Raw genomic sequence first — 43,785 nt, forward strand, 5'->3', positions numbered from 1 at the left:
ATACTCCCCCGCCCCTGGGTGGTGCTCGCCGCGCTGGGCACGCGGGCGTTGGGGGTGCAAACCCCGTTGCTCCCGGCGCCGAGCGCCGCTGTAATGGCGGCGATCGGCAAGGTGACCAGCCGGTATCCGCTCCGGTGACCGGTAGTGAAGTGCTTGGGAAGCGGCAGGTCAGGCGCTGGCTCCGGTGACCTCCGTCTCCTGGCGTGCCCGGTGCTCGAGTTCCTCGGCGAGGTTCTTCCAAACGGTGGCGTACTCCCGCGCTAGTGCGGCGACCGAGTCCAGGTGGTACGCCGGTATGGCCTCTCGCAGGTGGTGCCACTGGCCGAAGTAGTCGATGTGCGTGTTCAGCAACCGCAGCAACCGCCGTCCGGACTCGGTGAACCGCAAGGAGGGATCTCTGTGCATGTTCCGCAAAGTGGCCAGCGACCCCGGCCCGATGACCGGGGCCGATGGCGGGGCCTGTCCCGGCTCTGCGTGGGCGTCGGAGGGGCTGCGGCGCAGGCGCGGCGGGACCGGGCCCTCCCCGCGCTGCAGCCGGGCCCGGACGTCGCGCACCGTGTTCGGTGAGATCCCGGCCTCTTGTGCGATCTCGCGCAGTGACGCGTTCGGACGGGCAGCGATGACCCGCTGTGCGGCCCTTCTCCCCTCCGCCCCGTCGACCGGACGCAGCCGGCCGTCGAGCCCGATCCGGTTCGCTTCGGGCGCCGTGCGCCGTCTGGCGGTGCCCGCGCGGATGGTTCCGACGACTGTGCCGGACAGTCCGCTGGCACGCCCGACGGCGCGGTCAGACAGATCAGGGAACAGCCTTATGATGCGGGCGGCGGCGGCCTTGCGTTCGGCTCTGGTCAGCGGTAGGCCGTGCCTGACATTCGCCCGCACTGCGGCGAGGAAGGCGGCGTCCGCAGTCCCGTCGAAGAAGATGACGGGGACGCGGTCGTCACCGCGAAGGGCGGCGGCGCGCAGCCGGTGTAAGCCGTCGATCACGCGCATGGTGGCGCGGTGTACGAGGATCGGCGGCAGTTCGCCTTCGGACTCGGCGAGCGTACGGACGTGCCCGCTGTCCTCGCCGGACAGCCGGGGCGAGTCGCCAGGCAGCAGGCGGTGCAGCCTGACGGTCACGACCGTCGGGCTGTGTCCGTCCCCCTCCGTGGTTCCCTCCGAAGTCGTTGGAATCATGGGCAGCTTGGGCGTACTCACGTGCACAGTGAACCGTCACCCCCGGTGAAGGATTGTCGGTACGACAGTCGAGAAGAGCGGCGTGCGTCTTAAGGGGCATGGGACAAGCGGATGACTCGACGCGGCAAGGGAAAGGGAGGGGAAGGAACGAGAGGTACGCGGGCAGGTGTCGACGGCGCGGAATTGCCACGGTGTCGCGGAGTCTTCCGGATCGTGGCGGAGTTACCTCCGGATGCTTCCGGTGCATTTTGTCCGAAATTACCGCCACTTCTGGATGGCGCTGATCCTGTGAACGGTGCCAGCCCGTGCGAATCTCGCTGATGCGTTGTGCGGCTCACACCTCACCCATTCCTGTATCCGGTCGGCTACAGAGGGGAACTTACATACTTGTTGCTTGCCCTGACAACCGGATGACCGGATGGGGAGCAACAAGCGGAGGACAAAAAAATGAACTTCACTGTGAGGCGGCTGGGGTACTGTGCGGGGTCGGCCGGCCACCGGGGGGTCGTCTCCGGGTGGTTCCCCTTCGCCCGGACCGCGCCGTCGACCTTCAGCAGGAGAGCTTGTTGTTTTATATGCGCTAGTCGCCGGACAGCGACCTCGCCTTCGACTACCTGATGCTCGTCCGTCTCGGGGACCGGATAGCGCCCACGGCGCTGGTCCGGGCCCCTCGACCCCGTAGCGTTCCACCCTGAACTGCGCACCACCTTGGCGGTGTCGGGGCGGGAGATGGCGCAGCGGGTGCACGAGTCCGATCCCGCCGCAAAACTGTTCGACCGCAGGACGTGCACCTCGGTCGGAGAGCTGACAGGAAGCCTCACCGCCGCCCAGCACCCCGGATCACCGAACTCCTCAGCAGCGCCGAACGCTGTTCCGGGCCGGTCTGTAGGAGGTCGCGGGCGTGCAGCACCTGGCCATCGGTATCCACCACCCGCTCTTCGACCGGTGGTCGGTCCGGATGCTGCTGAGCAACCTCTCGGCACTACGCCGTCCCGGCCCGGTGGGACTGCGGCCGATCATCTGAGATCAGCCTGTCCTGCGCGGACGTCGCCAAGCGACAGGGCGCACGCTGGGACCACAACCAGGCCTCTGGGTGTTGTGGTTCCGGAAGGACGCGTCGCAGGAGGTCAGACGCGGCTCGCGGACATCGCGGGCAGGGCCTCCGACCTGAGCAGGGTTACCGCCCGGAGGATGCCGGTACGCACTCTGGTCCGTTACCGGCGCGGCTTCATTACGTTCGAGCCTTCTGCCGGCCCGACACGGGCGCCCCGTGGAACGCCGGGGGTAGACGCACGTCAGCCCACCCGGACCGTCTCCATCGTTTCCCGGACGACGCCGGCGAGGTAGTGAACAGCCTCGGGCGCGCAGAGGAAAGCGCTGTGGTGAAGAAGGACGGCGTGACTCGTGAGATGAGTAGCGTTGGGATGGGCCCGGTCCCTGTGGAGTTCTAGGAAGCGCCGAGTCAGAGGAGACAGTGTCTTCTTGGTCCAGGGCTGGAGAAGCCTGCTCTGTCCCAGTGGTGGGCGCGGAGTGTGGAAATTGAGTCCGGTCAGCTTCGTCAGGGACCGGGCTATTTCGTTGTTGTCTCCCTCGGGGAAGATGATGGGAATTTCGTAGAGCGAAAGCTGGTCCTGCCTCGGATCGCGGTGGAGCAGATCCGGGCCGGAGGAACCGGCAAGGAGAGATTCGAAGAGCAGATAATTCGCGTTGCGGCGTGCATGCTGCTCGGGAAGAATTTCCAGCTGCGCGCAGAGAAGCGCGGCATTGAGTTCTCCGAGGCCAAAATTAGAACCCATTACCGATGTTGTCTCGGCCAGCTCCAACTGGCCGGGGTGCGGGGTGGAACGGTAGCTGCGGGAATCGGCACGCAGTTCTTCCAGACGCTGGACCATGTCGGTGCGGTCGGTGACCAGCGCACCGCCCTCGCCGCAGCTGAGGACCTTCGCGTGCTGCATGCTGAAGCAGCCGAACGTCCCGAAGGTGCCCGCCCGCCTGCCCTGCCAGGCCGCTCCATGGGCCTGCGCGGTGTCCTCGACGACAGCCAGGCCACGTGCTCCGGCGAACTCGATGATAGTCGGCATATCGGCCATGACACAGGCCCAGTGCACCACGATCACCGCTGCGGTGCTGGGGGTCAGCGCCTCGGCGATGGTCTCTGGGCTCAGCGTCCCGGTCCTCGGGTCGACGTCGGCTAGCACGGGGACCAGGCCAGCACGGAACACGGCGCTGGCGGTGGCCACCCAGGTGAGCGCGGGTACCACCACCTCGCTGCCGTTTTCTAGGTCGAGTGCCTCCAGGGCCATCACCAAGGCGCTGGAACAGTGGTCGGTGGGAACGCAGTGGCGTACCCCCAGATAGCTTGCGAATGACTCGGCGAATCTGCGTTCGTAGAGACGTCGGCCGTTGTACATACTGCTGATCGCCCATCGGCCGCTGTGCAGGGCATCCAGGACGTAGGGCTCCGCGTTCGGCGCGGGCTGGGGCCACGAGGGCCAGGACGCGGGCGGTTCCGTCAGCGCGGACAATTTTCTCCTCATCCGGTAATCTAAAAAGGGAAAGGGACCGTAAGGCCGGTCATTGTCTGTCGTCAATAAAGAACATGAACGCCAGCAATGTAATTGCCGGTCGTTGACCACTGCTCTGGTCATACGTAGTATCGGTTTCTCGGCATTCATTCAGTCCGGGACCACGAGTCCCGCTGACGGGGGAGAAAGCAGTGGCTGACCACGCCGACCGGCGCAATTCGACCGGAACTCGACGTCTGACGGCGCGTGGGCGGAGTGTCGACGCCACCCGGGCCGAGCCCTCTCACGTCATGGACCCCAACCCGTTCGTCGAGGACGTCTATCGGGTCTTCGGCCGTTCCGCTTGGGGAGCATGGGCGCGGGGCATCCACGGCAATGAGTACCTCGACTTCATCCTCGTCTACCGAACGGTACTTCTCGATCACTCCGATCCCAGTGTGACGGAGGCTGTCCCCCGAGAACCGGAGTCTATTTCGCGATCACCTTGCGTAAGTGGGTGCAACCGGACCTGGCAGAGCGGCTGGTCGCGCTGGTGCCCGGGGCCGAAGGGGCGCTGCAGGGCCCCGGCTACGCTGCGACCAGCGCTGCGGCTTTGCCGAGCCCGCACCGGGCGCGACCATGTCTGCCCTGTGATTCCAACACCTGGCACGTCTGGGCGGCGATCCGGGACGGGGGCATTCCAGTTTCGGTCTGCCGACAGGTCGATCCCTTCCACTACGGACACCGAGAGCCTGGACCAAGAACTGCGGGCCCGTGCTGGCGAAGTGGCGGCGGTGCTGCTCATTCCGTTCGAGCTGGAGCCGACGATCCTCCAGGAGGTCGTCGACATCGCGCACTGTCACTGCACCCTTGTGGTGTTCAACGAGACGCGCTCAGGTTTCCGCGTCGTGGCCGGCGGCGTGCAGCGACTGCGCGGGGTATGGGCCGACCTTGGGATCTTCAGCAAGGCGATGGCCAACGGCTACGCGGTGTCCGCGGTAGCCGGGAGCGCGGACTTGTTGGCCATGGTCGGCCGAGCCCACATCGGCTCGATCTACCAGGCGAACTCGCCAGCAACGGCCGCTGTGGTGGCCACGATCAACCAGCTCGCCGACGGCACCGTACTGGAGCGGGTGCGCACGCTGGGCGGGCGGTTGCAGGGAGGGCTGGTGAGGGTGGTCGGCCGTCATGGCCTGCCCGCCCGGGTGCACGGCGATCCGTACATGCCATTCCTGTTAAGGAACCCCCGACCCCGGGACAAACGCGCGGATACGAAAGGCGCTCTGCGGCGAAGTCACCCACGGGGAGTGCTGCGGCACACCGGTGACCACCGGCTGTGTCGCCGCCGCCCAGGACGACATCGACCGACCGTCGCCGTGTGCGACGCGGCGGTGGCCGGGGCCACCGGCCCTGACTGGTACCCGAACTCACAGAAAGGCAGACAGATCATCATGGCGACGATTCTTGTCACCGGAGCCAGCTCCGGTATTGGTGCGGCGGCGGCCGTACAGCTGGCCCGTCAGGGCCACCGTGTGGTGATCACCGGCCGTTCCCGTCCACGGCTGGAAGCCACCCACCGGCGCGTGACCGAGGCCGCCCGGACCGCCGGTGTCTCCGCCCGGGTCCCCGCTCCGATCCCCGCCGACCTGGCCCGTCTCGGTGACGTCCGACGGCTGGCCGCAGCGGTGCTGGAGCTCCACCCCGAACTGGATGTCCTGGTCAACAACGCGGGAATCCAGCCCCACCGCCGGCAGGTGACGCCTGACGGCTACGAACTCACCCTGGCCGTGAACCACCTGGCCGCCATGCTTCTCAGCTGCCTGCTGGCGGAGCGGCTCCGGTCACGGAGCGGTCGTATCGTCACTACAGCGTCGTCCAGTCACGCCAAGGGCGTCCTGGATCTGGACGACTTGCAGCTAGAGCGTGGCTGGAACCCCTCTCTGGCCTACGGGCGCTCCAAACTGGCCAATATCCTCTTCACCCGGGAGGCGGAGAACCGGCTTGGCGTGCCCGCCACGTCTTTCCATCCCGGAGTGATCACCACCGAGATCAACCGCGACTCGCGGTGGGGCCGCCTGCTGAAGCCGCTGGAGAGATTTGTCATGGAGTCGCCGGACAAGGGCGCCGACACCTTGGTGTGGCTGGCCACCGGTGAGGAGGGGGCGGCCCCGTCTGCCGACTACTACTACCGCAGGGAGGCGAAAGGCACCTCCCCGACGGCCCGGGAATCGGAACTGCCGGGGAGGCTGTGGGACGCCAGCGCCCGCCTCGCTGGCATGGCGGTCTGACGCGGTCCGCAGTCAGGGGAGAGTCACCGTTACCGGGCCGACTGTGCAGTGGACAGGGCGTCATGGATGATCCGGGTACTGAGATTGCGCAGCGTGAAGAGCAGCAGGAAGCCACACAGCACCGCGGCGAAGAGATACGGCAGGCGCAGCGCCGTCTCCCGGCCAGCCGGGGATTCGAAGAGTGTGACGACTGCACCGCCTGCCACCATGCCCAGCGGGGACATACCCCACCCCATCGTGCGGTAGACACTATTCACCCGGGAGAGCAGATGATCGGGAATGATTCGCTGCCGCAGGCTGACCGTGACGATGTTCCACCAGACTGTGTTGAAACCGAGCGCGATCGCGCCGATGACGAACACCGGCACCGTGGGAACCAGCACGAGAGCCAGATAGAGCACCACCTGAAGGGCCAGGATGCCGGCCAGGGTGGCCCCCGGCGGCACCCGGACGGCGATCCACGGCGACACCTGCGAACTGACCACGGCACCGATTGCGGAGGCTGCCATGATCATGCCAAATCCCTGTGAATCGAGCCCGAGGACGTCCTGGGCGAACAGCACCAGTACGGCCATGGCCATGGCCATGGCCGCGTTGAACAAGCCGAGCGTGATGGCGAGAGAGCGCAGCATCCGGTGCCGCCACATCCAGGAGATCCCTTCGGCCAACATGCGTCGGAAAGCCGGCGGCGGGCCGGCCCCGGAACCCGGCTCAGGTACTGGGCGGAAGTCCCCGCGAATGCTCAGCAGCAGCAGCGCTGCGGCTGCGGTCAGCGCCGCCTGGACGGCGAACGGCAGGACCAGCGAGGTGCCCAGCAGGAAACCGGCGATCGGTGCCCCCAGGAACCTGTTGGATACCTCCTCCGCGCCCCACAGCGTCCCGTTGGCCCGCTCCAGACGGTCCCTGCCGACCAGATTGGGCAACAGCGCCTGACTGGTGTTATCGAAGAACACCTCGCAGGTGCCGATCGCCAGTGCCACCACCAGCACCGCGGCCACACTCCCGGGCCCCAGCAGAACTAGGAAGCACAGGACGATGAGAATCATCGCCTTCACCGCGCCCGCGGTGGCCATCAGTCGCCGCCGGTCGACCCGGTCGCCCACAGAGCCGGCGATGATCGCGAATAGCAGCCAGGGCAGCCGCCCGGCTACCCCCACCGCGGCAACGGCCAGGGCATTCTCCGTGAGTGTCGAGGCGTACCAAGGCAGGGCGACCAGGGCGAGCCCGTCGCCGAGGTTGCTGAGAACGCTGGCGCTGAGGAGCTTCCAGTAGTCGGTGCCCAGGCCGCGGGAGGCGGATCTCCCCGCCCGCTCGCCGTGGGGTCGGTCGCTCTGTTCGGTTCCGGTGGTCTTCATCCTGACCGTTCGTTTTCGGAGGAGGAGGGACGGGCGTCCCGCGCCGACGAAAGGGCGTGGCCATCCAATCGGACATCAGCGGTAGCTCTCCAGGGAGCCGGTGCGACGGACGTCGAGGGAGACGCAGTGGAACGACCCGCCCAGGGAACGGGAATGGGTTAGCCGCTGCGGAAGGACGTCGATCCCGTGCTGTCCGAGGGCGCGGATTAGAGCGGGCTGCCGGTCGTCAGCCACGACCAGGCCGGGACGGATGACCAGAAGGTTCATGCCGATCCAGGTGGAGCAGTATGGGTGCTCCCCCACGAACCCGGTATCCACCAATTCGGGGCACCAGATCTTGTCCCAGCCGCGCAGGAAGCCGGGTAGATTGTCGTCGTTCACTCGGGCGGGATTAAGCAGGACGAGCCCCGGACGCAGGGGAACGATAGTGGAGTCCACATGGGTGTGGGCGTAGAGCCCTCGGCACGGGTGCACGGTGTAGGTCTCGCCCAGCGCGGACTGGAGCCACTCCCATCCCAGGTCGTTCCCACTGTCCGACACCAGGTAAAGAATGTCGGTGCCGAAGCGGAGCACGTTGGCGGCATCGAACGCGGGTTCGTGATTCTGAAGGCGTTCTCCCGCTGGGGCGTCCGGAGCATACATCTCGTCGGCGAGCCGGGGTTTGGGTGCGGAAATCCAGCGCGCCCCGGAGGAGAAGTACTCCAGCAGTAGTTTTCGGTAGGCGAAAGACTCCAGAAAACGGGATCTGAGCACCATCGGGGTTTCGATTACGGTGTTCCCGACCGTCAGCAGGACATCCCTGGGGCAGTAATCGTAGAAACCATCCGTGCTCCAGTCCGGTGTGGAGATCTCTCCGGCGATGTCCCGGGGTTCCGGACGCCTGACTTTGACTCCGATAAGCGCCAGTTCCCTGCATAGGGATTCGAGATCGGCCTCGGTCTCCTCCACGATTTTCTTCGGCAGGGACCCCGAGGGTATCTGGTCCGGACTTCCGTACTCCGCATAGCTGACTGCGAACAGCCCACGGTCAGCCCGTGGTACACGGGCGCCCACCGCGGTCCCGATGACCACTTCCTCCAGCGGATCCCATTCATTATGCACTCGGACTAAGCTCATGGAACCTTCTTCCTTGCCGATGGTGCTAACTGCTACGGTACTTGACCGGATGGCTTCAGTCATTGAACACGTCGGTCGCTGATGCCGCAAGGAGGGTGTCGGCGCACACAGGAGGTTTGATGTTGCTCCCCTTGGAGGATCTGGACAGAGCCCAGTTGTCTGAGTTGCTTGCCGCGCAGTTCGGCTCAGCCTGCGGAAACTTGGAGTTCTCACCGTTAGGGGAGGACAGCTGGCAGTACCGGGCAGGTGAGTTATGGGTCAGTGTCCGGCGTGACCTGCGCGGCCATGTGCCCGCCGCCTATCAGGCCGCGTATGAAATGCACTGCGGCGGACTGGATTTCGTGCTTGCACCGCTGGCCGGGCGGGATGGCCGGACCGTGCACAAAGTCGGCTGCTACCCGGTCGTGGTCTTCCCCTACTTGCAGGTCACCCAGGTGGCCATGAGCACTCCGGGGCCGGAGGAGAAGGGCCGGATCGTTTCCCTGGTCGACCGGGTCCACCGAGCGGTACCGGCGGCGGAGATCCCCGAGGAAACGTACACACTGCCTTTTGAGGAAGACCTGGAACGCGCCCTGCATTTTGCGGAAAGGACGCGGGACGCCGGGCCGTATGCCCGTAAGTTCGCGGAACTATTCCGCCTTCACCGGGAGTACATTACATCGCTCCGCCGTGAAGCCGCCGAACTCGGTGCGATCTGCCGGGCGGAGGGTGGAACGCCTGTTCTTACCCACGGTGAGCCGAGTGCACCGAATATCCTCTGCCATGGCGACGAATTATTGCTTGCCGACTGGGGCGGGGCCCGATGGGGGCCGCCCGAGCGAGACTGGTACCACGTGATGCGCACGCTTGACGAACGGGTCGTCACTCGGTGCCGACCTAGTTGGCTCAGATTTTACCACGTGCGCTGGGTGCTCAGTGAAATAGCCGAATACGCCTCCGTTTTCTCTCGGGAACACACCGGGTCTGCGGACGACCATGCGATGTGGCGCCGTCTCACGAACTACCTTCCTGTTCCCCAGCCCTCAGCAAGTTCTCCCGAAGGGCCGTAGCGAGAGGTCTGGATACCGTCGATGAAAAGCATTGCAGTACGGCTATGGACCCGTGAAGGAGACCGGTTTCTGACGCGGGAATCCGGGCTCCCGGAAATCGAGATCGACGAGCTGGAAGATGCCGTGCCCAATGGGGTCGTGCGAGCTGTGCGCAAGACCCTGGGCGCGGAAGTAGCGTATCTGCGCGCCTTCCCGGGCGGAGTAGTGGAGACGGAACTGCTGACCGGCGATTTCCGGCCGCCGACGGGATTCGGCTGGCGGGCCGGCGAACTGTCCCCGCCGACCGCCCGGCGCGCGGCCTGGCAGCGACCCGGCTGGCTCCGCGGTGCACTGGCCGATGCGGACCGCGCACTGGCCTGGCACGGAATCCGCCGCCGGGGCGCGCCGGAACAGATGCGCCACACTGGTATCACTGGCATGCTGCGGCTGCACACTGACCATGAGCCCGTCTGGCTTAAGGCAGTACCGGACCTGTTCGCTCACGAGGTATCCGTCGTATCCCGGCTTGCCGGCCAGTTTCCCGGGGCGGTGCCCGAACCGCTCGCGGAAGGCCAAGGCTGGTGGCTCGCCCGGCAGTTCCCCGAGGAAAGGGGTGAACCCCGGGAGGACCCCCTCGGCATTCTGGCGGACATCCAGATTGACGCCCTCGGCTACCTGAGCGAATTCGCCTCCCTCGGCTGCCAGGTCCGCTCTCCCGAGGTGCTCGCCGCGGAGATCACCCGGCTGGCCGGCCGTGACGACCTGCTGCCGGCCCCGCTGCGCAGGGAACTCCGCGCCGCTCTGCCAAGGTTCCGGGTCCGCTGCGCCGTTCTCGGTGCCGGGGACTTGCCCATGACTCTGGTCCACGGTGACTTCCATGCCGACAACCTGCGGTGGACCGGGGACAGGTGGTTCCTCTATGACTGGACGGACGCCTGCATCGCGCACCCCTTCGTCGATCTCGCCCTTCCTCTCAGCTACGAAACGCCAGCGGTTCAGGCACAACGCCTGGCCCTCTTTGTACGGGCCTGGCGGAAGGTGGTGCCGGATGAGGCCGTGCAACGGTGCCTGCGAGCGGCACCAGCCGTCGGGGCGGCCCACCAGGCGGTGACCTACCAGGCGATCCTCGACGACATCGGCGGGGCGATTGATCGGGGCAACGAGTACTTCGCCTTGCTACGGAAATGGACGGGCAGACTGCTGCGGGCACTGGACCGGTCACCGACTGCGGAACCGGTGTTCGAGAGAGAAGAAGCCGAAAGCATCTCGCCCGCTCCGTGACCAGTGGGGGCCGCCCGAGGCGGCACCGCTCCGACAGGGCATGCAGGGCAGGATGACAGTGCAGAGCGCACAGGCGGGAGTCACAGTGTTCCGGAGAACTACGGAGGCGCCGGACAGCGCGCTGGCCCGGGTGGGTCTGACCACCGGGCGGCTGTTGGTCTGCACCGGGCCCGCCCTGGCGGACGGGCTTCCCTATCTGGTCGGTTCCCTCGCGCAGGGCTTCGGCAACCGCGGCAGCGATGTGGACATCCACCTGTTCACTTCGCGGGAAAATCCCCGTGGCGGCGGGCCGGAGCACCTGTTCGTGGACGGGGTACCGGTGGGCATCGAGAGGTATCCGCGGTCGGCGCCCGCGGACCGGCTCACCGCTTTGGATACCCGGATGGCCGAGACCGGCGCGGGGCCCGTCTCCCTGTCTCCGGTGCCGTCCGCGGCCGAACGGAAAGTCCTCGGCATGTGGGCCGTCGCGGTTCCGCTGCGACCGCGGGCCGCTCGGGTGCTGACCTGGGAGCAGGAGGCCGTGGTGTACGCGCTGATGCTGCGCGCGGCCCTGTGCCGGGTGCTCCTGGCCGGCCGGCTGGCGGATCTCCTGGTCGCCGCCGGCCGTGCCGCGGATCAGACCTGGCCGCTATGCCGTCGGCCGCTGCTGGAACTACTATGCCTCTCCCGAGGGATGCCCCCGCTGGGGGAGAAGTGGCTGGCCCGGCGGGTGCGGCGGGTCGCGCCCGCCTCCCTGGTCTCGGCCGCCGAATCGGTCGACGGAATCCCGGCGCTGTCGCGTTTCCTCGGGTGGCTCGGCCTCCCCCCGTTCGATCCCCGCCCGGTGGTGCGAGAGGTGCCCGAGCCCACCATCGCAGAGCTGCGGCTTGGCCCGGAGAGGTGGTTACTCTCCCGCTACGGCCGCCTGGCATCCGCTCCGCAGCCCGGTGGCGGTGACGCGGGGCATACGGTCCGTGCCCTGGAGTGCGGCCTGCTCCGGCTCGGGGTGGACGAGCAGGCTCTCAGCGACGGGCTGGAGAAAGGACTGTCCGGGTGACCAGGCACCGGCACGCGCCCGACCGGGATGGCCTGTTCGTTGCCGCCCGGGGCGCCCCGGCGGCCTGGTTGTACCTCAGCACCGTTCAGAGCTGGCTGAGGGACATCCAGGCCGCCCTGGCGGAGGACGACTGGCCGACCTGTGTGGAGGCCACCGCCGCGGCGCTGACATCGATGCTGCACTGCCGTCTGGTGCTGGACGGGCTGTCACATCCGCCCCACCCCGGTGAGCTGGACCTGCATGCCGCGCTGAGCGATCACCCTGATGCTGTGCTGCTGCGCCGACTGCCGGTCGGGCACCGCGCCTCCCGGACGGACGCGGAGGCGGCAGCGGCCTCGGCCAGGGCGGCTGCCGCGCGGCTGGAGCACGACCTGCCCCTGCCGGTCCCCGCGCTCAGGTCGCCCGACGGGGAACTGCTCGGGGTGGAGGCGTTGTCTGAAGTCCGGCGGTTCCGGGCCGACCTAGACGCCCTGCGCGCCCGCTACCATCTGCCGCCGCTGCCGGGCTGACCGGCCCCGCCCGAACCGCACGCCGCCCGGCGGGGCAGGACGGTGTCAGGCTGCCGCCCGTCCGAACTCCGACGTTAGGACCCTGTCCAGCCCGGCTGCGAGCCGCTCCACCGCCGGCTGGCCGATGCCCGCGTGGCGATACCAGATCCCGCCGGTGATCTCTTCTGTGCCCGCAAACCACTGCATGGTGAAGTCCCGCCAGTACCGGACGAGGGTCCTCACCGGGAGATGCTCCGCCTCCGCTCCCGGCAGCCGAAGCGCTCTCCCCGCCGCCCCGGGCGGCGGGGAGAGATTGATCTTGATCGGCTGGGCCTGCCCCAGCGCCTCCAGAAGCTTGCCAGAGTAGACGTCCGCAAGCCGCTCCGTGTCCCGGAACGTCCGGCGAACGTCCCGCACCATCTCTTCTACCGGGCGCCCTGGCGCGGCCCGCAACCGGGAGAACCGGGTATTGGTGAAGTATCCGATGGTCTGGTGCTTGCGCGAATCCTCCCGGTTCGCAGTGTCGGAGCCGGCGAAGAGGTCGATGGTCCCGGTCAGCCGGGCAACTGAGACGGCGGTCGCTGTTAGCAGAACGGTGAACGGGGTCACCCGCTCCCGCCGGGCGGTTGTCCGTACCGCAGCGACCGCCCGGCTGCTCAGCCGCACTTGCTCGATACTGCCGGTGTCCGTGGCCGCTCCGCCGGCCGGCGGCCGGGGCCAGGCGACCTGGCCGGTGCAGCCAGCCAGCTCCTCGCCCCAAAATTCCACTGCCTCCTCCCGCAGGCGCTCCCACGCCGCATGCTGCTCCCCGGCGAAGTCCGCGTAGCTGAGCTGTACCGGTGGTAGCACTGGCCCCCGGTGTTCCACCAGGGCCGTGTAGAACTCCGACAGATCACGCAGCAGCAGGCCAGTGGACCAGCCGTCGAAGATCAGATGGTGGATGGCGAAGACCAGGTGGAGGTCGGCACCGGCCCGGTGAACACCGGCCCGGAACAAGGGCTGGCCCGCCAGTACCTCCGCCAGGCCGTACCGCGCCCCGAGGAGCTTGGCCGCCATTTCCCCGGTCGATTCGCTTTCTTCGTGCAGGCCCACGGGTGCCGGATCGCCCTTCGCCCAGAGGCGCTGGACATGCCCCGAGGGCGACGCGGCTACGGTGGTCCGCAGCTCCGGGTGGCGGTTCACTGTGGCCCTGAGGGCCTCAGCCAGCAGCTTCTCGTCCACGGCGCCGCGGAGCCGGAAGACTAGGACGGTGTCGTAGGCAACGTCGCTGCCGGGAGACCGCCGCATGTTGCGCAGCGTCTCCTCCTGCTGGAAGGACAGCGGCGTGGCACGCACTTGGCTCATGATGCACCGGCCGCCGCTCAGGAAGTTGCTCGTGCGAGATTCGACACCTCGGCGGCGTACTCCTCCAAGACGGGTAAGTCGAACAGCACTGTGATTGGGATGGCCACGCCAAGATCCTCCCGGAGCACGCTGGTGAGCCGGGCGGCGAGCAGAGAGGTCCCGCCGCTATGGAAGAAGTCGTCGTCGGGGGCCGCCTGGCTGGTCTCCAGGACCTCACACCAGCGCTTGCGTACGTTCTCGGCCACGAGAGGTTCATTCATCGCAGAACTCCGTTCCACTCAGTGTCGACGGTCGGCCATGGTTGTCCCGGGCAGCCGCTGGCGTGGTCTAGCAGCCGTGCTAGGTGCTGCTGGAGCGCAGTCACCACGGGGCCGGGGTAGAACGCGGGATCGTGTTCCCAGCGGAGGCTGTACGCCCCCGAATCACGGCGTCCCGCGCTGCGCGCGTGCTGCAGGCCCCGGTTTAGCACGATCACGTTCAGGTCGGTCTTCCCGTGCCCGTTCGACAGCTCCCGCACGACGGGGCGCCATTCGCCGAACTTCAGCTCCGGCTGAGGTGCGTCGTGCTGGCTGAACATGACCTGGTAAAGAGGGTTGTGGTCCAGGGAGTGCCCCCTAACAGACAGCCCGACGATCTCGGATGTCGGCAGTTGCTGGTGGGCTCCGGCCGCCGTGATCAGCGCCATTTCGGCGGCGGCACCGGCTGCCGCGGTCTCGCCCGGGAACACCGGCCGCTTCAGTGGTAGCACGTTCACGAACATGCCGACGATGTTGCGGGTCGGAAGGTCTCGGTTGGCAAAGCCGGAACCGATGACGCCTCCATACCCGCCCCCGTACTCAGCGACCAGTCGACGGAAGGCCGACAGCATGAGTGCGAACGGGGTCACGCCGAGCCGGGCGGCCGTAGCGTCCAGCCGTGCTGAAAGGGCCGAGCCCAGGGGCTGGAGCCGGGTCAGGGACCGGGCGCCCGCCGTCCCGGGGGAGACCGGCCAGGGCAGCGCCGGACGGCCTTCCGGGATGCCCGCCAGGTGCGCTCGCCAGAACCGCCGGGCTTCCTCACTCCCGGGTCCGGCTACCCACTCCCTCTGTTCCCTGGCCCAGTCGAAGTAGGTCGGTCCGGAGTCGTCCGGCGCCCAGCTGGTGCCGAGTTCACCACAGCGGTAGGCGTCCTGCAGCATGGACAGCAGCACTCCGACCGACCAGCCGTCATGGACTAGGTGGTGCTCCCGTTGGAGTAGTGTGGTGTCGCCCGGGCCGCTCACCAGGTCCCAGCTGATCAGCGGGTGATCGGCATGGCGGATCGGCTGGGCGAGCAGCTTGGCGAGCAAGTGTTCCAGATCTCCTGGGCCCACCGTGTGCCGGACGAGCGGGATCGCCGACGTCCCCGCCTCGCCCACCAGGCCGCGGGACGTCATCCGCCAGCGGGTGCGCAACACGGGCTGGGCATCGATCACGGCCTTCATCGCCCTGGCCAGCAGCGAGGGGTCGGGAGCGCCGGGCCCCTCGAGCACCATCTGGTACTGGTACCCCAGAGGACTGCCAGCCACCTCCTCCAGGAAGACGATCGCCTCCTGCCCCAGGCTTCCCGGACCGGACAGGGCACGGGCGTACATTCGGCCCCCGGCGCTGGGGGCTGGCCGGGCCAGTAGCTCGGCCTGCTCCCGCAGCGTTTGCGTCAGCGTCAGAGCGGCCGTCGGCTTCGCGGAGCCGAGGCGGGCGGCCAGCCTGGCCTGCAGCGAGATCAGGTCGAGAGAGCCCGCCCCCAGCCTGACGAGGGTGTCCTCGGGGCTTTCCGGAACCGCTCCGCAAGCATGCTCCCAGTCCTCGGCGAGTGCCGCCTCCGCCGGGTCCGCTGCCGGCGGGGGCGTCTGCGCCCGCTCGGCCAGCAGTTCGCGCAATCGGGCGATGTTGAACTTGCCGTTGTTGGTGAGTGGAAGGGTCGGCAGGGCCAGCACCTCGGAGGGGACCATGTAACGGGGAAGGAGGCCCTGCAAATGGCGCTGGACCTCCTCGCGAGTGATCTCTTGAGGAGTGATTGCAGCGGCGAGTCGTGGTGAGCCGGAGGAGGTCTCGCGGACGAAGACCACCGCGTCGGCTACTGGCGGGAGGCGGAGTATTGCCTGGGCTATCTCTGCCGGTTCGGTGCGACGGCCGCCGATCTGGATCTGGTCGTCCAGCCGGGAGACGTAGTGCAACACGCCATCCGGATCCTCGGTGACCAGATCCCCGGTCCGGTACCATCGCCGCGGGCCGTCACCGAGGTCGTGGGGGACCGTAACCTCGCGAACTCCCTCTGACTCGAGATAGCCGAGGGAGACGGTCGTTCCCGAGAGCCACAGCTCGCCTATTTCGCCTGCCGGGACCGGTCTGCCCTCCGTCCCCACCACCCGTGCCGTGACATGGGGGAGGGGAAGGCCGATGGGAGGTGTCCCCTCGGCCTCGACCCGGGGGACCAAGGGGTGGCAGGTGGCCACCACCGTGCACTCGGTTGGCCCGTAGGCGTTGACGACTCGGAAGGGATGCTGGGGAGTCGGCCAACGGGTCAGCCGGTCGCCGCCGGTGAACAGTACTCGCAGCGGAACCTCGCCCGGCCAGTCCAGATCCAGCAACCCTGGGACCAAGCCGGTGGGGACGAAGCCCGCCCGGATTCGGTGGCTGAGCAGAAAGTCCCGGAGGGCCTGGGGGGCCAGCAGCTCCTCCAGCGAGGGCACGGCCAGAGACACGCCGTTGGCGAGTGCTCCCCAAATCTCCCAGATACTCGCGTCGAAACCGAGATCGGCGACTTGGCTCGCCCATTCGCCTGGAGCGAGCGAGGATGCTTCAGCATGCCACCGGGTGAGCGCGTCCAGACCTTGGTGACCGAGCACCACACCCTTCGGCGTCCCGCTAGATCCGGAGGTAAAGATGACATATGCGGTCGAGGGGTCTAGCTGTCGGACGCTGTCCGGAAGCTGCAGGCACTCGGCAGGCGCGTACGGATCGTGAGCGTCGGCCAGCACGGCGGCGGGCCGGGCCGCCGCCAGAATGCGCTCGACGCGTCCTTTCGGCAGCTTGGATGCCATCGGCAGGTAGGCGGCCCCGACCGACCAGGTGGCGAGCATGCCCGCGACAGCGGGTCCGCGTCGGCTGCATGAGACGGCTACCAGGTCCCCGGGGGCGACGCCGGCCGCGGTCAAGGCCTGCCGAGTGCGGTCGGTGTACTCCATCAAACGGGAAAAACTGAGGGGACGGCCGTTCTCCAGGAGGCAAATCTGTTCCGGCTCCCGTTCGGCCCACCGCCGTACCCGGTCGAGGGTAGGGCGGGCGGACGGGGCGGACTCCTTGTCGGGTTGGTTCACTACGCGGCGCTCCTTACTGCGCTGTTGCAATGCTCACTGCGCGGCACTCCTCGGCGGCCCGTCATGGGGTACCCGACCGTCCCGGGGCAGGGTTCCATTCCGGCCAGGAGGGCCGGAGGCGGCTCAGCGCGCCGGTCAGTGGCGCTGGATCGTGCAGGTAGTAGAAATGCCCGCCTTCGCCGAGTATGTGCCCAAGCCAGCGTTCGGTCACGTGCCGCCAGGTGAGCAACTGCTCCAGTGAGGTGAGCAGGTCATCGCGGCCGCCCAGGCCGAGTACTGGCGTGGATAGGCGGCGTCCGTGGTCGTCCCGGTAGGACCGGGCCAGTGAAAGGTCGGAGCGGAGGGCGGGCAGCACCAGCCCCATGAGTTCGTCGTTGGCTAGTACCTCGGGCAGCGTGGCGCCCTGCTCGCGCAGTGAGGCGACCAGCGCGTCGTCGCTTAGCTCCTCCACGGCGACGTCGCTCAGGGTGGTGCCCGGTGCCGGGACGCTGGACACCAGCAGCCCCGCAGGGGCCTGTCCCCGCTGCTCCAGCAGCTGGACCACGTCATAGGCGAGCAACGCCCCGAAGCTGTGCCCGCCGAAGACGGTCCCAGGCGCGGCTTCCAGCAGCTCTGGCAGGCAGGTCAGGGCCATGTCCCGGATCGACTCTGCCGGGGGGTCCCGCCGCCGTGGTCCGCGTGAGGGGTACTGGGCGCTCCACACCTCCCACTCTCGAGGGACAGCGTCCAGTAGGGGGCGTGCCGCGGAAGCACTGGACCCGGCCGGGGGAAAGAAGACGAAACGTGGTCCGTCCGAGGCGTGGCCCTCCCGGACGCGGTGCAGCCAGGAGGCGGAGATGCCGGACACGGGTGCGCGGGAGGCGGCAACGGTGGAAGGCGTGGGTGCCGGGTGTTCGTCGGCCACAGGGTCAGCCGCCGGCGAATACAGTGAACGAACGGGCCAGCGCGGTTGCCGCGCCGTCCTCCGGGAAGTACTCATGACCCACGAATCCCGGGTAGTCGTGCTTTCGCAGTAGCCGGGCGACAGCTGGCCAGTTGACCTCCTGCCGGTGGTCCAAGTCTCCCCGGCCCGGTACCCCGGCCACATGTACATGGCCGATGAGACGGAGGTTGCCGCCGATCGTGGTCAGGAGATTCCCTTCCATGATCTGCATGTGGTAGGCGTCATAGAGTATCCGCAAGGCCGGGGAGCTAACCTGCCGCGCCACGGAGAAAGCCAGCCAGGACTGGTCGCACTGGTGCCCGGGGTGGTCAACGGTGCTGTTGAGCGGTTCCAGCAGTAGCCCGACACCCGCCTCTTCTGCTTCCGCCGCCACTGGTGCCAGCCCTTCGGCGCACACCGACACTGCGTCCGCGTCGGAGAGGCCGTGCCGGTTGCCGAAGGCAACCGCGAGATGACCCACTTCCTCCCGGACCGCTTTCTCGATGTTCCGCCGCACTTCGTCCCGCAGACCATGATGGTTGGCCCGGTCGTTGAAGCCGTTCTCGCCAGTGTCAGCCCCGGCGTGCCCATCGGCCACCACCAGGGCGAGTCCCGCCTCACGGGCGGCTGGCCACAGTTCCTCGTCTAGAAAGTCCACGCCTGTGAAGCCGATACTGGCGGCGAGTCCGAGCAGGGAGGGGTCCTTCTCCTTTCCCTGCGCGAACGACCACCAGGCGAAACTCTGCCGCAGCGGCATAATTACTCCCATCAGCATGCGTTCTTCGATCCGGGACGGGTAGGGCGTCCGCTGCCCCCGCCGGGGTCAGGGCAACAAGTGAAAGACGGTTTCCTTGAGGAGCTCCGAGGCCCCGTCCACCATGCGGGAGACCCGGGCCTCCCGGTAGGCCTGCTCCAGCCCGAACTCCCTCAACCAGCCCCGCCCGCCGAGGGTCTGCATGGCGTCGTCGATCACCTCACAGGCGGACTCGGTGGCGTACAGTTTGGCCACTGCCGCCTGCCGTACGCCGATCTCGCCCTTATCCAGGGCCATGGCCGCCTGCCGGACCAGTAGCCGGGCCGCCTCGATCTTGACGTGCGAGCGGACGATGAACTCCCGGATGTACTGCTTGTCGCTCAGCTTCCCACTGCCGATCACGCGTTCCGCGGCGTGCTGGCGGGCGACCCCCAGAGCCCATCTGCTCAGCCCCACCGACCTGGCCGCGATGTTGACCCGGCCGTACGGCAGCCACTGCGTCGCCATCCCGGTGGCCGATCCGATCTTGCCCGGCCCACCGAGCACTGCGGCCTCAGACAGCACCACCGAGTCAAGTTCGATCTCGTACTGGTGATACTGCTCGTCCATCCCGGGCAGCCGCCGCAGTATCTTCCAGCCGGAAGCATCGGTGGTGAAGGCGAAGAAGGTCGGCCCTCCCCGTCCCCTTCCCACAGCGTTCGCCAGCACGATCGCCATGTCGGCGTGTGCTGCGTTGCTGATCATGTACTTCCGGCCGGAGAGCACCCAGCGCCCATCGGTCCACGTGGCGGTCGTCCGTAACGCGGAGAGGTCGGACCCCCCCTGTTCCTCGGTCATCGCCAGACACCTGGTCCAACGGCCCTCGACAAGAGGGCGTAACCAGCACTCCCGCTGCTCCGGTGTTCCCTCTAGCAACAGCCGCGTCGGGCCGTCGTGTACCGACAGGATGTGCCGGGAGAACAGCAGGCCGCTCGCCGCAGCTTCCTCACGCAGCTCTCCCGCGTACACTTCGGGGAGCGACCATCCCCCGTACTCGGCGGGGAACTCCGCAGCATACAACCCGGAGGCGATTCCGACTTTCTTGCCCAGCTCACGCTGTTCGTCCGGGGGCAGGGAGGCGCTGTGGTGGTGCAGCCAGCCGAGGGCATGTCGCAGGATTTCCCTCGACACCGCCGGGTTGCGGGCCATTTCGGCCGGCGGGATCACCGGCGCGTATCCGCAGGCAGGGTTCTGTTGATGCGCTGCGGAGGGATCTGTTCCGATTCTCATCTGCCGTCCTCCACGAGGATCTCCGAGTAGACCTGCACGTACTGACTGAGCTGCGGATTATCGAAGAGGATCCAAATTTCCGGGCGTACCTTGAACTTCTTCTCCAGCCCGGCGGATATGGACAGTGCCGTGACCGAGTCACCACCGATTTCAAAGAAGTCGGGATCACCGCCGATGGTTATGCCGAATGCATCTTCCCACACCGAACGTACAGCTTCTCTCAAGCCGCTCTCAGGCATGGGTCACCTTTCGTGGTCACAATAGGCTTTGCATGTGTACTCATTGGGGCGGAACGCGTAGTGGTGCGTTCCGATAATCACTGTTTCCAGGGGGGAGATATAGACGCCGCAACTACGCAGCGAATGGATCGCGTCCAGGTCCCGGGCACCGTGCACATCGTGGTGCTCGGCCAGCGCTTCGATTCCCGCCAGCAGTACCGGGTCCTCCTGCCCGGCTGCGGCGCGGCTCAGCGTCGTACGGATCTCCGATACAGCCGGCTGTGCTGCCAGCATGCGGTCCTGGCTGGTGCCCGCTCGGGAGATATCCATGCGCTGGCGGTCCAGGACTTGGACGGCCCTGGCGAGGGCTGGTTCCTGCTCCTCGTCCAGGGCGGAGAGAGCCAGGCGCTGGAGCACCCGCCGGTGCAACCGATTGGCGATGGCAGTGAAGGAGGTTGCCTCCCAGCCATGGAAGGTGGGAGCGGCATCGGTGAAGGCCCGGAGGCCGACCAGGCCAGTCAGTGTTGGGCCAGCTGTTCGGGCGAGTTTGGGCAGCCGCTCTGCCTCCTCGGAGCCCACCAAGACGGTAAGTTCCTTGGCTGCCGCCTCCGGGTCGTCGGGACAGTGGATCAGGTTGAGGACCACGTTCTCGCCGAGCCGCCGTACGGTTCGCCCAGGAGAAATCTCGGGCCATACCCGGCCTTTGGCCTGCAGTGCCGACCGGCAGGCCGCTCCCGCGGGCCGGTGCAGCATGATCAGGCATGCCGGAGCGAGCCCGTAGAGCTGTTCGTGGAGGTCCAAGGAGAACCGGACGTTCTCGCCGCCCGGGTTTTGGATAAACCACTGGGTTCCCTCGCCGTAGAGCCCCCTGATTAGGTCCAGGTCGAGCTCCGTCATACGGCACACGGTCGGGACGAGTCCGTGTTGTTGGAGACAGTCGATGACGGCGGGGACGTTGCCGCCGAGGACAGCGTCCGGCGTGCACAGGACATAAGTCCAGTCATTCAGTGTGTCGGGGTTCTGCTGCGGATCAGGCACAGTTGGGCCTTCTTTCATCCGTTCTGGTGGGGTGTCGGGTGCGGAAGGGAACGCGCCTGGTGTCACGTTTTGTTGTCGGCCTTTCGAGTCAGCCGGTAACCGGGCAGGTAGAGCACATCGGCCTCCCGGTCGAGAAAGAATGAAACGGCGTCGGCCGGATGCTCCACGATCGGTTCACCCGGGCTATTCAGCGAGGTGTTGAGTACCACCGGGGTTCCAGTGAGCCGGTGGAAGGCGGTGATGAGCCGGAAATAGTCCCCGCAGGCCTCGTCCACCGTCTGGATTCTGGCCGTGCCGTCGACGTGGGTGACTGCACCGAGGCCGTTCCCGCAGACGTCGGCGTTGAAAAGCATGTAAGGCGAGGGGAATGTGGTTCCGGTGAACCACTCGGCAGCGTGGGTTCCCAGCACGGCGGGAGCCAGAGGCCGCCACCATTCGCGACCCTTCACCCGGTTCACTCGGGCCCAGTTGTCCCGGGGGCGTGGGTCAGCCAGCAGCGAGCGGTGCCCCAACGCTCGCGGCCCCGCCTCGCTTTTGCCCTCGAACCAGGCGACTATTCTGTTGTCTGCCAGGTCCCGGGCTGCGCTCTCGGCCGTGTCCGAGCAGAGTTCCACCCTGATCCGGTCGTCGGCTGCGGCCAGCGCGGCGCTGATCTCTTCCTCCGGATACCCAGGGCCCAGGTAGGGCGAGGATCGGAACTTCCGGGACTCGGGGAGTGGGTTTCCGAGGATGCTGTGGTGGACGGCCAGCGCGGCTCCCACCGCGATCCCGCTGTCATCGCACATAGGCTCGATAAACACCCGGTCAAATTCGCCCGTGGCCGCGATGTCAGTGTTCGACGGGCAGTTCAACGCCGTACCGCCGCTCATGCAGAGCTGAGAGATATCCTCCCGGCCCATCCGGTTGAGCAGGTCTTTCAAGGACGCGACTGCCGCCAGCCTAGTGCGCTCCAGGAGCAGTTGCGTGCTGGCCGCGATGTCAGCGTTGACCGGTTCAGTGATGCGGTTCGGATCGCCCAGGGCGGTCAGATCGTAGCCGAGCCTTCCGGCCTGTTCCAGGCAGCTACGAATCCAGTCGTTCGGCGCGTCCGTGTACTTCTTCTCGAGATCATGGAGATTCCCGACGAAGCTCTCGTCGAAGAACCGGGGTTTCCCGTACGCTGCAAGACCCATCAGCTTTCCCGGGCCGCCACTGACTCCCAGACCAATTTCCGTGGCTACATGCTCGTATAGAAACCCGATTCCGAGCTTGTGTGGCATTAATGGGTAGAGTGCTCTCTCTTCGCCCAGGAAGAACATACCCGGACCGCACGCCCTTTCCAGGAATCCCTTGTCCCGGACACGCTCCTCCGCCAGGCCGAATCCATCATGAGTGAAGACCGCTGCCTGCCGGAACCCGGACTGGTAGTACGAACAGGCCGCGTGAGCCAGATGGTGGTGCACCGCGTAGCCGGGGATCTGGACCCCGTCCAGAGTCGCTGTCAGTGGAACGTGGAATCCGTAGCGGAGCTGATCCCCCGGTTCGGTGGGGATTCCAGCCAAGCCGGTTAGACCGACAGCGCTTTCCCACTCGGCTTCCCCTGAGTAGAAATCAAGCCAGGGAATGCCCCGGTCGGCATGGGGAATGGACCCAAGGTAGGCGGGGGCGACCTCCGCAAAAAACTGGCCGACATAGGTGCCAGACAGTTCCGGATCGGAGAGCATCTTCAGCAGCGATCGCTCACCGCTGGCCGCGATCTGCGCATGCTCCAGACCTTCGAAACGGCTTGGCACGGGCCTGCCGAAGTAGTCTTCCCCCCGATACTCAACATCGAATCGCGAAGGTGTGTCCACAAGTAGCTCAATACCCTGAGTGGAGGACACAGCTACGCAATCCAGGTCGCGCACCCCGATTCCTGCATCCGTTAACGCGCGGTAAATCGTGTCAATGTCCAGTCCCAGTTGATGTTTTATCCGGGAGAATCGCTCGCACATCACATACGACTGGATTTTCCCGCCCCGGAGAACTGTTGCTGCCGCATCGTGGCCGAAATGCAGGCCCAATATCGTAAACGGTTCCCTGCCAGATAACTTCCGCATCCTGCCCAAGGCGCTCACATATATCCCGAAGGCTCGAAGGAGTTGTTGTCCGCCTACTACTTGAGTGCGACGCTAGCACACTCTTAGTGCCCACTCAAGGTGTGCAATTTAAGGGGTTGTTAGGCTGGTTCGGAGGACACTCCCCGACGTAACATATGAGCATTTCTGGCAGAGGGCTGGCGGGGATGAAGAGCGACTTCGGACTTGGGTGGCGGAGCGGAGAGGCCGCCGGTTGGGCGCGCGGCCCACCACGATGAGAAGGGAGCAGGGGAAGGGCATGCGAGGGACCATTGGGATGTTCCCTGACCGATGACAAGACTGCTGAGAGCGTGGAAGACCCCAATCACCAGGCCTGTTGCGGCAGCCGTGAACCGATAGACACCTGACGGATGTACTGGACGGATGAGATGCGCACGCTTCTCCCGTTCTGGCTCGGTTCTTTCCGCTAGGAAAGGCACAGCAATCTCCTGTGGATCGCACCACCCACCGAACAGGGGGCGCCTCGCACGAAGCGAAGCGCAAGCATTACTGGGCGGCCGGCGCCGCTATCTTTCCCGGCTGGCCGCCAAAGGTGCCAGGAATGCACGCCAGTTGGTCATCCGCTCGGTCGGTGCCAGCAGCGCTACGTCGTCTTCGGGATCGCCCCAGGGCAGTTGGTTTCCGTTCACATCGCTGTGCTCTCCTCGTAGGACGGGCGGCCAAGCGTCGAGGGCAGCAGCGGCGCCGGCAGCTCTGGAAGGCGGGGGGAGGACCGAGGTGTACTGGTTCTCCTGCTCGAAGGACTCCCCAGTCCCGACACTGCTAAGGCGAGGTCCCGAAGGTCATCGGCGACCAGGCCGGCGAGATCAGCTGCAAGCTCCCCGTCCCGAGTTTTGTCCTGTTCGGGACGCTTCATGGGCTTGCGATCCGGATCTCTGTGCCACTTGGCATCCATCCCTACCGCTTGCACCGGGCGGCCCAGCTTGCGAGCCAGACCATCGACGATGGCGATTCCATCTGCATCGAGGTTGCGCCAAGCGGTTATGGGACGCGGTGCTAGGTGTATTGCCCTGTGAGGTTGGGGACGCGGCTGGTGGGTGGTTTGCCTGCGAGCGCGGTGTGTCCGCGGTGGTGATTGTAGGTGTGCAGCCATTGCGGGAACGCGTCGCGTCGTTCCTGCTCGGTCCGGTAGGGGCGGGCGTAGGCCCACTCTTCCAGCAAGGTCCGGTTCAGCCGCTCGACCTTGCCGTTGGTCTGTGGCCGGTAGGGCCGGGTCCGCTTGTGAGCGATCCCGGCCTGGGCCATGGCCTGGCGCCAGTCGTGGGACCGGTAGCAGGCCCCGTTGTCGGTCAGGACGCGTTCGACGGTGATTCCGGCCTGTTCGAAGAACGCCTGGGCACGGTGCCAGAACGCGGCGGCGGTGTCTTTCCTCTCGTCGGTGTGGATCTCGCTGTAGGCGAGGCGGGAGTGGTCATCGACCGCGGTGTGCAGATAGCTGTAGCCGGCGCCCGCGCGGGTCTTTCGGCCTGCCTGCCGGCCCAGGACCTTGTGTCCGCCGCCGTCGGGGATGTTGCCGAGCTTCTTGATGCCGACGTGCACGAGTTCGCCGGGCCGTTCGCGTTCGTAGCGGCGTATGACGCGGCCGGTGGCCCGGTCCAGATGTGTGAGCCGGGCCAGCCGGTAGCGGGTCAGGACCCGGTGGACGGTGGAGGGCACCAGCCGCAGCAGATGAGCGATGCGGGCCGGCCCCCACCGGTGCACTACGCGGACCTTGATGATCCGGCGTTCGGTGCGCGTCGGGGTCCGGCGCGGGCTGCTGTGTGGACGGGAGGTCCGGTCAGGTATCCCGGCTTTACCGGGGCTCCCGGTAGCGTTCGGCGGCCCCGCAGGGGCCAGCCGTCATCCACGACGCAGCGGGCAAGCCGCAGACGGCCGGTCTCGGTCAGGGGTGCGTTACGGTGTGGCGCGAGGGCCTTTCTGGTCGCCGGTGCAGATGTCGCAATCCACACCAGGCCAGAAGGCCCTCACCCATTTCAAGACCAACCAACCGTGAATCATGTCACCAACCTCTATGGTCAGTACGGCTAGCCTGGCGTCACGTAGTGCCTGAACAGCGCTGTCGGCCATGGCATAAGTTCGGGCTACGACCGCGATCCCGTGGGGCTTGATCTCTGCCTGCTGCCAGATGTCTACGCGCTTGGCCAGCACTGTCATCTCTTCGGAGAGGATGCGATAGCTGGTGGTTTCAGGTCAGGCACCGGCCAGGACGGATCGGTCTCCGTGCAGATGCACCGGGGACCGGGGCGAGTCTGAACTTGACCGAGCCAGTCACTTCGCCCGGAGGAGATCTACGGCATCGTTTACGTCACCCAGGTCCTCGATAGCACCAACGGAGGCATAACCTCCCGCGCTAAGCCGTTCACTGCTCCCGAGCTCGTCGGCATGGCATGCGCCTGCGGCTCGAAACTGCCAACGGGACGACCGGAACGGTTCCCGTAGGAGAGCGAGACGGTCCTGAGTGGGCTCACCCATGGCGGCAATGGGCAGTGACCCAGGCTCCGTTCTGAGCGACTGTCGCGTGAGCCAACGCAGTCGCCGCAGCAGCGTTGTCATGCGGATTCGGAGGGGCCGGTGGGGGAGTGGTCTGCCACCTCCAGGCTGACGTCGTGGTTCGCCCCGACCTGTTGGAAGTCCTGGCCGAACGGATGCCCGTCTGTTGTCATTCGAGACTTTGTCGTGCGCCTTCGGCTTGGTGAAGAGGGGGAACGACGCGGAAGCGTTCGGTCGTGTGGTGGAGGCGCGTTCTGGTCGGCCCCAGACCCTCTACCTCACCGTCGCTGAACCAGGCAGCAACTTGCTCGAGATCGTCGACCTACCTGATGAGCCATCAGGTAGGTCAGTATCCGCTCAGCATTGGACTGGGAGAGTCCTCTGTACATGTTCCTGGTCAATGGCTTGGCGGCAGCTTGATTCGCGCAGATTGCGCAGGTGAGAGACTTGCTCGTTACGGCGAACGATGTTCTGGAGAATCTTGGAGTCGAAGCTATGCCGATGTACGGTGAAGCGCGCCCCTGACCTGCAGAAAGCTGGCGGGGAGCCGTCTTCTAGGAGTCCAAAGTGCTGCGTACTCTGTTCAAGTCCAACATCTAGCCTCTGGACATCTGCCCAGGTCAGAGCCATCATGGTGGGGCTCAAGTCAGCGAACAGTCAGCATGCGGGCACCGCTGTGTCCTCATGCCGACTCCCGGGACGTGACGGCGGAGCTGGTCCGCTGGTCGCCCGGCTCGGTCGAAAGGCTGACTTGTGGCCCGAAAGCTCGCCCGCGGCATGGGTACCTTCTTCAAAACCTGCGACTGCTCCAAGCCGACCCGTTGCCCGCACCCGTACACGCCCCGCTATCGCGACGCGCTCGGCACTCAGCGGGAGGAGGGCGACTACCCCACCCAGGACGACGCGATAGAACGCCTCAACGCGATCTATTCGGAGAAGCGCAAGATCGCCCCTTCCGTCGCAGAAGCCCGCCGTGAGCTGGGCGGAAAGACCGTCAAGGAGTACGCCGAGTCGTGGCTGCCCCGGCAACGCAAAATGACCGACTACTCAACCGCCGAACATGTCAGCAGCTACCTCAACGTCCACATCAACCCGGCCATGGGATCGCGGAAGCTGAACACGGTCACGCCGAGTGTAGTCGAGCAGTTTCTGGACGATCTGGCAGCGAATGGCGTGGGCACCGGCCATCAGGTGAACATCTTCCGCACCCTGAAGTCGATCCTCCGGGACGCCTACGCCAAGGGAGCAATGGCCTCGGATCCCGTCAAGGGAGTTCACACACCCGAATATGTTCGCGCCAAAGTGGCCATCCCGACGCTTGACTACGTCAAGAAGGCGCTGGCGGTCGCAGACGAGGACCTCGCACTGGAGATCTCCCTCATGGTGGGCTGCGGGCTTCGTAACGGCGAGGCACGGGCGGTAAGTCTGAACAACATCGTCGCGGACGACGTTTACCGGGTACACGAGCAGATCCATTCCAACCTGCACCGGCCGGCCAAGCTCAAGCACCGTAAGCCGGGCGAGTTCAGGGAAGTGCCCCTTCCTCGGACGGTACGCGAGGCGATGGAGCGCTTCGAGGAGAAGCACGGCGCCACGAAAGAGGGATACCTGCTCCGGGGACCGAGCGGTTACTACACCGAACCGATGGAACGACGCCGCGTCCGCAGCCTCTTCGAGAACCTCCCCGCCGAGGAGGGTGTCGGAATGTACAGCTTCCGGCACTACTTCGCCTCCAACGCCCTCGGCAAGGGAATACCGATCACGGACGTTGCGGAATGTATGGGCCATAAATCCATCGAGGAGACCTACCGCACCTACCGGCACCTGATGCCGGGAAGCATCACGAAGGCACCCGAATCCTCGACACCGGTCTGTGGAAAACCATCTGACTATTCCGCTGCCACGATGTCCACGCTGAACGAGATGCCCGAGCCTCCGCAGCCCTCACCCACGTTGTCTCCGCTTCAGAGACGACCATGGCCGTCCGCCTCGGCTCCCGCTCGATTTCACCGGATATTCGCGGTCCTCGCTGTGTGGCTGGCCGGCACAGGGAAAGACCGTTATTACAGCCGGTTGGAGCACGTCATGGACGCGCGCTTCAGTGTCCTGTTGGCCTTGCTTTTCGTCCCGCTCTCCGTCTCTTTGTGGATTTACGCCCGGGATGAAGGGAAGGGCAAGTAGCGCCCCGAGGTGGCCTTCGCGTCGGCGCTCGTGGTGTCTGCCACCAACCTTGAACTCCGTTACCACGGGTATTCCGGCCCGGCCAAATCGGCATGAGTGCCTGACCCTCGTCCCCTTGCAACGTTCCGATACGTGTAAGGGGCACCCCCTGTGGCAGCAAATCGCCCACACACCACCATCAGCTATGACGGCCGGTATGGGGTCGTTGCGGCTTCCGCATTTGAAAGTCATGTTGCCGACCACATGATGCGCCGGGTCGGGTTCTGCCAACTACCCGATAGTCCGCTGTACGTGTTGGGCGAACCGAAGCGGGACCCGGTCCGGCGGGGACGGCAGGCGGCGGAGTCGCTTCGGGCTGTGGGGTACAGCGTCACTTCCGATGCCAGGTATGAGCACCAGACGCCTTCCTCGCAGGCTCAGTCCGCAACCCCGGGCAGGACGGGAGCCGCCGAGACACCGGTCACCTCAGGACAGGCGCTCCACGCCGATATCCGCTCCGGCCGGGTCGTTGTGCACGACCAGGTCCGTGATGCCGATGGAACCCTGCGAGCCGTCGGCACTGACCTGCGGACCGGGGAGGGTCTGCTGCTCTACGACGAGGGCGATCTCCGCTACATCGAGACAAGGCTCGACACCACGGACCTCGTCTTCGAAGCCTTCTCTTACATCCGGGGCAATGGGCGTCCTGACCCCACGGGGGTGACTGAGCAGCGGCGGGTCCAAGCAGCCACCGTTGTCTCGCCGAGCCGCGCGGGAGTTTCGGTGCCGGCCCGGCCCGCAAGTGATGTTGTTGCTCAGGCTCCTTCCACTCCTGCTGTGCGGCGGCCAGCCGCCTGCCGTTAGGAGCCCCGGTGACGTCTTCCCCGATCGAACCCAGTGTGGCCTTCGGCTTTCATCAGGACCTCGGCGTCGTCGCCGCGGCGGCTGACAGCCGGCCTCTTGTGGATGCGATGCTGCGCGAGCACGGGTTTCGGTACGACCGCTCTCAGAGGCTGTTCGTTCTGCCGGACGACACGTCGTTCGGCACGGCGGTTCGTGCGGTGGCCGGTGCCACCAAGGGCTTTCAGGACGCTGGCTTCTCCGTGGCAGTGGAGCCCCGACTCCTCGCGTCGGCGCACGGACAGCGTCGAGCGCGCGATGTCGCTGACGTTCTTGAGCAGATCCTCGAACGGCACGGTGGCGGTGCCGGCGATCTGGAGGAGTTCATCGGCCGGGCTGCCGCCTGGTGCGAGGGCCTTGGTACCGCTGAAGGGCGGGACCTGGGCGAGCGCTTCCGCGCCATCTCCGAGCAGGTGGCCCTCCCTGACAGCCTTCCGCATCCCGATCGCGATGGTCTGGCCGACGGTGCGATGCCCCTGGCCGTTGAGCACGCCGAACGGGCCCGTGCCGCTCTCTCTTCTTCTCGTCACCGCGCAGTTGGCGCCGCTCCGACCTCGGACAGCCCGCTCCCACCGCAGACCGAACCACCCGGCGTCCGCCGGATCCGCTGAGTTCGTCGCTTTCACTGAGAGGCCACATCTTGTCCTTCCTCCACGAGGAATACGGAACCGACGCCGAGATCTACCGCAAGCCCCTCGGCACGGAGGTCATAGCCGACAGCAGTGATCCACAGGCCCATCAGATCCTCAAGAGCTGCGGATTCGTCGAGAAGATGGCGCCTCCGGTCCATGTCTGGCATCGGCTTCCGGAGGGGCTTGATACCGAGGAGGAGATGAGCCGCGCTACGCGGGCGATGTACCTGTTGAGGGGCGTCGGCTTCGACGCACATATGGACGAGTCGCTGTGCTCCCCGCCAGCTCATGACGGGGTGATCGCGGAGCAGCGCCATCGAGCGGAGATCAGCGCCGCCGCGACGTCTTCCTCCCCGGCCGGCGCCCAGGCTCCACCGGCGGGTCCGGTGAGCGCGGTGTCCCCTTCGTTCGCCAACATCGCCCCGCCGGCGGCCATCCAGAATCGGCGGGGGCCGGTATGAGCGAGATGCGGCACCGGGCGATCTTTGAAGCGGACGAGCTGTTCGCCACCGCCCGTCAGTTCGGCCAGGTGCGGGCCGATCTCACCCGGACGCGGCGAGGAATGAGCTTCCCGATCTCCCTGCGGCATCACGGCAGCTCGCCGCTTTGAGCAGGCTCTGTAAGAAGCTGACCGACGAGGTGCTGGTCCGGGTCGACGATACGGAGGAGGTCGACCTCAGCCCGGTCGTCCACGCCTATGCGGCGGCGGCTCGATCGGCAGGGCGTGCCATCCAGAATTATTCCGCCGCGTACGCGGAGCTGGGTCTCCTCCACCGAACTTCGACATGGCCTCCGCCCGACGACCAACACGACCGACGAGACGCCATCATCACGGTCCGAGAGCGACTGGAGAACGTCCGGAGCGATCTTGACCAAGTTACCGAGGCGCTGTGCAAGCCGACGGGTGACATGTTCCGTTCTGCGATTCGTTCAACTGCCGCGCTGAGCCGCTCGGCCCATTCTGCTCTCTCGGCCGGACGACCGCTGTCCGAGGACACGGGCCCAAGCGTGACGTGTACGGTTCCTACCCCGGAACACCGGCATGGACGCTGACCACAACGGCCCCATCGCTTCGCCCCTTGCCGGGTCTTGGCCGCCTCACGCGGTTCGGCTTGCACGGTGGAATCCCAATCCAGGCGTCTGGGAGACATCCCAGGGCTCCTTGCTGTGTGGTCACCGAGAGATCTTTGCCGAGCCGTGGCCAGCCTCAGGCTCGATGAGTGGGGGCGTCTGTTACGTGTCAGGGGCGTCGACGCCCGGCGCGGCCGGTCTCGCCCTGCTCAAGATCCCGACCAGCAATCTGGGGGCGAACGGCGGAAGTCAGCACCCGGCGAAGCGGAAACGCGGCGGACACGGGCCAAACCTCGCGGACGAGGTGGAGTGGTTGTTGCCGGCTCCCAAGGCTTCCGACGCGATTAAGGGATCGCCCAACCAGCGATACGGCAACGGGGGCCTCACCCTGCCGTCAGCGGCGATCCGTCTGGCGACCCAGGATGACTCGGACCGAAGCCCACGAAATCTCGGGGGCGCCCCGACCTTGTTCTCCTCGGGGCCCTCGACGGGGGAGCCGAAGAGCGAGAGACAGTGTGGCGGCCGACTGAATAGACTCCCGTGCAGGATTCATGATTCTGACGGAGCGGGGGAAGCCGGTGAACGATCTGAAGCTCTTCCGGGTGGTGGACGGAGTCGCCACCGAGGTTCCGGGGGCTGCGGTCACACTGGAGCGCCACCTTCAGACGTTGATCGAAACCAACGTGGAGACGCTGCTCGGGATCCGGTTCCTGGCATCCGAGTACCGTACGGGCCCCCGTCATGCATGCGGGCCATTCCGGCCGCCCTGGTCGCGCGCGCTGTCGAGATCACCGCGCGCTACCCGACCGGCCACGGCGCACCCGTCCGCATCGGCGACCCGGCGGCCCTGGGCATCGCCGACCTGTCCCGCGTGGACTTCGGACCCTCCCCGGTGATCGAGGACGGCGACGTACCGGTCTTCTGGGCCTGCGGGGTCACCCCCCAACTCGCCCTCCCGGCCGCGGCCCCGGAGTACGCCATCACCCACGCCCCGGGCCACATGCTGGTCCTGGACCACCTGGTCGACGCGCCCCCGAAGACCTGTGACGGGGGTCCGCACGGGGTTCCATGGCTAGGGGCTCAGGCGTCCTTGCGCAGCAGTCTGGTGATCTCTGCTCCCCGATGTGCCGTTAGGGGCCCGTCGGCCGGCAGACCGAGGGTGGCGGCCAATTCTCGGGAGTGGAGATCGACCACCGACTCGGCCAGGCCGCAGAACGTGTCCATCGCCGCACGGCCCCGGCGGCATCCGGTGAGGAAGGCCGCCGCAGCGGCCGGCAGGGCAGGCCACCACCACAGGGCCAGCAGCAGATACAGCACGGACCAGGCGACCAACTGGGCCGCGGCGTCGTACGCGGCACGGGCCGTGCGCAGTTCGCTACGGGTCTCCTCGGGGACCAGGAGCCAAAGCCGGGGCCACACCGCGCTCAGGTCCAGGCCGTATGTCGTGAGGACCCGGCGGTCCACCGCGTGGAGGCGGTCGCCGATCCAGGTCGGGTGGGCGGGGCGTTCCAGGGCTATCCGGTCGCGGGCTGCCAGGCGCCGGGCCGGCTCCGCGTCGTCCGGCGCGGCGACGCCGGGCGGGCGGGCGTGGTGCTGTGCCGTCGCGTGGTGTCGCCAGGCCGCCCTGAGCGACTCGTCGGCGGTGTTCCACCGGATCGTACGGTGTTTCCTACGGCGGGCGGCGAGGCGGTCGAGCGGCCGGGGCCAGGCTCCGCCCCACAGTCGCTCGACGGGCTGAGCCATGGCTCTGATCAGCAGTCCCGTCGCCGTCGCCACCAGTACCACAACGGCGGTGGCACCCAGGATCAGACCGACGGAGGACTCGCCGGGGCGGGACAGCTCGTGGTCGAGCCGGTGAACCGCGGCCGGCAGGTCGTACCAGTGAGTGTGCCCCAGGACAGCTCCCGTCGCCGCGGTGCCGAGGAACAGCAGCCCGGCCGGCATGAGCTGGCTGAGCCACCGCGTGGCCAGGCTCTTGCCCAACTCCGTCAGCAGTGCGTTCATCCGGGGGGATCGATCCGCCGCAGGCGCAGGCCGTGCAGCGCGCACTCCCGGGACATCTCCAGCGGGTCGTCGGCCAGGACCGCGCGCGGGCAGCGGCTCAGGGGACACACCAGCACCGGGGGCGGCACCGGATGACCGGGCAGGGGTGGCATCCCGCCGATACCGCCGCCGCGGGTAACGCCGCGGAGCCCGCCCGCCACCCCGCTGCGGCGCAGCAGTTGGTGCAGGTCCTCCTCTGCGGCGGCCACGTCGGCACCGTCCCGGAGGGCGCCGATGATCCGCTCCGCTTCGCCCGCGATCCCCACCCCGGCGGCGGCGGTGAGCGCGCGGATGTCGGTCAGCTCGGCGCAGATCCGCGCGAGTATGTCTCGCGAGGCTTCCGCCCCGTCGTACCCCGTTGCTGTTCTTCCTGTCACCCCGAAGCCCCTTGCTGCGTCAACAGCGTATGCCTCATGGTAGTGGGGCGAGGGGAACGCGGCGACCGTACGGGGGAGCGATGTTCGGTAGGCGTGAACGGGAACCCGAGGCGGATTTCACGCAAGTTATGGTCATGATGGCTCTCGGGGCGCGGAGTCAGCGGGTTTCGTCCTTCGATATGGCCCTGATCTTGCGTGGCGAGGAATTACATGATCAATTCGACCGCACTCATGATCGGCGTCTGCTGAAAGCCGCGCAGGCGACCTTCCGCCATGTACTGGCATCCAGGCCGTCCGGTGAGTTGCACGCCGCTGCGTTGAACGGCCTCGGCAAGTGCTTGTGGTCACGCTATGAACGGTTCGGCTCCCGGGAGGACATCGACCGTGCGGTGGACACACTGCGCGCGGCCGTTGCCGCCGTGCCCGACGGCCATCCCATGCTGGGTATCTTTCGCGCCAACCTCTCGGGGGCGCTGCAGACCCGCTGGAAGGCCATCAGCGCTCCCGAGGATCTCGACGAAGGCATCCGCGAGATTCGCGCCGCCCTGCGGGACCCCCGGGCCGACGGGAGAACCATCGCTTCACGCCTCAATTCCCTGGGCGGCGCGATGAAGGCCAAGAGCGAGGTGACCGAGGACACCACCGCGCTCGACGAGGCCGTGAACGTGTACGACCGGGCCAGGGAACTGGCCCGGTCGTCGGGGGACGCCTTCCTCATCAACGCGACCAGCTCCAATCTCGCCGAGGCGCTGCGGCTCGTGCATCACCAATCGGTACACGGCGATGCCGAGGCGCTGATCAGGGCGGTACGACTGGCTGTTGAAGCGCTTGGCGGGACACCGGCATCTCATCCTTTGCGGGCACGCTTTCACGCGAATCTGAGCCTGATTCTGATGGATCTCTATCTCGTCCGGGAGCGGGAAGAGGACCTCTTCGCCGCGCTGTCCGCCGCCCGCCAGGCTCTCGCGGCCACCCCTCGCAAGCACCCCAACCGGGCAGAGCGGCTCGCGATATACGCCAGGGTGATGCGGCTGCTGTTCGAGCATTCCTTCGGCCTGGGACATCTGCCGGACGCGTATGCTCCGTTACCCCCCCTGCCGGAACTCCCGGGCCGCATCACCCGCGAGCAGAGTGACATCCTGCTGGCCGTGGTGCGGGCGGCCAAGAGGGCCGCCGCGGCGGCGCCGCCCGGTCATGTGCTGCACGGCTCGTCCCGGATGGCGCTGGCGAGCGCGAGAATGGCGGAAGTCCTGATAGCCGGCAACCACGCCGGCCGACGTAGCGGGCTCCGCATCGGACGGTTACCCGGGCGTGACCTCAAACGGCTGGCCAAAGGCACCGCACACCCCGTCCACCTGCGTATTGAGGCGGCCCAGCTGTGGGCCGCCAACCGGTTACTGGTAGCGATATCGGCACGGCGCCGCGCGTCCGCCAAGGCGGAGGCCCAGGCACGGTGGAGTCTTGACCTTGCCCTCGAACTGCTGCCCAGGACCGTCCCCAGGTCCCTGCCGCGTGCCGACCGGGAGCGTCAGCTGGCCAGGTTCGGCGGCATCGCACGGAGCGCCGCAGCCCTGTCGCTGCGGGCGCAGACCCCGGATCCGCTGCGGGCGCTGCGCCAATTGGAGCACGGCCGGGGGGTGCTCATCGGCCAGAGGCTGGACACGCTCCACGATGTGACCGACCTCCGTGCCCGGGAGCCCTGGCTGGCCGATCGTTTCGAGTCGTTGTCCCGGGAACTCGACCGCCCCGAGGCTCCCGGCTTCCTGTCCGGGTCGCTGCTGACCGACCATGCTCCGCGGGGCACCGGCGAAACACTGACGGGCGAGGACCGGCACCAACAGGCCGTGGCCTGGGACGCGGTGGTGCGGGCCATACGCGGCATCCCCGGCTTTGAGGAGTTCCTGAGGCCTCCCGACCCACGAAGACTCCTGGCGGCACTGGCTCCCATCGGACCGGTGGCCCTGATCAACACCAGCCCAGTTGGGTGCGACGCGCTACTTCTCCACCGGGGGAGAGCATGGTCTGTTCCGCTGCCGGCTGCGGACTTCGCGCAACTGCAGAAGAAAGCTGACGAGTTCACGGCATGTGTACGCCGGGCCGGCGACACTGCGCTGCCGGTTGCCGGGCAGCTCGCCGCCCAGCGGCAGATCTCCACGCTGCTCGGCTGGCTGTGGGAAGCTATCGCCGAACCCGTCCTCGAGGCCCTGGGGTTCACTGGACCGCCGCCCCAGGGGCGGGAATTTCCTCGGATGTGGTGGATTCCGACGGGGCCGCTCAGCGCGCTGCCGCTGCACGCTGCCGCGTCGCCGCACAGTCCAGGCGCCGCTGTGCTGGACCGGGTGGTGTCCTCGTACGCCGCCACCGTACGTACCCTCGCGTGGGCGTGCTCACGGGAGGCTTCGCGCGGACGCACCATGCTCGCGGTCGGGATGCCCTGGACGCCGGGAGCGCCCGAACTGTTGGGTGCCAGGGTCGAGATTGAGAAGGTGAACCGGCTGGTTCCTGCCTCCCGCCGCCTAATCGGGCACCAGGCCCAGTATGCCTCGGTGCTCAAGGCGCTGACCGAGTACACCTGGTTCCACCTCGCCTGTCACGCGATCAGCGGGGCAGAGACGGGTTCGGGCGGCCACCTGCTGCTGAACGACCACACCGAACGCTTGCTGACCGCAGCCGACATCGCCCGGCTGCGCCTGGACCGTGCGGAGTTGGCCTATCTGTCGGCCTGCGAGACGGTGCGCGGTCACGACGCGCTGGCCGATGAGGCGCTGCACATCGCGGGCGCGTTCCACACGGCCGGATTCCGACATGTGGTGGGCACGCTGTGGCGGGTGGACGACGAGGCAGCGATGGAAATCGCCGAGGCGTTCTACTCCGGCGTGGGCCGGGACGCCGCCGACTCAGCCGTGGCTCTGCACCGTGCGGTCCGCGCCCAGCGCGAGCGGTTCCCCGCCACTCCGACCCTGTGGGCCGGGCACATCCACTACGGCGCATGAGGCGTCCAGGCGGTGCCGTTCTGGGCACGGTCGGGGGTAGGCAGAGTCCTGCCCACGAGTTCGGGAACCTGGTCAAGGATCGTCTGGGGGCGGAGGAAGCCGACAAGGTCGACTGGAGCGACCCGCGCGTGGTGTGTGTGGCGGCGGACTTCACCAAGATGTGTTCGCGATGGAGGAGATCGGCCGGCGAGTGGACCTGGTGAGCTACCGGCACTTCGGCGCTGACCTGCTGGCCCTGCAACTCGTCGCCTCCATGGCCGGCTCCACTGCGTCGACTCGATCGTCGGCCCCAGGTGCCGAGAGCGGTCGTGCTGCGGTCAAGGGCGTCCGGCAGTTGTACGACGAGTCGCCGCAGTCATTGAAGGATCTGTATGCCGACCTCGACGTGCTGCTCACTTCGTCCGCGGAGGTGCGGATGGAGTTCCAGCAGCACTACATCGCGTACCGGCGGATCAGGAATGTCGCAACGGTCCGCTTCCAGCCGGCCAGCCATACCCTCGTCGCTCGGCTGGCGGTCGATCCCGATGGCGTTGACCTGGTCGAGGGCTTCACCCGCGACCTCCCAGGGATTGGTGCGCTGGGCACCGGTGCGCTGGAGGTGAAGATCCGCTCCCGGGATGATCTGGCCAGGGCTCGCGACCTCGTACTGCGGAGCGTCGAAGGAGCGTCACGCTGATTCACCGGGGCTGTGTCTGAGACACAGCCCCGGTGGCGGGTTTACTCTTCGGGGCCGGCCGGGTCGAAGTCCTCCTGGGTCAGTTCGTCGCGGAGGCGCTCGTCGGCGATGTCCGCGTAATGGTCGGAGAGTTCGATCCCGACGAACCGTCGGCCCTCGCGCAGTGCCGCCACGCCGGTGGAGTCGGAGCCGGCGAAGGGGTCGAGGACCGTACCGCCGGGCGGGCAGACCTTGACCAGTTCCCGCATGACTTCGACCGGCTTCTGGGTGATGTGCACCCGGTCCTTCCTCGGCTGGCTCGCGGTGTACAGGCCGGGCAGGTAGACCGGGTTGCGATTGGCATCGACCGGTCCCTTGGTGCCCCAGACGATGTACTCGCACGACTGCCGGAGCCTGCCCTTCTGCGGTCGGGAGACCGGCTTGTTCCAGGACGCGATGCCCCGCCACGTCCAGCCTGCGGCTTGCAGAGCGTCCGTCGTGGTGGGCAACTGCCGCCAGTCGCAGAAGACCAGCGCGGCGCCGGACTCGACGGTGGCCCGGTACGCCTCAGTGAGTAGCAGGCTCAGCCAGAAGCCATACGAGCGCTGATCGCGGTTCTCTCCGGGAAAGTTCGCCAGGTCATGGCTGGCATCGGCGGAGATGTACTTGGCGCGGGCGCTGCGACCGGTCCGTTCTCCGCTGGTGCGGCCCCCGCTGTTGTACGGCGGGTCGGTGATCACGGCGTCGACGCTGTTGTCGGCGAGGCGGGACAGCACGGTGAGCGCGTCACCGCGATGGAGGGTGTACGTCATGCGGAAGGCTCTCTCCGGGAAATGGGAAACGACGCCCGGGTTATTCGACCGCGAGCGAGGGATGTGCCGGAGGGTAGCCGCGTTCTCCGGCCGCACCCAATGAGTGCCAGCTTCGTTTGGTGCGGCCGGAATTCATCTCTACTGTTCCGCTCAGCTCGTGGAACGGAACTCGATCCACGGCGCTGACCTGCGGAAATTTGTGTGGAGGTGGGGAAATGCGTCGCGAGAGATTAGCGGTGCAGCTGGCTGCCGCCCCGAGTTAGGCGTCATGGATTCATCCGGCACGGTGTCGGCGAACTTTCGACGAGGCACCGGCACCGTGCCGTCTCTCAGTAAGGAGCTGGTGATGCGGTTGCACGCCTGCATAAGTTCTGTGCGCGGGTCGGTGTCGTGAAAACCACCGCAGCTGTGGTCGCTCTGGTGGCGGCCGGGCCGTTGATGCTGATCGTTCCGGTGGTAGGGGCGCTGGCTGCTGGTGGAGACGTTTCGTGCTCCGATTCAGCCTCGCCGGGCGTGGACGCCGACGCTGTTGCCGACCAGGTGGCCGACGTCTTGGAGAACGGGGAAGCCGGGGCCTCGGCGGTTCCCGGTCTGGATGATCCGAAGGAGCAGGTGCCGTACGCGGTGACGATCCAGGCCACAGGCGCGGCGATGAACATACCGGCGCGCGGGCAGATCATCGCCCTCGCCACCGCGTTGCAGGAGAGCGGGCTGCGGAATCTCAACTACGGCGACCGCGACTCGCTCGGACTGTTCCAACAGCGTCCCTCGCAGGGGTGGGGAACAGCTGAGCAGGTGCGGGATCCGGTGTACGCCAGCACCAAGTTCTACGAAGGGCTCCGCCAGGTTTCCGGCTGGGAGTCGCTGACGGTCACCCAGGCCGCTCAGGCGGTGCAGCGGTCCGGTTACCCGGACGCCTACGCGAAGTGGGAGCCGCTGGCGACCGCCCTGCAACAGGCCATCGATCCGTTGGTGTCCGCGCCGGGCAATGAAGAGCCGCGCAACGGTCTCGGGTGTGATGACGAGGACGGGGGCGACGGGTCCGAGTTCGGTGACATCCCGGCCGGGGCCCTCCCCGAGGGGTACTCGCTGCCGGCGAACGCACCGGAGAACGTACGGACTGCCATCCGCTGGGCTCTCGGACAACTCGGCACCCCGTATCAGTGGGGTGGTTCCTGCACCGATGCCCACGGTCCCGACGCGATGCGCCGCTGCGACTGTTCCTCGCTGATGCAGATGGCCTACCAGGCGGCCGGTGTTGAGCTGTCCCGGACCACATACACGCAGGTCGGGGAGGGAACGGCGGTCAGCGTTGACGCCTTGAAGCCCGGCGACCTGCTCTTCACCCAGGGCACGGCCGAAGTGCCGGAGCACGTCGGCATGTTCATCGGCTCGGGGCTCGTCGTGCATGCGCCCAAGACAGGGGACGTCGTACGAATCGCCACACTCGCCGATTGGCGTGACCAGGTTCTCGTCGTTCGCCGGATCGTCTGAAGGTTTCCGCTTTCGCTTCCGTACCGGCCCGCCACGTTTCGTCCGATCTCGAACTGGAGTTCGTTAATGCTTGTCTTCGACAGGTTGCTCGACCTCGCGTACGACCCGGGGGTGACGCCCCGCGAGGGCGGGTTGCCCGGGCTGGATGTGCTGAAGCAGGTCATGGGCAGCATCAATCTCTTCGGCATCATCGCCGTGGTCGGCGCCCTCGCCGTCAGCGCCCTGGTGTGGGCCTGGGGCCATCACTCCGGCGGTCATCAGGCCGAGGCCACCGGCGAGAAGGGCACCGTTGTGGCCGCCGGCTGCGCACTACTGCTGGGTGCGGCCAACGGGATCGTGGCGTTCTTCTCGGCTCTCGGAACGCAGGTCCAGTGATGCGAAACCTCGATACGCGACGCCGGGTGCTGCTCGGCGGGGCCGTCTTGATGGTGCTGACAGCCCTTGCGGCCTTCTTCGCGTTCCTGACCCGCGATCACCGTACGAGCGGTTCACCACCGGATCCCGTGACCAGTGCGGAGCCGTCCATCGCCCCCGCTCCGGATCGCCCCGAGGTGCCGGAGGCGGAGCTTCCCGAGCCGCCGGAGACCGACGATCCGATCGAGTTCGCCAAGGCCGCGGCCGAGGCGCTGTGGGCCTACGACACCCGCGCGGTCACCCACGAGCAGCACATGTCGGCTCTCCAGGCGTGGATGACCGGCGAGAAGAAGTACACGGATGCGACGTCCGTGGAGGCTCAGGTTCCCTCACCGGTGCTGTGGGCGCAGATGGCGGACAACGGCCAGTTCGCCACGGCGAAGGCGGAGGAGGCCCACTTCCCCATGGCATTCGTCGAGGCGCTCCGGGAAGACCCGGCGGCCATCACCGAGGCGTATCTCTACACCGTCACGGTCACCGGCAAACAGTCCATCGCCTGGAACGGTTCCAGCGCCGGCGGCGCCGAGGCCCGTTCCATCACCCTCGCCGTCCAGTGCCGTCCCGAGAAACCGTGCGCGCTGGCGGCCGTCATGCCGGTCGTCGCCCCCTGATGGCGCGCGACAAGAAGATGAAGGAGGGGCCGAATGGGCCCGTGTGATCTCCCCGTGGTGAATGTCGTCTGCGATGTGGCTGGCGAGGTCATCTCCTCCGCTGGCGGATCGGTGGCCAGCGGGATCGGCGCATGGCTCGGTGCCTGGATCGCCTCGTCGATGGGGGAACTGGCGGCCGGAGCCGCGGACCTCGCCGTACGCGCGGTTGACGCCACGACCACCGTCGACCTGAACGCCGGCTGGTTCCGCGACAACTACGAGCTGCTGCTGCCGATCGGCCTGGTGCTGACGGTGGGCACCTTCTGTCTCCAACTGATCCTCGCAGCCTGGCGCCGGGACGATCGTGCGCTGGCCCAGGCGCTGTTCGGAACGATGACCGGAGTCCTGTTCAGCTTCGCGGCGATATCGGTCACCACTGTGGCGCTGACCGTCGTCGACGTCCTCAGCGCCGGACTGTTCCAGGTGGCGGGCACCAGCATGGAGGACGCCGTCCGCCGCGTGATCAGGGTGTCTCAATTCGGACAGATGTATTCCATGGGCTGGGCCATTCCCGCCCTGGTCGCCCTCGGCTGTGCCATCGGCGCGTTCTTGTACTGGGGCGTCATGGTGGCCCGCAAGGTCGGCATCCTGATCATGGTCACGCTCGCGGTCTTCGCGGGCGCCGGTGGCGGCTGGGAGGTCGCCAAGCGGTGGCGCAGGGGCTGGATTGAGGCCACCGCCACTCTGGTGGTCTCCAAACTGCTGATGACGATCGTCTTCCTGGTGGGCGTGAGCGCGCTGGGGGACTCGGAACCGCAGGACGGACTGGCCGCGCTGTCGGATGCCATGGCCGGCATCGTCGTTCTGGTCCTGGTGCTGCTGTGCCCGTACGCCACGTACAAGTTCGTGCAGTGGGCCGGTGACGGGGCCGGCGGAAACGACCTGCACCGGTCGGGTGTCGCCGGTCTGGCGGTCGCCACCGGCGCCGCAAAGACCGCCGGCATGCTCGCCGTGCAGGCGAAGACCGGCGGCCGTGCGCCGCAAGGCCCGGCCCAGGTACCGGGGACGAACAAGAACGGGGTCGCCTCCGGCATCAACCCGGCTGGCAGCACCCCCGACCCGCTGGACTCCCTCACCCCGCCGAAGCAGACGAACTTCCGCTACGGCGAGAACCCCCACGCCACCGGCGACAAGGGCCAGGCGCTCATCCAGCGTCCCCGCACCGGCGGCGATCAGGGCCAGCCACTGATCCGGCGGCCCGGGCAGCGTGCTCAGTCCGCCGCACCGCCGTCGAGCGCAGACTCCGCCTCCTTGTCCGCGCCCGCGACCACGTACGGGACGGCGACTCCCGGTCCCCCGCCGCAGGGTTCGGCAGCCGCGGAGCCGCCGCACAGGCACCCCGGTACCTGAGCCGAGCCACTCGAACCTCCCTGCCCGTATGTCTCATCGAAACGGTCATCATGCATTCCGAACCACCCCGGCCGGACGCCCCGGCCACCGTCAAGTTCCCGCACCGCTCGCGCCGCGGAGTGCTGCTCGGCCTCACCGCCCAACAGCTCGTCGTGACCGCGACCACCGGCGCACTGCTGCTCGCCGTCATTCTCGGGTACGGCCTGACCGGAGCCCTCAAGCTGCTGCCGCTGTGGGCGGGGGCCCTGCTCGCGGTCTTCGTCCGGCACCGTGGTCGGGCCCTGGCCGACTGGGTGCCGATCACCGTCCGGTATGCCCTTCGCCGGCTCGGCGATCAGCTGCTCTGGCTCGCCCGGCCCGCCACGCGCCCACGCCGCGAAGGGCTGCTTCACCTGCCGGGCACCGCCGCCTCGCTGCGGGTGGTCGACGCCCCGGGTCGTCGGCTGGGGGCCGTGCACGATCCGCACCGGGGCACCCTGACCGCCGTCGTCAAGGTCTCCTCCCGTGCCTTCGCCTTGATGCACGGCTCCGGGGTGCTGGCCGCAGGATTCCGCGGCGCCTCGCAGCAGCCAGGTCGAGACATCGTCTCCACCGAGGCCATGGACGAAGACGACATCTACAAGCTGCCTCGTGTCCGGGTGAGCATCATCGACTCGCCGCAGCGTCGTCCGATCATCGCCTGACATGCCGCTACACCTCTAACGATTGGTGTGCGTCGAACGGCAATTCGAGACAACCGGCCACGACTGAACTACCCTCCTGAGGCGTTGACCACATCCTACCGAGGCCTGCCGGGCGCGCGGGCGAACATGCGTCTCGCCGCGGCCCTCGAACCTCTGGGGCACGGGCACGCCTTGGTGCGTCCAGCAGATCAGGCCCCGACGGAGAGGCCCTGAACGCCGCCGGGTAGGTCTAAGCGGCTTGGTGCCCTAAAGGTCCCCCCGGAGCTTTCACGAGCCGGGGCGGATGCAGGCCTTCAGGAAGGGTCATGCTGTGCGTCTTCGCCCGGAAGCCAGCCAGGCCTGCGCCTCACTCAGGGGTTAACAAACTGACTTGACAGGGAATGGTCGACCTCCGCCTCCATTGCGGCGGCCAACATCCGGCGGGCGCCCTCGCGGACGATCTCGTCGATCAGGGAACCGGACTCCGTGGAGCCGTCCTCGGTGACTACGCTGAGCACGGGCGTGCCTTCCTGGCCCGCGCTGCAACGCGGGCCTACTCGTTGACCATTACGGCATCACTCGGGAAGGTACGCCCATCGCGTCCAACCCGAGGCCGATCCACAGGTCTTGAGCATTGCTCCTCGGGATGAGCAATGGATGAGTGCTGCCATCTGCAGCCCGTGGATATCGGCTAATGAATCTTCTGCTGTTCAAGCCATTTGAATACCTCGGTCCTCTTGTAGAGAACCTTGGCGTTCCTTCCTTGGCCGAGTTTGTACCCCCTCAGGCCTAGTTTCGAGGCTTCCCAGTAGACCCAGCTTGTGGACATGTTCAGCATCGTCGCTACTTCTGAGGTATCCATGAGAACCGGCTCGATTGGGCGGTGCCGTGGTGACGAATGGCTCTCGGAGCGAGTTGCGAGGGGGGTCTGTCCTGCGGACAAGGCTGCTCCTTTGGCCGGGGGCGGGGTTCGATCCCGCCGGCGAGGGTTCTGCGGTCCACGCCTCGGGTGTCGGTTGCGTCCGCTGCATGCCGTAGCTACGACTCCGCAGCGGATGGCAGCAATAATTCGTGAACGGTTCGGGCTTTGCGAGGCTGGGATTCGCTGCTAGTGGGCACGCCTTTGGGGACCGTTGCTCATTGTGGTTAAAGAATCGCTCATCGTGACGAGATGGGTTGCGGTCGTGGCGCTCCAGCGGGTGCGCCAGGCGGGAGTCGGCGAGTCTTCACTGCGGCCGCAAGGGGATGGGGCGCCTTGAGGTGGCGCTGCGTAGGCTGGGGTGTCTTCCCGGCGGGGGGAATGGGGGTACTTGCACGGCCTGATGGGGCGTCACGAAAGTCAGCAAGTGGTCAGCATGAGTCCTGAAAAATCTGGGGAATGCTGCCCGAACATGCGACTGGTAGTACAGTCGCAAAAGAGCCCTTGACCTGCCTAGACGCAGGCAGGGAGCCTAGCTCCAGGAGTAGCTTCATGTTCCGTACAATGTTCAAATCCAAGATCCACCGCGCCACGGTGACCCAGGCCGACCTGCACTATGTGGGATCGGTGACGGTGGACGCCGAGCTGATGGAGGCGGCCGATCTGCTCGCCGGTGAGCTGGTGCACATCGTGGACATCACCAACGGCAGCCGGCTGGAGACCTATGTGATCGAGGGCGAGCGCGGCTCGGGGGTCATCGGGATCAACGGTGCGGCGGCGCATCTGGTGCAGCCGGGCGATCTGGTCATCCTGATCACGTACGCGCAGGCGGACGACGCCGACGCGCGCGCGCCGCGGCCCCGGGTGGTGCAGGTGGACGCCGAGAACCGGG

Annotated in this window: 36 protein-coding genes and 3 pseudogenes; 19 read left to right on the top strand and 20 right to left on the bottom strand. The window is 67.0% G+C overall.

Annotated elements, in window-relative coordinates:
- Nucleotides 1-168 precede the first annotated feature (168 nt).
- On the bottom strand, nucleotides 169-1,176 hold the full coding sequence (locus tag ACFV5N_RS00075; RefSeq protein WP_385592116.1) for a ParB N-terminal domain-containing protein: 1,008 nt from the start codon (nucleotides 1,174-1,176) through the stop codon (nucleotides 169-171).
- Nucleotides 1,177-2,077: 901 nt separating this feature from the next.
- Here ACFV5N_RS00075 and ACFV5N_RS00080 point away from each other — a divergent pair.
- A complete protein-coding gene (locus ACFV5N_RS00080; RefSeq protein WP_385592054.1) occupies nucleotides 2,078-2,200 on the top strand; it encodes a hypothetical protein in 123 nt (40 codons plus the stop codon).
- A 271-nt stretch (nucleotides 2,201-2,471) separates the two neighbouring features.
- Here the strand turns inward: ACFV5N_RS00080 and ACFV5N_RS00085 are convergent, their stop codons facing one another.
- Complete coding sequence (locus tag ACFV5N_RS00085; protein WP_385592056.1) at nucleotides 2,472-3,824, bottom strand: DegT/DnrJ/EryC1/StrS family aminotransferase; 1,353 nt, start codon at nucleotides 3,822-3,824, stop codon at nucleotides 2,472-2,474.
- Nucleotides 3,825-4,465: 641 nt separating this feature from the next.
- On the opposite strand from ACFV5N_RS00085, the gene ACFV5N_RS00090 reads away from it, so the two are divergent.
- Nucleotides 4,466-5,968, top strand: coding sequence for an SDR family NAD(P)-dependent oxidoreductase (locus tag ACFV5N_RS00090; RefSeq protein WP_385592058.1), 1,503 nt, complete (start codon nucleotides 4,466-4,468; stop codon nucleotides 5,966-5,968).
- A gap of 29 nt (nucleotides 5,969-5,997) precedes the next feature.
- Here the strand turns inward: ACFV5N_RS00090 and ACFV5N_RS00095 are convergent, their stop codons facing one another.
- Nucleotides 5,998-7,323 (bottom strand): MFS transporter, encoded by a 1,326-nt coding sequence (locus ACFV5N_RS00095; RefSeq protein ID WP_385592060.1) that lies wholly within the window; start codon nucleotides 7,321-7,323, stop codon nucleotides 5,998-6,000.
- 75 nt (nucleotides 7,324-7,398) lie between these two features.
- Nucleotides 7,399-8,439 (bottom strand): inosamine-phosphate amidinotransferase 1, encoded by a 1,041-nt coding sequence (locus ACFV5N_RS00100; protein WP_385592118.1) that lies wholly within the window; start codon nucleotides 8,437-8,439, stop codon nucleotides 7,399-7,401.
- Between the two features lie 131 nt (nucleotides 8,440-8,570).
- Between ACFV5N_RS00100 and ACFV5N_RS00105 the strand changes: the two genes are divergently transcribed.
- The 4 genes from ACFV5N_RS00105 (at nucleotide 8,571) to ACFV5N_RS00120 (ending at nucleotide 12,293) form a co-directional block, all read left to right on the top strand.
- Nucleotides 8,571-9,488, top strand: a complete 918-nt coding sequence (locus ACFV5N_RS00105; protein WP_385592062.1) for a phosphotransferase family protein — start codon at nucleotides 8,571-8,573, stop codon at nucleotides 9,486-9,488.
- 21 nt (nucleotides 9,489-9,509) lie between these two features.
- Nucleotides 9,510-10,748, top strand: a complete 1,239-nt coding sequence (locus ACFV5N_RS00110) for an aminoglycoside phosphotransferase family protein (RefSeq protein ID WP_385592064.1) — start codon at nucleotides 9,510-9,512, stop codon at nucleotides 10,746-10,748.
- Nucleotides 10,749-10,833: 85 nt separating this feature from the next.
- Entirely contained in the window at nucleotides 10,834-11,784 is a 951-nt protein-coding gene (locus ACFV5N_RS00115) for a hypothetical protein (RefSeq protein ID WP_385592066.1), read from the top strand.
- Nucleotides 11,781-12,293 carry a hypothetical protein gene (locus ACFV5N_RS00120; RefSeq protein WP_385592068.1) on the top strand — a complete coding sequence of 171 codons (513 nt, stop codon included), beginning with the start codon at nucleotides 11,781-11,783 and terminating at the stop codon, nucleotides 12,291-12,293. Before ACFV5N_RS00115 ends, ACFV5N_RS00120 begins: the two co-directional genes overlap by 4 nt.
- Before the next feature lie 45 nt (nucleotides 12,294-12,338).
- On the opposite strand, the gene ACFV5N_RS00125 is transcribed toward ACFV5N_RS00120, so the two are convergent.
- The 10 genes and pseudogenes from ACFV5N_RS00125 to ACFV5N_RS00170 all read right to left on the bottom strand — a co-directional run bounded on the left by ACFV5N_RS00125 (nucleotide 12,339) and on the right by ACFV5N_RS00170 (nucleotide 25,118).
- Nucleotides 12,339-13,607, bottom strand: coding sequence for a condensation domain-containing protein (locus ACFV5N_RS00125; protein WP_385592070.1), 1,269 nt, complete (start codon nucleotides 13,605-13,607; stop codon nucleotides 12,339-12,341).
- 26 nt (nucleotides 13,608-13,633) lie between these two features.
- Complete coding sequence (locus tag ACFV5N_RS00130) at nucleotides 13,634-13,861, bottom strand: phosphopantetheine-binding protein (protein ID WP_385592072.1); 228 nt, start codon at nucleotides 13,859-13,861, stop codon at nucleotides 13,634-13,636.
- Between the two features lie 11 nt (nucleotides 13,862-13,872).
- Nucleotides 13,873-16,953 (bottom strand): AMP-binding protein, encoded by a 3,081-nt coding sequence (locus ACFV5N_RS00135; protein WP_385592074.1) that lies wholly within the window; start codon nucleotides 16,951-16,953, stop codon nucleotides 13,873-13,875.
- Between the two features lie 61 nt (nucleotides 16,954-17,014).
- Nucleotides 17,015-17,932 (bottom strand): thioesterase II family protein, encoded by a 918-nt coding sequence (locus ACFV5N_RS00140; protein WP_385592076.1) that lies wholly within the window; start codon nucleotides 17,930-17,932, stop codon nucleotides 17,015-17,017.
- On the bottom strand, nucleotides 17,862-18,632 hold the full coding sequence (locus tag ACFV5N_RS00145; RefSeq protein WP_385592078.1) for a TIM barrel protein: 771 nt from the start codon (nucleotides 18,630-18,632) through the stop codon (nucleotides 17,862-17,864). Before ACFV5N_RS00145 ends, ACFV5N_RS00140 begins: the two co-directional genes overlap by 71 nt.
- A gap of 66 nt (nucleotides 18,633-18,698) precedes the next feature.
- Entirely contained in the window at nucleotides 18,699-19,898 is a 1,200-nt protein-coding gene (locus ACFV5N_RS00150) for an acyl-CoA dehydrogenase family protein (protein WP_385592080.1), read from the bottom strand.
- A complete protein-coding gene (locus ACFV5N_RS00155; protein WP_385592082.1) occupies nucleotides 19,895-20,137 on the bottom strand; it encodes an acyl carrier protein in 243 nt (80 codons plus the stop codon). The genes ACFV5N_RS00150 and ACFV5N_RS00155 overlap by 4 nt, the downstream gene beginning before the upstream one ends.
- A gap of 3 nt (nucleotides 20,138-20,140) precedes the next feature.
- On the bottom strand, nucleotides 20,141-21,013 hold the full coding sequence (locus ACFV5N_RS00160) for a hypothetical protein (RefSeq protein WP_385592084.1): 873 nt from the start codon (nucleotides 21,011-21,013) through the stop codon (nucleotides 20,141-20,143).
- Between the two features lie 203 nt (nucleotides 21,014-21,216).
- Nucleotides 21,217-23,196: a carbamoyltransferase C-terminal domain-containing protein gene (locus ACFV5N_RS00165; protein WP_385592086.1), complete on the bottom strand. Its 1,980-nt coding sequence runs from the start codon at nucleotides 23,194-23,196 to the stop codon at nucleotides 21,217-21,219.
- A gap of 1,071 nt (nucleotides 23,197-24,267) precedes the next feature.
- Nucleotides 24,268-25,118: pseudogene (locus tag ACFV5N_RS00170) on the bottom strand (IS481 family transposase).
- A gap of 1,420 nt (nucleotides 25,119-26,538) precedes the next feature.
- On the opposite strand from ACFV5N_RS00170, the gene ACFV5N_RS00175 reads away from it, so the two are divergent.
- Nucleotides 26,539-27,942, top strand: coding sequence for a tyrosine-type recombinase/integrase (locus tag ACFV5N_RS00175; RefSeq protein ID WP_385592088.1), 1,404 nt, complete (start codon nucleotides 26,539-26,541; stop codon nucleotides 27,940-27,942).
- Nucleotides 27,943-28,407: 465 nt separating this feature from the next.
- Here the strand turns inward: ACFV5N_RS00175 and ACFV5N_RS00180 are convergent, their stop codons facing one another.
- Nucleotides 28,408-28,665 (bottom strand): hypothetical protein, encoded by a 258-nt coding sequence (locus ACFV5N_RS00180; protein ID WP_385592089.1) that lies wholly within the window; start codon nucleotides 28,663-28,665, stop codon nucleotides 28,408-28,410.
- 128 nt (nucleotides 28,666-28,793) lie between these two features.
- Between ACFV5N_RS00180 and ACFV5N_RS00185 the strand changes: the two genes are divergently transcribed.
- The 4 genes and pseudogenes from ACFV5N_RS00185 to ACFV5N_RS00200 all read left to right on the top strand — a co-directional run.
- Nucleotides 28,794-29,432 carry a hypothetical protein gene (locus ACFV5N_RS00185; RefSeq protein WP_385592090.1) on the top strand — a complete coding sequence of 213 codons (639 nt, stop codon included), beginning with the start codon at nucleotides 28,794-28,796 and terminating at the stop codon, nucleotides 29,430-29,432.
- Between the two features lie 29 nt (nucleotides 29,433-29,461).
- A complete protein-coding gene (locus ACFV5N_RS00190) occupies nucleotides 29,462-29,914 on the top strand; it encodes a hypothetical protein (RefSeq protein ID WP_385592092.1) in 453 nt (150 codons plus the stop codon).
- Nucleotides 29,911-30,063: a hypothetical protein gene (locus ACFV5N_RS00195; RefSeq protein WP_385592094.1), complete on the top strand. Its 153-nt coding sequence runs from the start codon at nucleotides 29,911-29,913 to the stop codon at nucleotides 30,061-30,063. The genes ACFV5N_RS00190 and ACFV5N_RS00195 overlap by 4 nt, the downstream gene beginning before the upstream one ends.
- 1,206 nt (nucleotides 30,064-31,269) lie before the next feature.
- A pseudogene (locus ACFV5N_RS00200) lies at nucleotides 31,270-31,527 on the top strand (D-glutamate cyclase family protein); the annotation flags it as partial.
- A gap of 77 nt (nucleotides 31,528-31,604) precedes the next feature.
- Here the strand turns inward: ACFV5N_RS00200 and ACFV5N_RS00205 are convergent.
- On the bottom strand, nucleotides 31,605-32,528 hold the full coding sequence (locus ACFV5N_RS00205) for a hypothetical protein (protein WP_385592096.1): 924 nt from the start codon (nucleotides 32,526-32,528) through the stop codon (nucleotides 31,605-31,607).
- On the bottom strand, nucleotides 32,525-32,944 hold the full coding sequence (locus ACFV5N_RS00210; protein WP_385592098.1) for a hypothetical protein: 420 nt from the start codon (nucleotides 32,942-32,944) through the stop codon (nucleotides 32,525-32,527). The genes ACFV5N_RS00205 and ACFV5N_RS00210 overlap by 4 nt, the downstream gene beginning before the upstream one ends.
- Nucleotides 32,945-33,123: 179 nt before the next feature.
- On the opposite strand from ACFV5N_RS00210, the gene ACFV5N_RS00215 reads away from it, so the two are divergent.
- On the top strand, nucleotides 33,124-35,937 hold the full coding sequence (locus tag ACFV5N_RS00215) for a CHAT domain-containing protein (RefSeq protein ID WP_385592100.1): 2,814 nt from the start codon (nucleotides 33,124-33,126) through the stop codon (nucleotides 35,935-35,937).
- 169 nt (nucleotides 35,938-36,106) lie between these two features.
- Nucleotides 36,107-36,613 (top strand): transporter, encoded by a 507-nt coding sequence (locus ACFV5N_RS00220; protein WP_385592101.1) that lies wholly within the window; start codon nucleotides 36,107-36,109, stop codon nucleotides 36,611-36,613.
- Nucleotides 36,614-36,654: 41 nt separating this feature from the next.
- On the opposite strand, the gene ACFV5N_RS00225 is transcribed toward ACFV5N_RS00220, so the two are convergent.
- A complete protein-coding gene (locus ACFV5N_RS00225; protein ID WP_385592103.1) occupies nucleotides 36,655-37,404 on the bottom strand; it encodes a DNA-methyltransferase in 750 nt (249 codons plus the stop codon).
- 390 nt (nucleotides 37,405-37,794) lie between these two features.
- On the opposite strand from ACFV5N_RS00225, the gene ACFV5N_RS00230 reads away from it, so the two are divergent.
- The 5 genes and pseudogenes from ACFV5N_RS00230 to ACFV5N_RS00250 form a co-directional block, all read left to right on the top strand.
- Nucleotides 37,795-38,898, top strand: a complete 1,104-nt coding sequence (locus ACFV5N_RS00230; RefSeq protein ID WP_385592104.1) for a C40 family peptidase — start codon at nucleotides 37,795-37,797, stop codon at nucleotides 38,896-38,898.
- Nucleotides 38,899-38,964: 66 nt separating this feature from the next.
- Nucleotides 38,965-39,273, top strand: coding sequence for a DUF6112 family protein (locus tag ACFV5N_RS00235; protein WP_385592106.1), 309 nt, complete (start codon nucleotides 38,965-38,967; stop codon nucleotides 39,271-39,273).
- Entirely contained in the window at nucleotides 39,273-39,923 is a 651-nt protein-coding gene (locus ACFV5N_RS00240) for a hypothetical protein (RefSeq protein WP_385592108.1), read from the top strand. The genes ACFV5N_RS00235 and ACFV5N_RS00240 overlap by 1 nt, the downstream gene beginning before the upstream one ends.
- Nucleotides 39,924-39,956: 33 nt before the next feature.
- Nucleotides 39,957-41,312: an ATP-binding protein gene (locus ACFV5N_RS00245; RefSeq protein ID WP_385592110.1), complete on the top strand. Its 1,356-nt coding sequence runs from the start codon at nucleotides 39,957-39,959 to the stop codon at nucleotides 41,310-41,312.
- A gap of 50 nt (nucleotides 41,313-41,362) precedes the next feature.
- Nucleotides 41,363-41,833, top strand: a pseudogene (locus ACFV5N_RS00250) (SCO6880 family protein); the annotation flags it as partial.
- Nucleotides 41,834-42,345: 512 nt separating this feature from the next.
- Here ACFV5N_RS00250 and ACFV5N_RS00255 read toward each other — a convergent pair.
- Nucleotides 42,346-42,492 carry a hypothetical protein gene (locus tag ACFV5N_RS00255; RefSeq protein ID WP_385592121.1) on the bottom strand — a complete coding sequence of 49 codons (147 nt, stop codon included), beginning with the start codon at nucleotides 42,490-42,492 and terminating at the stop codon, nucleotides 42,346-42,348.
- A 173-nt stretch (nucleotides 42,493-42,665) separates the two neighbouring features.
- Nucleotides 42,666-42,836: a helix-turn-helix domain-containing protein gene (locus ACFV5N_RS00260; RefSeq protein WP_385592120.1), complete on the bottom strand. Its 171-nt coding sequence runs from the start codon at nucleotides 42,834-42,836 to the stop codon at nucleotides 42,666-42,668.
- 609 nt (nucleotides 42,837-43,445) lie between these two features.
- Here ACFV5N_RS00260 and panD point away from each other — a divergent pair.
- On the top strand, nucleotides 43,446-43,785 hold a 340-nt coding region (gene panD, locus ACFV5N_RS00265; protein ID WP_385592112.1), incomplete at its 3' end, for an aspartate 1-decarboxylase.

The sequence above is a fragment of the Streptomyces sp. NPDC059853 genome (assembly GCF_042731495.1).
GTDB lineage: Bacteria > Actinomycetota > Actinomycetes > Streptomycetales > Streptomycetaceae > Streptomyces.

Coding starts and splice junctions, on each gene's coding strand:
- ACFV5N_RS00075 (WP_385592116.1), bottom strand. CDS start 1,176: ATGATTCCAACGACTTCGGAGGGAACCACGGAGGGGGACGGACACAGC.
- ACFV5N_RS00085 (WP_385592056.1), bottom strand. CDS start 3,824: ATGACCAGAGCAGTGGTCAACGACCGGCAATTACATTGCTGGCGTTCA.
- ACFV5N_RS00095 (WP_385592060.1), bottom strand. CDS start 7,323: ATGAAGACCACCGGAACCGAACAGAGCGACCGACCCCACGGCGAGCGG.
- ACFV5N_RS00100 (WP_385592118.1), bottom strand. CDS start 8,439: ATGAGCTTAGTCCGAGTGCATAATGAATGGGATCCGCTGGAGGAAGTG.
- ACFV5N_RS00110 (WP_385592064.1), top strand. CDS start 9,510: ATGAAAAGCATTGCAGTACGGCTATGGACCCGTGAAGGAGACCGGTTT.
- ACFV5N_RS00140 (WP_385592076.1), bottom strand. CDS start 17,932: ATGAGTACTTCCCGGAGGACGGCGCGGCAACCGCGCTGGCCCGTTCGT.
- ACFV5N_RS00145 (WP_385592078.1), bottom strand. CDS start 18,632: ATGCCGCTGCGGCAGAGTTTCGCCTGGTGGTCGTTCGCGCAGGGAAAG.
- ACFV5N_RS00150 (WP_385592080.1), bottom strand. CDS start 19,898: ATGAGAATCGGAACAGATCCCTCCGCAGCGCATCAACAGAACCCTGCC.
- ACFV5N_RS00155 (WP_385592082.1), bottom strand. CDS start 20,137: ATGCCTGAGAGCGGCTTGAGAGAAGCTGTACGTTCGGTGTGGGAAGAT.
- ACFV5N_RS00160 (WP_385592084.1), bottom strand. CDS start 21,013: ATGACGGAGCTCGACCTGGACCTAATCAGGGGGCTCTACGGCGAGGGA.
- ACFV5N_RS00175 (WP_385592088.1), top strand. CDS start 26,539: ATGGGTACCTTCTTCAAAACCTGCGACTGCTCCAAGCCGACCCGTTGC.
- ACFV5N_RS00195 (WP_385592094.1), top strand. CDS start 29,911: ATGAGCGAGATGCGGCACCGGGCGATCTTTGAAGCGGACGAGCTGTTC.
- ACFV5N_RS00205 (WP_385592096.1), bottom strand. CDS start 32,528: ATGAACGCACTGCTGACGGAGTTGGGCAAGAGCCTGGCCACGCGGTGG.
- ACFV5N_RS00215 (WP_385592100.1), top strand. CDS start 33,124: ATGGCCCTGATCTTGCGTGGCGAGGAATTACATGATCAATTCGACCGC.
- ACFV5N_RS00220 (WP_385592101.1), top strand. CDS start 36,107: ATGGAGGAGATCGGCCGGCGAGTGGACCTGGTGAGCTACCGGCACTTC.
- ACFV5N_RS00225 (WP_385592103.1), bottom strand. CDS start 37,404: ATGACGTACACCCTCCATCGCGGTGACGCGCTCACCGTGCTGTCCCGC.
- ACFV5N_RS00235 (WP_385592106.1), top strand. CDS start 38,965: ATGCTTGTCTTCGACAGGTTGCTCGACCTCGCGTACGACCCGGGGGTG.
- ACFV5N_RS00240 (WP_385592108.1), top strand. CDS start 39,273: ATGCGAAACCTCGATACGCGACGCCGGGTGCTGCTCGGCGGGGCCGTC.
- ACFV5N_RS00245 (WP_385592110.1), top strand. CDS start 39,957: ATGGGCCCGTGTGATCTCCCCGTGGTGAATGTCGTCTGCGATGTGGCT.
- ACFV5N_RS00260 (WP_385592120.1), bottom strand. CDS start 42,836: ATGGATACCTCAGAAGTAGCGACGATGCTGAACATGTCCACAAGCTGG.